This window comes from Ruegeria sp. BHSB196 (assembly GCF_059613135.1).
Genome location: NZ_JBXWRY010000007.1, coordinates 57,672 through 108,705, shown reverse-complemented (window position 1 = coordinate 108,705; position 51,034 = coordinate 57,672). Strand labels below are relative to the sequence as shown.

49 protein-coding genes, 1 tRNA gene and 1 pseudogene (1 of these 51 running past the window's edge) are annotated in these 51,034 nt (G+C 62.4%); 20 read left to right on the top strand and 31 right to left on the bottom strand.

Annotation, left to right across the window (positions count from 1 at the left end; genetic code table 11):
- Positions 1–85, top strand: a pseudogene (locus AC2FNJ_RS06505) (integrase); the annotation flags it as partial.
- On the opposite strand, the gene AC2FNJ_RS06500 reads toward AC2FNJ_RS06505, so the two are convergent.
- Together AC2FNJ_RS06500 and AC2FNJ_RS06495 are read right to left on the bottom strand one after the other, a co-directional pair.
- The gene (locus AC2FNJ_RS06500; protein WP_496763359.1) at positions 73–1,878 is read right to left on the bottom strand and encodes a SulP family inorganic anion transporter; all 1,806 of its coding nucleotides are present in this window, start codon (positions 1,876–1,878) and stop codon (positions 73–75) included. The pseudogene AC2FNJ_RS06505 and the gene AC2FNJ_RS06500 sit on opposite strands and share 13 nt — an antisense overlap.
- Before the next feature lie 142 nt (positions 1,879–2,020).
- Positions 2,021–3,250, bottom strand: coding sequence for an acyl-CoA dehydrogenase (locus tag AC2FNJ_RS06495; protein ID WP_496763358.1), 1,230 nt, complete (start codon positions 3,248–3,250; stop codon positions 2,021–2,023).
- 98 nt (positions 3,251–3,348) lie between these two features.
- On the opposite strand from AC2FNJ_RS06495, the gene AC2FNJ_RS06490 reads away from it, so the two are divergent.
- Positions 3,349–4,260: a LysR family transcriptional regulator gene (locus AC2FNJ_RS06490; protein WP_496763357.1), complete on the top strand. Its 912-nt coding sequence runs from the start codon at positions 3,349–3,351 to the stop codon at positions 4,258–4,260.
- Here AC2FNJ_RS06490 and phoB read toward each other — a convergent pair.
- The 10 genes from phoB to AC2FNJ_RS06440 all read right to left on the bottom strand — a co-directional run bounded on the left by phoB (position 4,257) and on the right by AC2FNJ_RS06440 (position 13,821).
- The gene (phoB, locus tag AC2FNJ_RS06485; protein WP_496763355.1) at positions 4,257–4,946 is read right to left on the bottom strand and encodes a phosphate regulon transcriptional regulator PhoB; all 690 of its coding nucleotides are present in this window, start codon (positions 4,944–4,946) and stop codon (positions 4,257–4,259) included. The genes AC2FNJ_RS06490 and phoB overlap by 4 nt on opposite strands.
- An 11-nt stretch (positions 4,947–4,957) precedes the next feature.
- A complete protein-coding gene (phoU, locus tag AC2FNJ_RS06480) occupies positions 4,958–5,659 on the bottom strand; it encodes a phosphate signaling complex protein PhoU (RefSeq protein WP_496763354.1) in 702 nt (233 codons plus the stop codon).
- A 16-nt stretch (positions 5,660–5,675) separates the two neighbouring features.
- Positions 5,676–6,464: a phosphate ABC transporter ATP-binding protein PstB gene (pstB, locus tag AC2FNJ_RS06475; protein ID WP_496763352.1), complete on the bottom strand. Its 789-nt coding sequence runs from the start codon at positions 6,462–6,464 to the stop codon at positions 5,676–5,678.
- 25 nt (positions 6,465–6,489) lie between these two features.
- Positions 6,490–7,818, bottom strand: a complete 1,329-nt coding sequence (gene pstA, locus AC2FNJ_RS06470; protein WP_496763351.1) for a phosphate ABC transporter permease PstA — start codon at positions 7,816–7,818, stop codon at positions 6,490–6,492.
- Positions 7,815–9,287, bottom strand: coding sequence for a phosphate ABC transporter permease subunit PstC (pstC, locus tag AC2FNJ_RS06465; RefSeq protein WP_496763350.1), 1,473 nt, complete (start codon positions 9,285–9,287; stop codon positions 7,815–7,817). Before pstC ends, pstA begins: the two co-directional genes overlap by 4 nt.
- A 92-nt stretch (positions 9,288–9,379) precedes the next feature.
- Positions 9,380–10,420: a substrate-binding domain-containing protein gene (locus tag AC2FNJ_RS06460; RefSeq protein WP_496763348.1), complete on the bottom strand. Its 1,041-nt coding sequence runs from the start codon at positions 10,418–10,420 to the stop codon at positions 9,380–9,382.
- 184 nt (positions 10,421–10,604) lie between these two features.
- Entirely contained in the window at positions 10,605–11,651 is a 1,047-nt protein-coding gene (locus AC2FNJ_RS06455) for an ATP-binding protein (RefSeq protein WP_496763347.1), read from the bottom strand.
- A gap of 98 nt (positions 11,652–11,749) precedes the next feature.
- Positions 11,750–12,274, bottom strand: a complete 525-nt coding sequence (locus tag AC2FNJ_RS06450; RefSeq protein WP_496763346.1) for a gamma carbonic anhydrase family protein — start codon at positions 12,272–12,274, stop codon at positions 11,750–11,752.
- On the bottom strand, positions 12,271–12,912 hold the full coding sequence (gene gmk, locus AC2FNJ_RS06445; protein WP_496763344.1) for a guanylate kinase: 642 nt from the start codon (positions 12,910–12,912) through the stop codon (positions 12,271–12,273). Before gmk ends, AC2FNJ_RS06450 begins: the two co-directional genes overlap by 4 nt.
- A gap of 18 nt (positions 12,913–12,930) precedes the next feature.
- Positions 12,931–13,821, bottom strand: a complete 891-nt coding sequence (locus AC2FNJ_RS06440) for a YicC/YloC family endoribonuclease (RefSeq protein ID WP_496763342.1) — start codon at positions 13,819–13,821, stop codon at positions 12,931–12,933.
- A gap of 296 nt (positions 13,822–14,117) precedes the next feature.
- On the opposite strand from AC2FNJ_RS06440, the gene AC2FNJ_RS06435 reads away from it, so the two are divergent.
- Complete coding sequence (locus AC2FNJ_RS06435) at positions 14,118–14,741, top strand: PAS domain-containing protein (protein WP_496763341.1); 624 nt, start codon at positions 14,118–14,120, stop codon at positions 14,739–14,741.
- Between the two features lie 88 nt (positions 14,742–14,829).
- On the opposite strand, the gene AC2FNJ_RS06430 is transcribed toward AC2FNJ_RS06435, so the two are convergent.
- Entirely contained in the window at positions 14,830–16,200 is a 1,371-nt protein-coding gene (locus AC2FNJ_RS06430; RefSeq protein ID WP_496763339.1) for a class II 3-deoxy-7-phosphoheptulonate synthase, read from the bottom strand.
- A gap of 167 nt (positions 16,201–16,367) precedes the next feature.
- Here AC2FNJ_RS06430 and AC2FNJ_RS06425 point away from each other — a divergent pair, with 167 nt between their 5' ends.
- The gene (locus AC2FNJ_RS06425) at positions 16,368–17,372 is read left to right on the top strand and encodes a GlxA family transcriptional regulator (RefSeq protein ID WP_496763338.1); all 1,005 of its coding nucleotides are present in this window, start codon (positions 16,368–16,370) and stop codon (positions 17,370–17,372) included.
- Positions 17,373–17,375: 3 nt separating this feature from the next.
- Here AC2FNJ_RS06425 and AC2FNJ_RS06420 read toward each other — a convergent pair whose 3' ends face one another.
- The gene (locus AC2FNJ_RS06420; protein WP_496763336.1) at positions 17,376–18,470 is read right to left on the bottom strand and encodes a PQQ-dependent sugar dehydrogenase; all 1,095 of its coding nucleotides are present in this window, start codon (positions 18,468–18,470) and stop codon (positions 17,376–17,378) included.
- A 167-nt stretch (positions 18,471–18,637) separates the two neighbouring features.
- Between AC2FNJ_RS06420 and AC2FNJ_RS06415 the strand changes: the two genes are divergently transcribed.
- The 6 genes from AC2FNJ_RS06415 (at position 18,638) to AC2FNJ_RS06390 (ending at position 24,712) form a co-directional block, all read left to right on the top strand.
- The gene (locus AC2FNJ_RS06415) at positions 18,638–19,819 is read left to right on the top strand and encodes an ABC transporter substrate-binding protein (protein WP_496763335.1); all 1,182 of its coding nucleotides are present in this window, start codon (positions 18,638–18,640) and stop codon (positions 19,817–19,819) included.
- Between the two features lie 137 nt (positions 19,820–19,956).
- A complete protein-coding gene (locus AC2FNJ_RS06410; protein ID WP_496763334.1) occupies positions 19,957–20,745 on the top strand; it encodes an ABC transporter ATP-binding protein in 789 nt (262 codons plus the stop codon).
- Positions 20,742–21,575 (top strand): ABC transporter ATP-binding protein, encoded by an 834-nt coding sequence (locus AC2FNJ_RS06405; RefSeq protein WP_496763332.1) that lies wholly within the window; start codon positions 20,742–20,744, stop codon positions 21,573–21,575. Before AC2FNJ_RS06410 ends, AC2FNJ_RS06405 begins: the two co-directional genes overlap by 4 nt.
- 344 nt (positions 21,576–21,919) lie before the next feature.
- On the top strand, positions 21,920–22,249 hold the full coding sequence (locus AC2FNJ_RS06400; RefSeq protein ID WP_496763331.1) for a hypothetical protein: 330 nt from the start codon (positions 21,920–21,922) through the stop codon (positions 22,247–22,249).
- 151 nt (positions 22,250–22,400) lie between these two features.
- Positions 22,401–23,411, top strand: coding sequence for a branched-chain amino acid ABC transporter permease (locus AC2FNJ_RS06395; protein WP_496763329.1), 1,011 nt, complete (start codon positions 22,401–22,403; stop codon positions 23,409–23,411).
- Positions 23,408–24,712, top strand: coding sequence for a branched-chain amino acid ABC transporter permease (locus AC2FNJ_RS06390; RefSeq protein ID WP_496763327.1), 1,305 nt, complete (start codon positions 23,408–23,410; stop codon positions 24,710–24,712). The genes AC2FNJ_RS06395 and AC2FNJ_RS06390 overlap by 4 nt, the downstream gene beginning before the upstream one ends.
- Before the next feature lie 44 nt (positions 24,713–24,756).
- On the opposite strand, the gene AC2FNJ_RS06385 is transcribed toward AC2FNJ_RS06390, so the two are convergent.
- Entirely contained in the window at positions 24,757–25,092 is a 336-nt protein-coding gene (locus tag AC2FNJ_RS06385; protein WP_496763326.1) for a GYD domain-containing protein, read from the bottom strand.
- A gap of 168 nt (positions 25,093–25,260) precedes the next feature.
- Complete coding sequence (locus tag AC2FNJ_RS06380; RefSeq protein WP_496763324.1) at positions 25,261–26,802, bottom strand: helicase HerA-like domain-containing protein; 1,542 nt, start codon at positions 26,800–26,802, stop codon at positions 25,261–25,263.
- Between the two features lie 463 nt (positions 26,803–27,265).
- On the opposite strand from AC2FNJ_RS06380, the gene AC2FNJ_RS06375 reads away from it, so the two are divergent.
- Positions 27,266–27,892: an invasion associated locus B family protein gene (locus AC2FNJ_RS06375; RefSeq protein WP_496763323.1), complete on the top strand. Its 627-nt coding sequence runs from the start codon at positions 27,266–27,268 to the stop codon at positions 27,890–27,892.
- A gap of 63 nt (positions 27,893–27,955) precedes the next feature.
- On the opposite strand, the gene AC2FNJ_RS06370 is transcribed toward AC2FNJ_RS06375, so the two are convergent.
- The 4 genes from AC2FNJ_RS06370 to AC2FNJ_RS06355 are packed head-to-tail and all read right to left on the bottom strand — an operon-like array spanning position 27,956 to position 32,203.
- Positions 27,956–29,164 (bottom strand): beta-ketoacyl-[acyl-carrier-protein] synthase family protein, encoded by a 1,209-nt coding sequence (locus AC2FNJ_RS06370; RefSeq protein ID WP_496763322.1) that lies wholly within the window; start codon positions 29,162–29,164, stop codon positions 27,956–27,958.
- Positions 29,165–29,172: 8 nt separating this feature from the next.
- On the bottom strand, positions 29,173–29,430 hold the full coding sequence (locus AC2FNJ_RS06365) for an acyl carrier protein (protein WP_496763320.1): 258 nt from the start codon (positions 29,428–29,430) through the stop codon (positions 29,173–29,175).
- A 32-nt stretch (positions 29,431–29,462) separates the two neighbouring features.
- Positions 29,463–30,554 carry a UDP-3-O-(3-hydroxymyristoyl)glucosamine N-acyltransferase gene (gene lpxD / locus AC2FNJ_RS06360; RefSeq protein WP_496763318.1) on the bottom strand — a complete coding sequence of 364 codons (1,092 nt, stop codon included), beginning with the start codon at positions 30,552–30,554 and terminating at the stop codon, positions 29,463–29,465.
- Between the two features lie 35 nt (positions 30,555–30,589).
- Positions 30,590–32,203 (bottom strand): L,D-transpeptidase family protein, encoded by a 1,614-nt coding sequence (locus AC2FNJ_RS06355; protein WP_496763316.1) that lies wholly within the window; start codon positions 32,201–32,203, stop codon positions 30,590–30,592.
- A gap of 10 nt (positions 32,204–32,213) precedes the next feature.
- Between AC2FNJ_RS06355 and AC2FNJ_RS06350 the strand changes: the two genes are divergently transcribed.
- The 5 genes from AC2FNJ_RS06350 (at position 32,214) to AC2FNJ_RS06330 (ending at position 38,590) form a co-directional block, all read left to right on the top strand.
- Positions 32,214–32,564, top strand: a complete 351-nt coding sequence (locus AC2FNJ_RS06350; protein ID WP_496763315.1) for a hypothetical protein — start codon at positions 32,214–32,216, stop codon at positions 32,562–32,564.
- On the top strand, positions 32,565–33,134 hold the full coding sequence (gene mepK / locus AC2FNJ_RS06345) for a peptidoglycan L,D-endopeptidase MepK (RefSeq protein ID WP_496763313.1): 570 nt from the start codon (positions 32,565–32,567) through the stop codon (positions 33,132–33,134).
- A 283-nt stretch (positions 33,135–33,417) separates the two neighbouring features.
- On the top strand, positions 33,418–35,943 hold the full coding sequence (locus AC2FNJ_RS06340) for a plasma-membrane proton-efflux P-type ATPase (RefSeq protein ID WP_496763311.1): 2,526 nt from the start codon (positions 33,418–33,420) through the stop codon (positions 35,941–35,943).
- Positions 35,940–36,815 (top strand): polyphosphate kinase 2 family protein, encoded by an 876-nt coding sequence (locus AC2FNJ_RS06335; protein ID WP_496763310.1) that lies wholly within the window; start codon positions 35,940–35,942, stop codon positions 36,813–36,815. Before AC2FNJ_RS06340 ends, AC2FNJ_RS06335 begins: the two co-directional genes overlap by 4 nt.
- Before the next feature lie 41 nt (positions 36,816–36,856).
- Positions 36,857–38,590: a SulP family inorganic anion transporter gene (locus AC2FNJ_RS06330; protein WP_496763309.1), complete on the top strand. Its 1,734-nt coding sequence runs from the start codon at positions 36,857–36,859 to the stop codon at positions 38,588–38,590.
- Positions 38,591–38,625: 35 nt separating this feature from the next.
- Here the strand turns inward: AC2FNJ_RS06330 and AC2FNJ_RS06325 are convergent.
- The 11 genes from AC2FNJ_RS06325 to iscR form a co-directional block, all read right to left on the bottom strand.
- A tRNA-Arg gene (locus tag AC2FNJ_RS06325) sits at positions 38,626–38,702 on the bottom strand.
- A 101-nt stretch (positions 38,703–38,803) separates the two neighbouring features.
- On the bottom strand, positions 38,804–40,024 hold the full coding sequence (locus AC2FNJ_RS06320) for a cysteine desulfurase (protein ID WP_496763307.1): 1,221 nt from the start codon (positions 40,022–40,024) through the stop codon (positions 38,804–38,806).
- Complete coding sequence (locus AC2FNJ_RS06315; RefSeq protein WP_496763306.1) at positions 40,017–40,610, bottom strand: YIP1 family protein; 594 nt, start codon at positions 40,608–40,610, stop codon at positions 40,017–40,019. The genes AC2FNJ_RS06320 and AC2FNJ_RS06315 overlap by 8 nt, the downstream gene beginning before the upstream one ends.
- Positions 40,607–41,092 (bottom strand): YIP1 family protein, encoded by a 486-nt coding sequence (locus AC2FNJ_RS06310; RefSeq protein ID WP_496763304.1) that lies wholly within the window; start codon positions 41,090–41,092, stop codon positions 40,607–40,609. Before AC2FNJ_RS06310 ends, AC2FNJ_RS06315 begins: the two co-directional genes overlap by 4 nt.
- Positions 41,092–42,372, bottom strand: coding sequence for a Fe-S cluster assembly protein SufD (gene sufD, locus AC2FNJ_RS06305; protein ID WP_496763302.1), 1,281 nt, complete (start codon positions 42,370–42,372; stop codon positions 41,092–41,094). Before sufD ends, AC2FNJ_RS06310 begins: the two co-directional genes overlap by 1 nt.
- Positions 42,372–43,127, bottom strand: coding sequence for a Fe-S cluster assembly ATPase SufC (sufC, locus tag AC2FNJ_RS06300; RefSeq protein ID WP_496763301.1), 756 nt, complete (start codon positions 43,125–43,127; stop codon positions 42,372–42,374). Before sufC ends, sufD begins: the two co-directional genes overlap by 1 nt.
- An 84-nt stretch (positions 43,128–43,211) precedes the next feature.
- The gene (locus AC2FNJ_RS06295; protein ID WP_496763299.1) at positions 43,212–43,529 is read right to left on the bottom strand and encodes a YbjQ family protein; all 318 of its coding nucleotides are present in this window, start codon (positions 43,527–43,529) and stop codon (positions 43,212–43,214) included.
- Between the two features lie 28 nt (positions 43,530–43,557).
- The gene (locus AC2FNJ_RS06290) at positions 43,558–44,163 is read right to left on the bottom strand and encodes a hypothetical protein (protein WP_496763298.1); all 606 of its coding nucleotides are present in this window, start codon (positions 44,161–44,163) and stop codon (positions 43,558–43,560) included.
- A gap of 47 nt (positions 44,164–44,210) precedes the next feature.
- Complete coding sequence (sufB, locus tag AC2FNJ_RS06285; RefSeq protein ID WP_496763297.1) at positions 44,211–45,731, bottom strand: Fe-S cluster assembly protein SufB; 1,521 nt, start codon at positions 45,729–45,731, stop codon at positions 44,211–44,213.
- Between the two features lie 18 nt (positions 45,732–45,749).
- The gene (locus tag AC2FNJ_RS06280) at positions 45,750–46,829 is read right to left on the bottom strand and encodes a cysteine desulfurase family protein (protein WP_496763295.1); all 1,080 of its coding nucleotides are present in this window, start codon (positions 46,827–46,829) and stop codon (positions 45,750–45,752) included.
- A gap of 61 nt (positions 46,830–46,890) precedes the next feature.
- A complete protein-coding gene (iscR, locus tag AC2FNJ_RS06275; RefSeq protein ID WP_496763294.1) occupies positions 46,891–47,349 on the bottom strand; it encodes a Fe-S cluster assembly transcriptional regulator IscR in 459 nt (152 codons plus the stop codon).
- A 179-nt stretch (positions 47,350–47,528) separates the two neighbouring features.
- Here iscR and AC2FNJ_RS06270 point away from each other — a divergent pair, with 179 nt between their 5' ends.
- The 4 genes from AC2FNJ_RS06270 to typA form a co-directional block, all read left to right on the top strand.
- Entirely contained in the window at positions 47,529–48,182 is a 654-nt protein-coding gene (locus AC2FNJ_RS06270; protein ID WP_496763293.1) for an alpha/beta hydrolase, read from the top strand.
- Positions 48,182–48,427: a hypothetical protein gene (locus AC2FNJ_RS06265; protein WP_496763292.1), complete on the top strand. Its 246-nt coding sequence runs from the start codon at positions 48,182–48,184 to the stop codon at positions 48,425–48,427. The genes AC2FNJ_RS06270 and AC2FNJ_RS06265 overlap by 1 nt, the downstream gene beginning before the upstream one ends.
- 437 nt (positions 48,428–48,864) lie before the next feature.
- Positions 48,865–49,200 carry a DMT family transporter gene (locus tag AC2FNJ_RS06260; protein WP_496763290.1) on the top strand — a complete coding sequence of 112 codons (336 nt, stop codon included), beginning with the start codon at positions 48,865–48,867 and terminating at the stop codon, positions 49,198–49,200.
- Between the two features lie 75 nt (positions 49,201–49,275).
- Positions 49,276–51,034: the 5' portion of a translational GTPase TypA gene (gene typA / locus AC2FNJ_RS06255; protein WP_496763288.1), read on the top strand. Its footprint extends 59 nt past the window's final position; the window shows 1,759 of its 1,818 coding nt (coding positions 1–1,759); its start codon is at positions 49,276–49,278; its stop codon lies beyond the right edge, outside the window.

The following is a 51,034-nucleotide window of genomic DNA, read 5'->3' as shown; positions in this document are numbered from 1 at the left end:
CCTTGGGTGGAAGACGCCGGCGGAGGTCTTCCGCGAGAAGATGATGGAAGAGATGGGCCAACGCCCCTACCCTCAGAAGGAATAGGAGTCGCAGTTCAAGTATCGCTCACACGCGACCGCACTCGAACGTGCACGCAATGTCTGAAAGGCATCATGCTGAGACAGAAACACCTTCCCCGTCAGGTGTTTCAGAAAATCGCTCCGGTCGAGACGGTCCATGACCGGACCTTTGACTTCGGACAGATGAAACCGAATGCCGAGATCCCTGAGCCGCTGATTGATAGTTTCGAGCGATTCCAGCGCACTCAGGTCGATTTCGTTGACCGCTGAACACATCAGGACCACGTGCTTGATCTGGTCGCGTTGCCGATGGACGCGCGCAAGGATCAGATCCTCCATGCGGCGCGCATTGGCGAAGTACAGGCTTTCGTCGATGCGGAGTGTCACGATGGTCGGATCGGTCAGCACCTCGTGACGGCAGACGTTCCGAAAATGCTCGCTGCCGGGCACCTGCCCGACTTCGGCGACATGCGGCCGCGCCGTCTTCCAGAGAAACAGCGCGAGGGAAACCGCGACACCGGAGGCAACCCCGATCTCGACACCAGCGCCCAACGTCAGCGCCATGGTGGCGAACACCGCCAGAAAATCCGCCTTTGAATAGTCCCAGGCACGTTTGAGGATGCCCAGGTCGACCAGCGACAACACCGCAACGATAATCGTGGCGGCAAGCGTCGCCTTGGGCAGGAAAAACAGAAGCGGCGTCAGTGCCAGCGCCGCCAGCAAGAGACCCGCCGCGGTAAAGGCGCCGGCGGCCGGCGTTTCGGCCCCGGCGTCGAAATTGACGACAGAGCGCGCGAAGCCACCGGTGACCGGATACCCGCCGGAAAGTGCCGAGGACAAGTTGGAGGCGCCCAGGGCGATCAATTCCTGGTTCGGTTCGATGCGCTGCCGCTTCTTCGAGGCCAGCGTCTGCGCGACAGACACGCTTTCGACATAGCCGATGACCGAAATCAGGAAGGCCGGGACGATCAGTTGCGCGATCATGTCCACGTCGACCCTCGGAAGTCCGATTGGTGGAAGACCGGTGGGAACCTGTCCGACCACGGCAACGCCATGGGCAGGCAGATTCAAGGCCCACGCCAGCATCGTGGTTCCGATCACTGCAAAGACCGGTCCGACCCGTGCGATCGTCGCCGCGGCTGGGTTCGAAATGCCGAATCCTTTGACAAGAAACCGTGCCAAGCCCCTGCGAACCCAGAAAAGAAATGCCAGAGCCATGCCACCAATCACCAGCGTCGCAACATTGGTCTGGCCAAACTGCGCGACAAGTTCGTGGATGATCTCGGGCAAAGCATGCCCCGACACCTGCACACCCAGGATATGCTTCAATTGGCCGGCTGCAATCAACAAGCCAGATGCCGAAATGAAGCCCGCAATGACCGGATGGGACAGCAGGTTGGACAGCGCGCCGAGGCGCAGGATGCCCATTCCCACCAGCATCAATCCGGACAACAACGCCAGCATGCCAGCTGCCGCTACATAATCTGTAATCGAGTTGAGACCGAGAGGCGCCAGGGCTGACGCCGTCATCAGCGACACGACGGCGACCGGACCCACCGCAAGCGCCCTGCTGGTTCCGAAGATGGCATAGACGACCAGCGGCAGGATCGAGGCGTAGAGCCCCACCTCGGCTGGCAATCCCGCCAGCAAGGCATAGGCCAGAGATTGCGGGATGAGCATGATCGTGACGATGGCCGCCGCGATGAGATCGCCCGTCAACTCCGTCCGGCCATAGGTCGGTGCCCAGTCAAAGATCGGAAGGTACTGGCGCAGCCTGTACATGCCCCGGAACACGGCCATCCCGTCGAGTCGCGCCATTGCCTGCCCCACCCTTCCTCGTGTTTCGCAATTCATATTCTCTTTTCGGAATATAAATATCGAAACCGGAATGTGAAGACCAAAAAGAAAACAGCGCGCCGAATTCCGGCGCGCCGTCTTGGTCTGACGATGACGATGCGAGTCAGAAAAAGGCCTGCAGTCCGGTTTGCGCGCGGCCCAGGATCAGCGCGTGGACATCGTGGGTTCCTTCATAGGTGTTCACGGTTTCCAGGTTCACCATGTGGCGGATCACCTGGAATTCCAGGGAAATGCCATTGCCCCCGTGCATGTCCCGCGCCATGCGCGCAATGTCCAACGCCTTGCCGCAGTTGTTGCGCTTGACGATGGATATCATCTCGGGCGCCGCGTTCGCCTCGTCCATCAGACGACCGACACGCAAACTGGCCTGCAGGCCAAGCGCGATTTCCGTTTGCATATCCGCCAGCTTGCGCTGAAAAAGCTGCGTCTGCGCCAGCGGCCTGTTGAATTGCTGCCGATCCAGCCCATATTGCCGGGCCGCATGCCAGCAACATTCGGCCGCCCCCATCGCGCCCCAGCTGATGCCATATCGGGCGCGGTTCAGACACCCGAACGGCCCTTTCAGGCCCTGCACATGCGGCAAGAGCGCGTCGTCGCCCACTTCGACACCATCCAGCACGATTTCACCGGTGACAGATGCGCGCAGGCTCAACTTGTTTGCGATCTTGGGCGCACTCAGGCCCTTTGCGCCCTTTTCCAGCACAAAGCCGCGGATCTTTCCGTCATGGGCATCCGACTTTGCCCAGACCACAAAGACATCCGCGATCGGCGCGTTCGAGATCCACATCTTGCTGCCGGTCAGCCGGTAGCCGCCATCGATCCTTTCCGCACGGGTCTTCATGCTCGCCGGATCGCTGCCCGCGTCCGGTTCTGTCAGCCCGAAACAGCCGATCCACTCGCCGCTCGCCAGTTTCGGCAGGTACTTGCGGCGCTGTTCTTCGCTGCCATAGGCATAGATCGGATACATCACCAACGAACTCTGTACCGACATCATCGAGCGATACCCTGAATCGACCCGCTCGACTTCCCGCGCCACCAGGCCATAGGCCACGTATCCGGCGCCGATGCCGCCATACTCTTCTGGTATGGTGGTGCCCAACAGCCCCATCTCGCCCATTTCACGAAAGATCTCGGGATCGGTTTCCTCGTTCTCGAACGCCTGCGTCACGCGCGGCTGGAGCTTTTCCTGGGCATAGGCACGCGCGCTGACCGAGATCATTCGTTCGTCTTCGGTCAGTTGCTCGGACAGGCGGAACGGGTCTTCCCAATCGAAGTTACCAAGCTCCGGGGCGTCCTTGGCGCGCAAGGCGGGTTTCGGCGAAGGGGCATTCATGGCACAACTCCTGAAATTTCGGTTTGCGCGCAAGGTATCTCAACAAAACCGCAAAAAACAGCGAGACTTTCGCATCGTTTCATGCGTTTATTGCATACATGACAACCCCACGGCGCCTGCTCCCATCGATTTCGTCCCTGCGCGCGCTCGAAGCTCTCGATCGGCTGGGTTCGGCTTCGGCCGTGGCCGAAGAATTGTCGCTGACCCAAAGCGCGGTCAGCCGGCAGTTGCAGTCGCTGGAGACCCAGCTCGGCGTCGATCTGATCCTGCGGGACAGGAAACGGTTGTCCCTGACACCGATCGCGCAGACCTATGTCGGGGAAATTCGCGAGGCTCTGAACCGCATCGCCCAGGCGTCGTTGCGCCTGCACGTCGCGCCGGTCGGCGGCACATTGAACCTTGCGATCCTGCCGACATTCGGAATGCGCTGGCTGGTGCCCCGACTGCCCGATTTCGCGCGCCGGCATCCCGATATCACCATCAACATGTCCACCCGGCTGCATCCGTTCAACTTTGCGTCAGAACCCTTTGATGCTGCTCTTCATTTTGGCGAGCCGGATTGGCCGGGCACTGAACGGCTTCTGCTGAAAACCGAGCGTGTCCTGCCCGTATGTGCGCCCGCGCTTCTGCCGAATGGCGCCCCCGGATCGCCGCAGGATCTGTTGCGTTTTCCGCTCTTGCACATTCAGACCCGACCACGGGCCTGGCAGGACTGGTTCGACCAGATGGGAGTTGCCCATCCCGACCCCCTGCCCGGCACGATCCACGACCAGTTCGCCACCATCAGTCAGGCGGCCATTCATGGCCTCGGCGTGGCTCTGCTGCCGAATTATCTGGTGGAACAGGATCTGGCGACCGGACGCCTGGTCGCCGCGTATCCGGACGCCGTGGAGACGGTCGGAGCCTATTATCTGGTCTGGCCGAAGTCTAAATCGTCCGATCCGTCCCTGCGGGCCTTGCGGCACTGGCTGGCCGCACAGGCCCAGCCGGAAGAGGCGTTGCCCCGCTAACCCAATGCGTAGCCGGCGCCACGCACCGTTCGCACCGGGTCGGTCCCGCCATGTTGGGTCAGCGCCTTGCGGAGGCGTCCGATATGCACGTCCACGGTTCGGGTATCGACATAGATGTCCCGTCCCCAGACCCGGTCGAGCAGTTGTTCCCGGCTCCATACCCGGCCGGGTTTTTCCATGAAGGTGCTGAGAAGCCGGAACTCCGTCGGCCCCAGCTTCAGCGGCTTGTCGCCCCGGCTGACCTTGTGGGTTTCGGCATCCAGAACGATGTCATCGAATTCCAGGCGCAACCCCACGGTCGAGGGCCGCACACGCCGCAACTGGCTGCGCACGCGGGCCATGAGTTCGACCACCGAGTAGGGTTTCACGACATAATCGTCGGCACCCGTTTCAAGGCCTCGAACCTTGTCAACTTCCTCGGTGCGCGCCGACAGCATGATGATCGGGATCGCGCGGGTTTCCGGCCTTGTCTTCAGCCGACGGCACACTTCGATCCCGCTGAGATTCGGCATCATCCAGTCGAGAACGATGATGTCCGGGTTGTCTTCGTCTACCAGCAGCAGTGCCTCGTCCCCGCTGGCCGCGCGCGATACCCGAAAGCCCTCGGCTTCGAGATTGTAGGCCAGAACCTCGCGCTGCGCGGGCTCATCCTCGACAACCAAAACTGTCGGTTGATCGGCGGACATTGCGGCCTCCTTCACATTGCCTGCGAGGTCGTGTCGGCCTTGGGCCGCGCTTCGGCGGGACGGTGCCCCGTCACCAGATAGACGACCTGTTCCGCGATCGCGGTCACGTGGTCGCCCATCCGCTCGATGTTCTTGGCGATGAAATGCAGGTGCATACATGCCGTGATGCTGCGCGGATCCTCGGCCATGAAGGTCAGAAGCTCGCGAAACAGACCGTTGTACATCTGATCGACCTCTCTGTCGCGTTCGATCACATCGGCGGCCAGCTCCGAGTCGCGCTGGATATAGGCGTCAAGTGCATCGCGCAGCATAAGCTCGACCTCGCGCGCCATGCGCCGCAGGGCGGAAGCGGTCCCGTTGATCTGGTTCGAGTCGACCAGGACAGTCGTGCGCTTTGCGATGTTCTTGGCATAATCGCCGATCCGCTCGAGGTTGGTCGAGACCTTCATGACCGAAAGGACCAGTCGCAAGTCGCCGGCGGTGGGCGCGCGCAACGCGATCAGCCGCGCGGTTTCTTCGTTGATGATCTCTTCCAACTCGTCGATCGCCTTGTCGCTCTTGCGGACTTCCTGCGCCAGTTCCTCGTCGCGGGTTTCCAGCGACCGCGCGGCAGCCATGATCGCCGCCTCGACCAGCCCGCCCATCTTCATGATGTGCGCCTGGACGGTTTCCAGATCCCGGTCGTAGACCGATGTGATGTGCTGTTCCGACATTTTCAGATACCTGTCCTCAGCCGATGCGGCCTGTGATGTAGCTTTCGGTACGGGGGTCTTCGGGATTGGTGAAGATTTGCCCGGTCTCACCGAATTCGACCAGATTGCCCAGATGGAAGAACGCGGTCTTCTGGCTGACCCGTGCGGCCTGCTGCATCGAGTGGGTCACGATCACCACCGAATACCGCTCGCGCAACTCGTCGATCAGTTCCTCGACCTGCGCCGTCGCGATCGGGTCAAGCGCCGAACAGGGCTCGTCCATCAGAAGGACTTCGGGTTCGGTCGCCACGGCACGCGCGATACAAAGGCGTTGCTGCTGTCCGCCCGACAGGCCGGTGCCGGGAGCGTCGAGACGATCCTTGACCTCATCCCAGATCGCGCCGCGACGAAGGGATTTCTCGACGATTTCATCAAGTTCCGCCTTGTTCTTGGCCAGACCGTGGATGCGCGGGCCATAGGCGACATTGTCATAGATCGACTTGGGGAACGGGTTCGGCTTCTGAAACACCATCCCGACCTTGGCCCGCAACTGGACCGGGTCCACACGTTTGTCGTAGATGTCCTCTCCATCAAGCTTGAACGATCCTTCGACGCGGGCAATGTCGATGGTGTCGTTCATCCGGTTCAGACAGCGCAAGAAGGTGGATTTGCCGCATCCGGAAGGGCCGATGAAAGCGGTCACGGTCTTGTCTTCGATGTCGACGTTGACATCCTTGATGGCGTGGGTGTCACCGTAATAGACTTGGCAATCACGGCATTCCAGCTTGATCTCCTTGCTGTCCACTTTTCTCTCCACTCGCGACATGTCGTTCATTTCTTCGCAGCCCTTCTTACCAGCGGCGCTCAAAGCGGCGGCGCAGGATGATTGCAACGATGTTCATAGTAAGCAGGAATATCAGCAGGATGATGATACCGCCCCAGGCTTTTTCGTAAAAGGATACATCGGCGCGCGCGGCCCAGGTGTAGATCTGCGCCGGCATGGCCGAGTTCGGCTCGGTGAAACCCGCGAGGAACCCGTCGGGATACCCGCGCGCGACAAAGCCCACCATTCCGATCAACAGCAGCGGCGCGGTTTCTCCCAGCGCCTGCGCAAGGCCGATGATGGTGCCGGTCAGAATGCCGGGCGCCGCAAGCGGCAAGACGTGGTGGAACACGGCCTGCATCTTCGACGCCCCGACCCCGAGCGCCGCATCGCGGATCGAGGGAGGCACCGCTTTCAGGGACGCCCGGGTCGAGATGATGATGGTGGGTAGGGTCATCAGCGTCAGCACCAGTCCGCCCACCAGCGGCGCCGATTGCGGCAGGTGCATGAACTGGATGAATACGGCCAGACCCAGAATGCCGAACACGATGGAGGGCACGGCGGCAAGGTTCGAGATATTCACCTCGATCAGGTCGGTGAAGCGGTTCTGCGGCGCGAATTCCTCAAGGTAGATCGAGGCCGCGACACCGATCGGCAGGGACAGCCCGAGAACCACGAGCATCATGAAGAACGACCCGACGACCGAAGCGCCGATGCCCGCGCCTCCCGGGTTGTCCACCCCCGAATCCGCGCCGGTGATGAACGGCCAGTTGAAAACCTGCTTGATGATGCCGGCCTGTTCCAGCGCATCCACCAGATCCAGATCGCTTTTCTGCAGGAACCTGCTGTCCTGCAGCGTGTCCCTGGACACGCGCCCCTTGTAGTATCCGTCCACCCGGCTCGAAGCCGCCAGGTCGAATTCCACCGGAATGCCCAGTTTGTCCGGGTTCTGACTGTAGAATGTCCGGATTGTACCACCGACCTTGCCAAGAATGCGATCGATCGCCGCTTCGTCGAAGTCGATCTCAAGCCCGCGTTCGTTGAGCTCCTTGTTCAACGCGGCAACGAAAAGGTTGGAATAGGCCTGCGTCTTGAACAGAGTGCCTTCCGCCTCCTCTCGCTCCTGTTCGGTCAGCGTGAAGTCCACGCTGACGACCGTCCGGGTAAAGGCCGGTATCCCTTCCGAAAGGATCGACGCAAACAGAACCACCAGAAAGAACAGCCCCGTTGCGATGGCCACGATCCCATAGGCGCGAAACCGCTTTTCGGCCTGGGCACGGCGGCGCGTGCGCGCGTCCGGGGCGGTGAGGGAAACGGAGCGGCCCGTGTCCGGGCTTTGCATGCTTGCATCGGTCATTCGTACTGCTCCCGGTATTTGCGCACGATGTAGAGGGCAAAGACGTTCAGGCCCAGGGTGAGGACGAAAAGCGTCATGCCGAGGGCGAACGCCACCAGCGCCTCGGGCGAGGCAAAGTCGGCGTCACCCGTCAGCTGGCTGACGATCTTGGCGGTCACCGTGGTCATGGCCTCGAACGGGTTCAGGCTGAGACGCGCGGCGGCGCCGGCGCCCAGAACCACGATCATGGTTTCCCCGATGGCGCGCGAGGCGGCCAGCAGGATCGCGCCGACGATACCCGGCAACGCCGCCGGCAGGACCACCTGTCGAATGGTTTCCGACTGGGTCGCACCCAGACCGTACGAACCGTCGCGCATCGACTGCGGCACGGCATTGATGATGTCGTCCGACAGCGAAGAGACAAAGGGGATGAGCATGATGCCCATCACGACGCCCGCGGTTATCACCGCGGTGCCGGCCTGCATCCAGCCAAGCCCGTCATCTCCGAAGACCCTGAGCAACAGCGGTCCGACCGTCAGCAGGGCAAACAGGCCGTAGACGATGGTCGGAATGCCGGCCAGCACTTCCAGCAGCGGCTTGGCGAAGGCGCGCACGCGCGGCGAGGCGTATTCGCTCAGATAGATCGCCGCGAACAGGCCGATGGGCACCGCCACCAGCAGCGCGACGATCGAGATGTAGAACGTGCCCCAGAGCAGCGGGATGACACCCAGGTCCGACGAACCGCCCCGTCCCGAGAAACTGGGCGCCCAGGTCAGGCCGAAGAAGAAATCCGAGGCCGGGTAGAGCTTGAAGAATTCCCAGGTATTGAACACCAGCGACAGGACGATGCCGATGGTCGTGAGAATGGCGATCGACGCAGCGGCAAGCAGCAGAAAGCGCACGCCCTGTTCGACCACGTTGCGCGCACGGAACTCGGCCCTGGTTTCCATCAATCCGAAGGCGGCCCCCGCCAGCGCCACCACGATCACCGCGACGGTCATGAACGTGTAACCGGTCGCATTCATGATCCGATAGCTCTGGGCGGCGCGCAGCACCGGTTGCGTGATGTTGGACGTGACCACCTGGCCGGCATCTTTCAGGCGTTGGGTCATGTCGGTGAAGTCTGCGCGCGCATTTCGGGCCAGATCTTCGGTGATGTCACCTTGAGCGACCGCGTTGTCCAGACCGCGCGCGGCCCGGCGGACCTCAGCCATGACGAGGCTGCGCGAGGAGCCTTCTTGCACCGCGCTGTCGGGGATCATGCCGGAAATCTGCGAATTGACATAGACCGGCTGCACCAGCAGCCAGATGATCAGTAGCCCGACGGCCGGCACCACCGCCTTGAGCGCGACGTTGGCACCGTAATAGGTCGGCAGGGAATGCATGTTCCGGCTGTCGCCGCCGGCGCTTTGAAACGCGCGCGACCGCCCCAGCACATATCCGACCGCCGCGATCGCGAGTACGATCAGGATGAGCCAAAAAATCGGCATGACGCCCCCACAGGTCTTGCTTGGAAACAATCCAAAGAAATGCTGGGGGCGACTTGTTTCGCCGCCCCCGGCGATGCGATTGCCGGACGGGCTTAGCTGCCCGAACCCATGGTCACGAGGTTGGCGATAGCGTCCTGGGTCTTGGCCAGTTCAGGATCGGAAACCAGACCGTAGTTTGCCAGCGGTCCCGAGGGGCCGGCGATTTCGTCAGCCACGAAGAACTGCGCGAATTCCTGCAGGCCGGGGATCACGCCGACATGGGCTTTCTTGACGTAGAAGAAGAGCGGGCGCGACACGGGGTATTCACCCGATGCGATGGTCTCGGTCGAAGGTGCGACGCCGCCCATGGTGGCCACTTTCAGCTTGTCGGTGTTGTTCTCGTAGAACGCCAGGCCGAACACGCCGATGCCGTTGGGATTGGTGTCGATGCGCGCCAGGGTTTCGGTATAGTCGCCGTCGATATCGACCGACTTGCCGTCGGTGCGCACGTCCAGGCATGCATCTTCGGCGTCGTCTTCGCTCATCCCGCCGGCGACCATGGCTTCCATCGCGCCGGTGGCTTCGCAGCCGGCCAGCAGAACCTTGTCTTCGAAGACTTCACGGGTGCCGTGCTTGGTGCCCGGGATGAACATGGCGATTTCGACATCCGGCAAGTCGCCATTGAACTCGGCCCAGCTGTTGTAGCTGTTGTCGACCAGCGCGCCGTCCTTCATGACCTTGGCGCCGATGGCGTTGTAGATGTCAGCCGGCTGGAACGCGGTGAATGCGGGGCCGGTCTGCTGGCTGGCAAAAACGATCCCGTCATATCCGATGCGCACTTCGATGATGTCGGTCACGCCGTTTTCGGCGCAGGCCTTGATTTCCTTTTCGCGGATCTTCCGCGATGCGTTCGCCACGTCGATGGTGTTTTCGCCAACACCTTCGCAGAAACGCTTCAGGCCGGCGGACGAGCCGCCCGATTCGACCACCGGCGTCGGGAAATCGGTGTTTTCGCCAAACAGTTCGGCAACGATCGACGCATATGGAAGTACGGTCGAAGAACCGGCAACTTGAACGTTGTCACGCGCCGCAGCAGCGGTTGCCGAAACGGCAGCGATTGCAAGTGCCGAAGCCGACAGTTTCACAAAGGACATTTCAGTCTCCTTGGTAAGGTTTTGTTGATCACCCCCATGATGATCCCGCGCGAACCCCTACGAGTCGCGCATGAGTGTTTTGTGACACTTGTGTAACAGTTTCATGACAGCGGCTGAAATTGCGGCGCCGATGACGCCAAGTCATAGCAAAACGGTCAAACGGATGCGTCCGGTTCCCGCGCGGTCATTGCGGCAGGATCACGGTGAACACGGACCCCTTGCCCAATTCGCTTTCGACACGCAGCCGACCCCGGTGCCGGTTCACGATATGCTTGACGATGGCCAGCCCCAGGCCGGTCCCGCCCAGTTGCCGCGACCGATGGCTGTCGGCGCGATAGAACCTCTCGGTCAGGCGCGGCAGATGCACCGCGTCGATGCCGGGCCCCTTGTCGATGACCTGGATCCGCGCCGCCGGGCCGCGCACGGCCGGGTCGCGATCCGAGACCGTGAGAACGGTCCGCACCTCGCCGCCGCTGCCGCCGTATTTTATCCCGTTTTCGATCAGGTTGGTAAAAACCTGGCGCAATTGGTCTACGTCGCCGGTGACCGTGACCGGCTCTTCCGGTGCTTCGAGCAGCAGTTCCACCCCGGCGCCTTCAGCCAGCGGCCGCAAGGAATTCAGGGTCGAACGCAGCTGCGCGGTCAGGTCGACCTGCTCTTTCGGCCGCACCCGTTCCTCGCTTTCGACGCGGTTGAGGGACAGAAGATCGCCGACCAGCCGGTTCATGCGATCCGCCTCGCCCGACATGATCTGAAGAAAGCGGTCGCGCGCGCCCGCATCCTCGCGGGCCGGGCCGCGCAGGGTCTCGATGAAACCCATCAGTGCCGTCAGGGGCGTCCGCAATTCGTGGCTGACATTGGCCACGAAGTCCCGACGCATCTGACCCGCCTGTTCCAGTTGGGTCACGTCCTTGAAACAGGCCAGAACCGCCCCGCTTTCCAGCGCCCCGTTCGCGGCCACATAGCGGCATTCGACTTCAAAGGTCGTGTCCTGGGCCCCGTCGTTGGACAGATGCCGGGTCTTGGTCGGGGTATGGGTTCTCAGGCATTGCTCGATGGCGTCGATGACCTGCGGCTGGCGCAGGATCGTGGCGAAGTGCCGGCCCGACATCTGATGACCCAGCAGCGTCTGGGCCTCGGGATTGGCCGCGATGATGCGCTCCGACGGGCCGACCAGCACGGCCGGCAGGGGAATCGCGTTCACGAATTCGGTCGGGATGTCGTCGGACATTCGGAGGCTCGGCGGCTGGGATCGTGGTTTCAGGCCAGATACAGTTGAAATGTGACGTTTTTTCGTGGCGTCGAGCGGCTCCGGCAGCCCAGTGCCCCCTAGTCTAGGGGCACCAAGGTGTCGCGAAACCGGCGCATGTTCTCCTGATAGTGCATCGCACTCCAGGTGATCCGCTCGGCCGTGGCATCATCGATCTGCCGAACGACCTTGCCCGGAGCCCCCATGACCAGCGAGTTGTCCGGAATCTCCTTGTTCTCGGTGATCAACGCCCCTGCCCCGATCAGGCAGTTCCGTCCGATCCGCGCCCCGTTGAGAACGATGGCCCCCATGCCGATCAGGGTATTGTCGCCGATGGTGCAGCCGTGCAGCATCACCTTGTGCCCGATCGTGCAGTTCCGCCCGATGGTCAATGGATACCCGGCATCGATATGCATCACGCAGTTTTCCTGTACGTTGCTGCCGGCCCCCACGCGGATCTCTTCGTGGTCGGCGCGTATGGTGCAACCGAACCAGACGGACGCTCCTGCTTCCAAAACGACCTTGCCGACAAGGTTGGCATCCGGTGCAACCCATGTGTCGGGATCGATCTGCGGCTTGTGCTCTCCCAGGGCATAGATGGTCATGACTTCTCCTCGAATTCGGTCTGCAGCGCGCGCACGTGATCCGTCAGTTTGGGCTGCTGGATGCGCCGCAGGCGCGTGGCGGTGACGATGGTCTTGAGCGCCTCTTCGGTCGCGTCCAGATCGTCGTTGATCAGAACGTGATCGTAGCTGCCCCAATGGCTGATTTCATCCCAGCTTTTCTGCATCCGGCGCGCGATCGTCTCCTTGTCGTCCTGCCCCCGCGATTCCAGCCTGCGGCGCAGTTCGCGGATCGACGGCGGCAGCAGGAAAATGGACAGGGTATGCGGACCCAGGTCCGAATTGCGGATCTGCTGCGCCCCCTGCCAGTCGATATCGAACAGAACGTCCTGACCGGCCTCGATCGCCGCTTTCACCGGACCCTTGGGAGACCCGTAGAAATTTCCGAAGACATGCGCATGTTCCAGCATCTCGCCCTTGGCGACGGCGGATTTGAAGGCGTCTTCGGTGACGAAGTGATAGTCCTGCCCATCCACCTCGCCGGGGCGCGGCGCGCGCGTCGTGGCCGAAACCGAAAACCGGATCGTCGGATCCCAGGCCCGCAGGCGCCGCGCCAGAGTGGATTTCCCCGCGCCCGACGGCGAGGACAGGATGATGAGAAGGCCCCGGCGATCTGCCATGATAACGTCGTCCCGTTTCTATTCCACGTTCTGCACTTGCTCGCGCATCTGGTCGATCACCGCCTTGAGCTCCAGCCCCAGCGCCGTCAACTCTGCGTTCTGCGACTTGGAGCAGAGCGTATTGGCCTCCCGATTGAATTCCTGCATCAGGAAATCCAGCTTGCGTCCCACCGGTCCGCCCTGATCCAGCAACCCCCGCGCAGCAGTGACGTGGGCGGCCAATCTGTCGATCTCTTCGGTCACATCCGCCTTGACCGCGATCAGGGCCAGTTCCTGTGCCACCCTGTCGGGATCGGCGGCGCCGGCATTTTCGAGCACCAGCGCAAGATTGGTCTTCACCGCCTCGGCCATCTGCGACCGCCGGGTCTCGGCCAGATCACCGGCTTGCCGCGTCAGCGTTTCGACCTGATCGAGTTGCGCGCGCAGGATCCGGGTCAGCGCGGCGCCTTCGCTTTCGCGCATGTCGAGAAACGACTGAAGCAAGCCGGCAAAGTCCGCTTGCAACTGTGCCACCAGCGGGGCCGCATCGTCGTCTTCGGACCCGCCGTCCAGCATGCCTTTCAGGCCCAGCAGGTCGGACGCCCGCGACGGGGTGAGCGACAGCCCCCGCGCCCTTGCCTGTTCCTCGGTTCTGGCGACGGCATCGAGCACGGCCGCGAGCGCGGCCTCGTTCAGCCTGAGTTCGGCGGCTCCCTCGCTGCGCGTGACCCGCAGCGTCAGCGTGATGTTGCCGCGATGCGCGGCCTTGGTGATCTGCGCACGCAACGCGTTTTCCAAGCCGCTCAACCAGTCGGGGATACGCAGACGCAGATCCAGCCCCTTGCCATTCACGCTGCGCAACTCCCAAGTCCACCGGTAAGGAGACAAGTCCCCCTTGCCCGAGGCGAAGCCGGTCATGGATCTGATCACTTTCACTTTCCTTTCGTCGCACCGCACGGGCCAAACGCTTGGCCGCACCTAAAGCCATAGCACCGGACAGGGCAAGCCCCCGTGCCGACCGGAACCAAGGTCCAAGTATTAACCAATCGTTAAGGTTTTGCTCCAAAATTTAATCGACCCGTGTCAGATTAAGGTTTGAGTAAGGCATTTGGCCTCCACGGCATTTCCGGATGCTCCGGGTTGTACAATCGCGATTGCAGGCGGGTGACATGGTGGGACGGTATTTGGTGAGCGACCCGAAACCCGGGTCGGGGAAAGTGATATCGATGGATCGGTTTCGCAGCGGGCGCAGCGTGTCGCCTCTTCGTCAGGCCGAAGCCTATTGGACGGCGATGCTGCCCGGTGCCGGCGTTCCAAGCCGATCCGACATCGATCCGCGCGGGCTCGAGAACATTCTGCACTACGCTTTCATCCTGGAACGGATCGCCCCGACCGTGGGGCGGTTCCGGCTGGCGGGCAGCCATCTGGTTGACCTGGCGGGAATGGAAATCCGCGGGATGCCGCTCAGCGCGTTCTTTTGCGCGGCCGCGCGCGCAACGCTGGCCGACACGTTGCGGCAGGTGTTCGAATCCCCCGGCATCGCAGAGTTCGAATTGGAAGCCGAGAAGCGGCTCGGCTCGCCCCGCGCTGAAGCCAGGATGATCCTCTTGCCGCTCAAAAGCGATCTGGGCGACGTGAGCCGGGCACTGGGCGTGCTGGTCGCGGACGGCCCGACCGGCAAGACGCCGGTGCGGTTCGGGATTGCCGATGTCCGGTTTCGGCCGGTGTCCGGCCTCGCCGCCAGGTCAGCGCCCAAGCCTCACGCGGCGGCCGGCCTTGCCGAAGTCCAAGCGCCCCTGTCGAGCCGGCGGCCGAAGCTGCGGCTGGTGGTCCCGCAACGCGACACCTGATCTCCTGGCCCGAGCACCGTGCTTGGGATGGAGCGGGCGCTCTCGCGCGCCCCACTCCGAGTGCGGCCGGCACGGTTCCGGCGTCGCTTCAGCTTGCGGCGCGTTTGTTGCGGTCGCGGCGCAGGTTGGTCAGTTCCTCGGCGACGAGGAATGCCAGTTCCAATGACTGGCTCGCATTCAGCCGCGGATCGCAGGCGGTATGATAGCGGTCCGAAAGATCCTCTTCGGTCACGGCCCGCACGCCGCCGGTGCATTCGGTGACGTCAAGCCCCGTCATCTCGAAATGCACGCCCCCGGGAACGGTGCCTTCGGCCTGATGCACATCGAAAAAGTCACGCACCTCGCGCAGGACGGATTCGAAGGGCCGGGTCTTGTAGCCGGTTGCCGACTTGATCGTGTTGCCGTGCATCGGGTCGCAGACCCATGTCACCGTGGCGCCTTCTTCCTTGACGGCCTGAATGAGGCGCGGCAGGTGCTCGCCGGCCTTGCCGGCACCGAACCGGGCGATCAGGGTCAGGCGCCCCTCTTCGTTCGCCGGGTTCAGTTTCTCCATCAGAACCTTCAGATCCTCGGCCGTCGTGGTCGGCCCGCATTTGAGCCCGATCGGGTTCAGGACACCGCGGCAGAACTCCACATGCGCCCCGTCGGGCTGGCGGGTGCGGTCGCCGATCCAGATCATGTGCCCGGAACCGGCCAGCCAGTTGCCGGAGGTCGAGTCGAGACGCGTCAACGCCTCTTCGTATTCCAGCAGCAGACCCTCGTGGCTTGTGTAGAATTCCACGGTCGAGAATTCATGCGTCGTATCGGCGGTGATGCCCGCGGCGCCCATGAAATCGATGGAATCCTGTATCCGGTCGGCAATCTCGGAGTATTTCTGAACATCCTGATCGTCCGTGAAGCCCAGGGTCCAGGAATGCACCCGGCTCATGTCCGCGAAGCCGCCGGTCGAGAAGGCCCGAAGCAGATTCAGGGTGGCGGCCGCCTGTGTGTAGGCTTGCAGCATCTTCGCCGGTTTCGGCTCGCGCGCCTCGGGCGTGAAGGCCAGTTCGTTGATGATGTCGCCGCGGTAGCTCGGGAGTTCGACGCCATCGACCACCTCGGTCGGCGCGCTGCGCGGTTTGGCGAACTGACCGGCCATGCGACCGACCTTGATCACCGGAACCTTGGCGCCGTAGGTCAGTACCATCGCCATCTGCAGCATGACCTTGAACGTGTCGCGGATGGAATCGGCACTGAACTGTTCGAAACTTTCGGCGCAGTCGCCGCCCTGCAGCAGGAACGCCTCGCCGCGCCCGGCGGCCCCCAGATGCTGTTTCAAACGCCGCGCCTCGCCGGCAAAGACCAGCGGCGGATACTTGGATAGCTGCGCCTCGATCTGGGCCAGTTCGGCCGGATCGTTGTACTCGGGCATCTGAACCCGCGGCTTGGTGCGCCAGCTCGTCTTTTGCCACTCGGTCATAGCTTTTCTCCGCTCAGGTCGTTCAGGGGGCCTCTATACAAAATGCATTGCGAAGTGACCATATCCCTTTTGCGCCTCTTGACGCCGCAAACAAGCTCTGAGCATGTTGGCTGCCATATTCGCCAAGCCCGCGCTGCGCGTCACGCCGAACCCAGGGATCACCCGCCATGAAAGAGCAACGCCAAGTTGTCGAAGTGGAGAACGCACAGGCCAAGCCAAAGCGTTACGTCTTTGTGCTTCTGGACAAATTCTCGCTGCTGTCCTTCGCATCCGCGCTCGACAGTCTGCGGATCGCGAACCGGATGGCGGACAGGGCGCTTTATACCTGGCACTTGGTCGGCGAAGGGGGCGAGGTGGCCATGTGCTCGGCCGGTACGTCCTTTCAGCTGGACGACGATCTGGAAGACCTCTCGCGCGAGGATGTCGTTCTGGTCTGTGGCGGCGTCGATGTTCAGAAGGCGGCCACCAAGAGGATGCTGAACTGGCTGCGGCGCGAGGCCCGCAAGGGCATCCGAATGGGCGGCCTGTGCACTGGCGCCTATGTGTTGGCGAAGGCCGGACTGCTGGACGGAAAGCGCGCCACGATCCATTGGGAAAACGCCGACAGTTTCACCGAGGAATTCGAGAATGTGGAACTCACCAAATCCGTGTTCCTGATCGACGGAAACCGGATGACGACGGCGGGCGGCACCTCGTCCATCGACCTGCTGCTGAAGCTCATCGCCGACGACTATGGCGAGGAACTGGCCAACGCGGTGGCGGATCAGATGATCTATTCCTCGATCCGGACCGATCAGGACACCCAGCGCCTGTCCACGCCGACCCGGATCGGCGTTCGCCATCCCAAGCTGAGCCAGGTCATCCAGATGATGGAAAAGAACATCGAGGAGCCGATTTCGCCCTCGATCCTGGCCAAGGACGTGGGCATGTCCACCCGGCAGCTGGAACGGTTGTTCCGGCGTTATCTGAACCGGTCGCCCAAGCGTTACTACATGGAACTCCGGTTGCAGAAAGCCCGCAATCTGCTGATGCAGACCGACATGAGCGTGATCAACGTCGCGCTCGCCTGCGGCTTTGCCAGCCCGTCGCATTTCTCGAAATGCTACCGGGCGCATTACAACACCACCCCTTATCGCGAGCGTGGAGCGCAGGCCTCGCGCCTGTCGATCTGACCTTCAGTCCGGCGTCATCCGGTACACCGCCCCCTGCCCCACGGAAATGAACCAGATGGAACCGTCCGGAGCCTCCACGATATCGCGCACCCGTTCCGTCTGGGGGCCTTTGATCTGCTCGACCTCGCGCAGGGGGCGCCCGTCCAGCCGGGCGATGTAGTCGAACTTCAGCGATCCGACAAAGATGTCGCCTTTCCACTCGGGCCAGAGCTTGCCCGAATACACCAGCAACCCCGAAGGCGCGATCGAGGGATCCCAATAGAATTCCGGCTGTTCCATTCCGGGTTTGGAGGTGCCTTCGCCGATCTTCGCGCCGGAATAATGTACGCCGTAGGAAATGACCGGCCATCCGTAGTTGGCGCCTTTTTGGACGCGGTTGATCTCGTCACCGCCGCGCGCGCCATGTTCCGCCGTCCAGAGCTGCCCGCTGGCATCGAGCCCCGCCCCCTGCACGTTGCGATGTCCGAAGGACCAGATCTCGGGCCGAACCCCCTGCTGCCCCACAAAGGGATTGTCCTGCGGAACCGATCCGTCCCGACGGATACGCACGATCGTACCGTTGTGGTTCGACCTGTCCTGCGCCGAGGGCCGGTCGCCCCGATCCCCCAGGGTGACGAACAGGGCGCCGTCGTCCGCCTCGACCACCCGGCTGCCGAAATGGCGCCCGCCCGAAAACCCGGCCGCGGCCTCGAAGATCGTGCGCGTATCCGTCAGCCGCTCGCCGTCCTCGCTGAGTCGGCCGACGGCCAGTGCGGTTCCGGCTCCGCCGCGCTGCGGTTTGGCATAGGTCAGAAACACCTCGCGGCTGCGCGCGAAATCGCGGGGGATCGTCACGTCCAGCAACCCGCCCTGCCCCGAGGCCTTGACTTTGGGCACGCCCGTCACCGGTGTGACCGCGCCATCGGCCACATGGAGAAGCCGGCCATCGCGCTCGGTCACCAGCAGACCGCCTCCCGGTAGCAGTCCGATCGCCCAGGGCGTGTCCAGACCGGACACGACCTTGGTCAGCCGGACCGGACCGGCGCTGGTTTGCAGCGACTCGGCCGTGGCACCGGCCGCCAGGCACATCCACATGAGAATCAACATAAACAAGCGCATACCCGCATCCTCCGTCCTTTGGCTCTCCGGCTGGATGACCGGACAAAACCATGAAATCAAATGAGTTATCCGGGGCATAGGCACATTTTCGTTAGGACTTTTCTTTTGGCGACAGCTTGCCTAGGGTCTCAGGCAGAACGATCACGTTCCAACAAGGGAGTAACCATATGAAAAAGCTGCTTACAGCGACTGCAGCAACGGCGCTCTTGGCCGGTGCGGCGATGGCCGAAGACGTCAAGATCGGCGTCATTCTGGGCTTCACGGGTCCGATCGAATCGCTGACCCCGTCCATGGCCGACGGCGCCGAACTGGCGATGAAGGAAGTCACCGACAGCGGCCTTCTGCTGGACGGGGCCACCGTGACCTCGGTGCGGGCCGACTCGACCTGCGTCGATGCCGGCGCGGCCACGGCCGCAGCCGAACGTCTCGTGACCTCGGACAAGGTCGACGGAATCATGGGCGCGGATTGCTCGGGCGTGACCGGCGCGATCCTGTCGAACGTCGCCGTGCCCAACGGCGTGGTCATGATCTCGCCCTCCGCGACATCTCCGGGCCTGTCCGATGCCGAGGACAACGGTCTCTTCTTCCGCACCGCACCGTCTGACGCCCGTCAGGGTGTCGTGATGACCGAAGTGCTGATGGAGGAAGGCATCGACACCGTGGCGGTGACCTATACCAACAACGACTACGGCAAGGGCCTGGCGGACAGCTTCCAGCAGGCGTTCGAGGCCGCGGGCGGCACCGTCACCATCTCGGCGGCACATGAAGACGGCAAGGCCGACTATTCGGCCGAAGTCGGCGCACTGGCGGCGGCCGGTGGCGATCGCCTGGTCGTGGCCGGCTATGTCGATCAGGGCGGGTCGGGCATCGTCCGCGCTGCCATCGACACAGGGGCTTTCGATACCTTCCACTTTCCCGACGGCATGATCGGCGCCCAATTGGAAGCGAACTTCGGGTCCGAGATCGACGGCTCGACCGGTCAGCATCCGGGCACCGACAGCCCCGGTGTGGCCAAGTATGAGGAACTGGTCGGCGGCGCATTCGACGCGACCTCGCCCTTCACCCCCGAAGCCTACGATGCCGCAGCCCTGATCATGCTCGCCATGCAGGCGGCCGGCTCCAAGGACTCGGCAGTCTACAAGGACAAGGTGATGGAAGTCGCCAACGCTCCGGGTGAAAAGATCTATCCGGGTGAACTGGCCAAGGCGCTGCAGATCCTCAAGGACGGCGGCGATGTCGATTACGTCGGCGCGACTGCGGTCGAACTGATCGGGCCCGGTGAAAGCGCGGGCAACTATCGCCAGATCAAGATCGAAGACGGCAAGATCACCACGGCCAAGTACCGGTGATCCCGGCCAAACCATAGTTCCGAACGGCCCGGGCCTTGTGTCCGGGCCGTTTCAATGACAAAAGGCCGCACCCCGGACGGGGATGGGGCAATAAACAACAGGGCCGCAAAGACAATGGAAGGCGGCTAGGGGAAAACATGATCGTCGTCGAAGACGTGCACAAGCATTTCGGCGGTTTCCACGCGGTTGACGGAGCGTCTTTGGAAATCGCCAAGGGTTCCATTACCGGGCTGATCGGTCCGAACGGAGCCGGAAAAACCACTCTGTTCAACGTCATCGCTGGCGTTCTGCCGCCGACCAGTGGCAGGGTCACGATGGATGGCGAAGACATCACCGGCCTGCCGCCGCATGAGCTGTTTCACAAGGGCCTGCTGCGGACCTTTCAGATCGCGCATGAATTCTCGACCATGACCTGCCGCGAGAACCTGATGATGGTCCCGGGCGGCCAGTCCGGGGAATCGCTGTGGAACACCTGGTTCGGGCGCAGGCGCATCGCGGACGAGGAACGCGCGCTGCGGGCGAAGGCGGACGAGGTTCTGGAATTTCTGACCATCGAGCATTTGGCCGATCACAAGGCCGGCCAGGTTTCCGGCGGACAGAAGAAACTGCTGGAACTCGGCCGCACGATGATGGTGGACGCCAAGATCGTCTTTCTGGATGAGGTCGGCGCCGGTGTGAACCGCACGCTGCTCAATACCATCGGCGATGCCATCGTGCGTCTGAACAAGGAACGCGGATACACCTTTGTCGTCATCGAGCACGACATGGACTTCATCGGCCGCCTTTGCGATCCGGTGATCTGCATGGCCGAGGGCAAGGTTCTGGCCGAAGGCACGCTGGAGGAAATCAAGGCCAACGAGCACGTCATCGAAGCCTATCTCGGCACCGGCCTGAAGAACCGTGACAAGCTGGAGGCGGGCGCATGAGCGGCAACCCGTATCACGACGATCGCGGCAACAAGGACGAAACGATCACCAATACCAGAGGCATGGGAACGATGACGCCGGCGCATCGCGACAGCGGCGAAAGCTACTATGTCGGGGGCGGCGGCCCTTTCCTGATCGGCGACACGATGACCGGCGGCTATGGCAAGGGTCCGGACATTCTGCACGATTGCACCATCGCGGTGGACAAGGGCGAGATCGCCGTGATCGTCGGCCCCAACGGCGCCGGGAAATCGACGGCGATGAAGGCCGTGTTCGGAATGCTCGACGTGCGCTCGGGCTCGGTCCGCCTGGATGGCGAGGACATCACGAATCTCAGCCCGCAGGACCGCGTGGCCAAGGGCATGGGCTTTGTCCCGCAGACGTCGAACATCTTCACGTCGATGACGGTGGAAGAGAACCTCGAAATGGGGGCCTTCATTCGCACCGACGATTATTCCGACACGATGGAGCAGGTCTATGACCTGTTTCCGATCCTCCGCGAGAAACGGCACCAGGCGGCGGGCGAACTGTCGGGCGGCCAGCGTCAGCAGGTGGCGGTGGGCCGTGCGCTGATGACCAAGCCCAAGGTTCTGATGCTCGACGAACCCACGGCAGGCGTTTCGCCCATCGTGATGGACGAATTGTTCGACCGGATCATCGAGGTTAGCCGTACCGGCCTGCCGATCCTGATGGTGGAACAGAACGCGCGCCAGGCGCTTGAGATCGCGGACAAGGGGTATGTTCTGGTGCAGGGACGCAATGCCTATACCGGGACCGGCAAGGAGCTTCTGGCCGATCCCGAAGTGCGCAAGTCGTTTCTGGGCGGGTGACGGTTCCGGTGTCATCCGGCGGCCGCGGCGAATGCGGCAGAAACGGGACGCCTGATCGCGTCCCGTGCGGGGACGATTGGCCCGCAAGACCGGCAACCGGTTGTTTTTCAAGACACGCATGGGTGTGCGAGCGGGTGCAAAATAAGGGAACGGGGATCAGAAATTTGTCCAGCATAGGATGTAATCCCGTCACATTCCTTTCCTATCGCGGGCATGTGCCGCGGGGGTCTTCCCACCCGGCCACCGGCCGCGACAGGGTCGCGGTCCGGTCTCGAACCCGCAACCGGACTGCCGGGCAATTCAGGCCGGCATCCATCAGCAGACGCACCCAGGAACGAACCGACATGAAGAAAATCGTGCTGCCCGCCATCGCAAGCCTTCTGGCCACATCCGCCGTTGCCGAAGAGCGGAATTTCATTTGCACATCGGATATCAACGGCACCGAAATCCGCCTGCACAAGAACAAGGACGAATACAAGGGAACCGTCGAGACCAAGGATGTGTCCGGCGACGCCACCGTTTTTCGCGGCATGGGATCGCTGGCCTTTCTGCATATTGCCGACCAGAACGTGATGACGTTCTTCGTCAATTTCGCCGACATGAGCTACGATCTTTCGATCCGGGGGCCACGGGCCGGAAACGATCGCGGCACCTGCAAGGAGGTCAGCTCTTGAGCCTCGCCAAGGCAAACCGATCGAATGACGGCGCGAGGTGCCGTGCGCCGGGCGGCGGGCTGGCTCGGTTCTGTGGTCCTGAGCTGAAGCAACGCGGCGGCATTCCCAAAAATCCGAGTATACGAGGCATCCGCAAGGAGACGACCGAACGATGGACTTTCTGAACGCGCTCGTCGCGCTCACCAATTTCGTGCTGGTTCCAGCCATCGCATATGGCAGTCAGTTGGCCCTTGGCGCGCTGGGGGTCACGCTGATCTATGGAATCCTGCGGTTTTCGAACTTCGCCCATGGCGACACGATGGCCTTCGGGGCCATGATCGCCGTGATCGTGACCTGGTGGCTGCAGGCAGCGGGCGCCAGTCTCGGCCCCTTGCCGACCGCCCTGCTCGCGCTTCCCGTGGCGATCTTTGGCTGCATGATCCTGGTTCTGATCACGGATCGGTTGGTCTATCGGTTCTACCGACAGCAAAAGGCCAAACCGGTCATCCTGGTGATCGTCTCGATGGGCGTCATGTTCATCATGAACGGTCTGGTCCGGTTCATCATCGGCCCGGATGACCAGAAATTCGCGGATGGTACGCGGTTTCTGATCTCCGCGCGCGACTTCCGGGAGATGACCGGTCTCAAGGAAGGATTGGCGATCAAGACGACCCAGGGCATCACCGTCGTCGTCGCGGTGGTCTGCGTGGCGCTGCTGTTCTGGTTCTTGAACAAGACCCGAACCGGCAAGTCCATGCGCGCCTATTCCGACAACGAGGATCTGGCGCTGTTGTCGGGCATCAACCCGGAACGGGTGGTGATGTATACCTGGTTGATCGTCGCCGCCCTGGCCACCACCGCCGGCGTGCTTTACGGCCTGGACAAGAGCTTCAAGCCCTTCGTCTATTTCCAGCTTCTCCTGCCGATCTTCGCATCCGCCATCGTGGGCGGTCTCGGCAATCCGCTGGGGGCGATCGCCGGAGGCTTCATCATCGCCTTTTCCGAGGTCACGATCACCTATGCGTGGAAAAAGGTTCTGACCTATCTCGCACCGGCGGGTCTGGAACCGTCGGGCCTCGTCCAGCTCTTGTCCACGGACTACAAATTCGCCGTCAGCTTCGTGATCCTGCTGATCGTGCTTCTGTTCAAACCCACCGGGCTCTTCAAGGGGAAAGCGGTATGAGCGAGGCTTTGAAAAACACTCTTCTCTTTGCCGTCGTCGGTGCGCTGATCATCCTGACCGGCGTCATGCAAAGCTGGAACTCGGCCATTCTGATCCTGAACATGGGGTTGATTTCGGCGATCATGGCCATCGGCGTGAACCTGCAATGGGGATTTGCGGGCCTGTTCAACGTCGGCGTCATGGGATTCGTCGCGCTTGGCGGGCTGGCCGTGGTTCTAGTGTCCGCCGGCCCGACTCCGGGTGCGTGGACATCGGGAGGTTACGGCATCCTCCTGGCGCTGCTTCTGGGGGCGATGACCGTCGTGGCGGCGGTGTTCATCACCAAGAGAATGCCAAAGGGCAAATCCCGCTCCGTTACCCTGATCGCCGTTCTGGTACTCGGGTTCTTCATCTACCGCGCGATCTTCGATCCCAACGTGGCCGCGGTCGAGGCGATCAACCCGGCGGCCGCCGGCAATATCGGCGGCCTGGGTCTTCCGGTTCTTCTGGCCTGGCCCGCGGGCGGCCTGCTGGCCGCCGGCGCCGCCTGGCTGATCGGCAAGACCGCGCTGGGCCTGCGGTCGGATTACCTGGCGATTGCGACGCTGGGGATTGCCGAGATCATCATTGCCGTCCTCAAGAACGAGGACTGGCTGGCGCGCGGCGTCAAGAACGTGATCGGCCTGCCCCGCCCGGTTCCCTACGAGATCGACCTGCAGAACGATCCCGGCTTTGTCGAACGGGCGGCGGGGCTTGGCATCGACCCCGTCACGGCATCGACGCTATTTGTCAAGGTCGGCTATTCCATTCTGTTCCTGATCGTCCTGCTGATCCTGTTGTGGATGGCGCAGATGGCGCTCAAGAGTCCCTGGGGGCGGATGATGCGCGCCATTCGGGACAACGAAGTCGCGGCCGAGGCGATGGGCAAGGACGTGACCCGACGCCACCTTCAGATCTTCGTGCTGGGCTCGGCCATTTGCGGCATTGCCGGCGCGATGATGACCACGCTGGACGGGCAGTTGACGCCCGGCACCTACCAACCGCTGCGCTTCACCTTTCTCGTCTGGGTGATGGTCATCGTGGGCGGCTCGGGCAACAATTTCGGAGCGGTGCTCGGCGCGATGCTGATCTGGTTTCTCTGGGTGCAGGTCGAACCGATCGGGTTGTGGATCATGCAACTGATCACGACCGGCCTGCCGGATGGCAGCGCCTTGAAATCGCATCTGCTGGACAGCGCCGCGCATATGCGCCTGCTGACCATGGGGGTCATCCTGCTGGTCGTCCTACGGTTCAGCCCGCGCGGACTGATCCCGGAAAGGTGAGCACCATGCCGGCTGCCCTCACGGCCGGCATGGTCCCCGTCCGGTCAACTGCCGCCGGGTGCGGCATAGCTTGACATCGCCGCTTTGGCTTTTTTCATGGACGTTACCGCATCCGCTGTCGTCATCAGCTTGGTGATCGCGCCGCCTGAGAACGAACCGGAGGCCCCCACGACCATCGACCCGGCCACCGCGGTTTCGTCATCCGGGGCTTCCATGATCGCAATCACGTCGTCCTTGCCCATCGCGAAGAACAGGCTGTGCAGGGTGATGCCGAGTTCCTGCATCAGTGGACGAACGGCTTCGCCCCTGTCCTGCGGAGTTCCGACCATTGCCTTGATGGCTTCCGGCTTGTAGCTGGCGGTAAACATGTAAAAGGCCATTGAGTTCTCCATTTCCCTGTTGAACGCATGCAGCCGACCGCCCTGCGAAGTACCCGCGAAGAAAAAACACGTTCCGATTGGGATCGTGCCGGTAGTGTGGTTAGGAAGTCATTCAGTCGTGCAGCGGTTCGGCCTCACTGGGCCGAACACGATCAGCGTATCACAAGTTCACCGCCCCTTGAAGAGCGCACCCAGGATGCCCCGGACGATCCGACGGCCCGTCGTGCCCTTCATTTCCTTGATCACCGCCTCGGACAACGCGGATGCAAAGGTGTCCTTTTGGCGCACGGGCCGCGATGACGAGCGGCTGACGCGGGTTCCGGAATACCGGCGCGCCGCCGAGAATTCCCGGTCGAAGGCGCTTTGCGCCTCGGCTTGTTCCTCGGCTTTTTCGGCTTCGGCCGCCGCGGTTTCGGCGCGTTTCGCAAGCATTTCGTATGCGGATTTCCGATCGACAAGCTGATCGTATTTACCGGCCATGTCAGATGCCGACATCACCGCCTTCCGCTCGTCCGCGGTGATCGGTCCCAGTTGCGTCTCGGGCGGCCGGATCAGGGTCCGCTCGACGACGCCCGGCACGCCTTTCTTTTGCAGCATCGAGGTGACGGCCTCCCCCACGCCGACCTCGCGGATCGCGGTTTCGGTGTCGAAAGCCGGGTTCTCACGATAGGTTTCGGCCGCAAGCCGCAGGTTCTTGCGGTCCTTTGCCGTGAAGGCCCGCAGGGCATGCTGAATGCGGTTGCCGAGCTGTCCCAGAATGTCCTCGGGGATGTCGGCGGGGTTTTGCGTGATGAAATAAACACCCACTCCCTTGGACCGGATCAGCCGCGCAACCTGCTCGACCTTGTCCACCAGAACCTTGGGCGCATCCTCGAACAAAAGATGCGCCTCGTCGAAGAAGAACACGAGCCTGGGTTTGTCGGGGTCGCCGACTTCGGGAAGTTCCTCGAACAGCTCGCTCAGCAACCACAGCAGGAACGTGGCGTAGAGCCGGGGCGCGCCCATCAGCTTGTCCGAAGCCAGGATGTTGACCATTCCCTTGCCGGCTGCGTCGGTGCGCATCAGGTCTGCAAGGTCCAGCGCGGGTTCGCCAAACAGACGGGTGCCGCCCTGGTTGTCCAGCACCAGAAGCCGGCGCTGAATGGCGCCGATGGAGGCGGTCGAGATGTTGCCGTAGCGCAGCGACAGGTCCGCCCTGTTCTCGCCGATCCAGACCAGCAGGGCCTGAAGATCCTTCAGGTCCAGTAGAGGCATGCCCTCTTCGTCCGCCAACCGGAAGGCGATGTTCAGGATCCCCTCCTGCGCGTCGGACAACTCCAGCAGGCGCGACAGCAACAGCGGACCCATCTCGGTCACGGTCGTGCGCACGGGATGTCCCTGCTCGCCGAACAGATCCCAGAACGTGACCGGGCAGGTCTTGTAGGAAAAGCTCGAAAACCCGATGCGTTCGGCGCGTTCGGTGAAGGCCGGATGCAACTTGTGCTCGGGCAACCCGGATTTCGCCAGGCCGGACAGGTCGCCTTTCACATCGGCCAGAAATACCGGCACGCCGGCGTCGGAAAAGCCTTCGGCCAGGATTTGCAGGGTCACCGTCTTTCCCGTGCCTGTGGCCCCCGCGATCAGGCCATGGCGGTTGGCGTATTTCAGAGCCAGCCCTTGCGGCACTTGATAATCCTGACCCGCACCGCCCAAAAAAACCGTTTCATCCATGGACCTTACACCCCAAATCTCCATCGCTTCCCGGCAAGCATACAAAGTTAACCTTTGCCTGCGATAGTCCCTATATCCGCAGGTCCGCTATCGGATTTGGCGGGTAGTCTTCCTCCCTGTCGACTGGCCGTGCCTTCGGGCACGGCATTTTTCGTGAACATGACAACTTATCATTTGATTACAAACCGATACCCGAACGCAAAAATTTGTTTGGATAGCTGTTGACCCGTGGCGATCCCTTTCGTAACGTCTGCGACATAACTAAGTCGGCCAGTCCGACGGGGAGACAAAATTCGGAGAGGGAGCCGACGATACGGCTCCCTTTTCTCGTTTCCGATCCACTGCGCGACCGCAACGGCGGAATTCCGATCACATTCCGACCTCAGCGCCCGATAGCGACTGACACTGTGGTGCAGGCGTGGTAGACGGGGCCAAAACCTGAACCACACAGTATGAGGCATTCATGTTCAAGAACCTGTTCCCGCTGAGCGCGGCTGCACTTGCCGCTTGCGCGGGTATCGCATCCGCTCAACAAACCGGCGAGGCGACATCCCAGCCGGAAGAAACCACTGAGCAGACCGGGCAGACAGCCGACGAAATTCTCGATCTCGGACAGCCTGCCGGCGATGAGCCGCAATTGGGCCAGCGCTATTCCAAGGAAAAGTTCGGCGATTGGGATCTGGCCTGCATCAAGACGCAGGCGGATCAGGATCCCTGTTCCCTGTTGCAGATCCTGAACGGGCCGCAGGGCAATCCGATGGCCGAAATCTCGCTGTTCCGCCTGGAAGAAGGACAGGTCGCCGTCGCGGGCGCGACCGTGGTCGTGCCGCTCGAAACCCTGCTGCCGGCACAGCTCACGATCTCGATCGATGGCGCGCCGGGCAAGCGATACAACTACTCCTTCTGCAACCCGATCGGATGCGTCGCGCAGATCGGGCTGACCCAGGCGGATGTCGATGCCATGAAAAAAGGCGCCAAGGCCACGATTTCCCTGGTGCCGGCCCCGGCCCCCGATCAGGTGATCAGCCTCGATCTTTCGCTGAGCGGGTTTACGGCCGGCTACGACGTGGTGGATGTCGTCACCAACTGAACCTGATCGAACCGCGCGCGGGCCGTGGGCGCGATCCGTCCGCGGCCCCGCGTTTTTGCTGGATCACACTTTGCGCAAGGCAAGCACGGCGTTCAATCCGCCAAAGGCAAACGCATTGCTCAAGGTCACATCCACCTTGGCCTCGCGCGCTTCGTTCGGAACGACATCCAGAGCGCATTCGGGATCGGGTTCTTCATATCCGATGGTCGGAGCGATGATGCCATCGCGCAGCGCCATGATGCAGGCCAGCAACTCGACCGCCCCGGTGCCGCCGATCAGGTGACCGTGCATCGATTTGGTGGATGAAATCATCAGGTCATCCGCATGTGGCCCGAACACATCCGCGACGGCGGCGCATTCGGTCTTGTCGTTTGCGGCCGTTCCCGTGCCATGGGCGTTGATGTACCCGACTTCGCTGGCGTCGATCCGGGCATCCGCCAAAGCCCCGGCCATGGCACGTGCCGCCCCTTGCTTGCTGGGCATCACGATGTCGGCGGCGTCCGAAGTCATCGCAAAACCCACAACTTCGCACAGGATGTCGGCACCGCGCGCGCGGGCGCGCTCGAACTCCTCGAAGATGAAGACCCCCGCGCCCTCGCCCTGCACCATGCCGTTGCGGTTGGCGCTGAACGGGCGGCAGGCGTCCTTGGACATGACGCGCAGACCCTCCCACGCCTTGACGCCGCCGAAGCACAGCATCGATTCCGAACCGCCCGTCACCATCGCCGGAGCCGCACCGCTGCGCACCATCTGAAAGGCAAGGGCCATGGCGTGGTTGGACGAGGCGCAGGCCGTCGAGACGGTAAAGCTGGGCCCCTTGAGATTGTATTCCATCGAAACGTGGCTGGCCGCCGCGTTGTTCATCAGTTTCGGCACGACAAACGGATGAATCCGGTTCTTTCCATCTTCATAGACCGAACGGTAGTTGTCGTCCCAGGTCGAAACCCCGCCGCCCGCGGTCCCCAGAACCACGCCCGATCTCGCGGCGAGATCGCCGTGGAACTCGATTCCCGACTGCTCGATGGCTTCCTTTGCAGCCGTCAGCGTGAATTGCGTGAACCGGTCATAAAGCGTCATCTGCTGGCGATTGAACCGGCCTTCGGCCCCGAACCCGCGCACCTGACCGCCGATCCGGATCGACAGCCGCTCGACATCGCGAAAATCCAGCTCGCCAATGCCGCAGCGGCCCTCGCGCATGGCTTCGAGTGTTTCGGGGACCGAGTGACCAAGGGAATTGATGGTTCCGGCCCCGGTAATGACGACGCGCTTCATGATCGTCGTCAGACCTTTTCCGCCACCAGTTTTTCAATGCCCGCAATGATCGCCGCCACGTTCGAGATGTCGAAATCGCTGGCGGTCGGTTCGTTGGCGTTGAAGGGGATCGAGATGTCGAACTCTTCCTCGATGGCGAAGATGCTTTCGACCAGACCCAGACTGTCGATGCCCAGATCCTCAAGCTTGCTTTCGGGCGTCACATCGGATGGCTCCAGCACGGCCTGCTCTGCGATGATTGCGATGACGCGATCGCTGATGCTCATGTTCGTCCCCTGACTGTCGCTTTGGGGGTGATTTAATCGCTCGGAGGCTGTTTGAAAACCGCCTTTTTCAGAACCTCTACGTCACGGGCCATGCGCGGCAGGCGGCGCAGCGCCTTGTAAATCTCGGTGTGGCTTTCCATCTTGATGCCGGGATAGCCAAGAATAACGCGGCCGGCCGGGACGTTGGAGAGGATCTTGGTGCCGCCGCCTGAAATCACCCCGTCGCCGATGAAGATGTTGTCCACGACGCCGGTCTGCCCGCCCAGAACCACGTTGTTGCCGATCTCGACCGACCCCGAGATGCCGGTCTGCCCGCACAGCAGACAGTCGCGCCCGACCCGCGTGTTGTGGCCGACATGGACCAGATTGTCCAATTTGGTACCGTTGCCGATACGGGTGTTCCGGATTGTACCATTGTCGATGGTGCTGTTCGCGCCGACTTCGACATCGTCACCGATCTCGACGGCCCCCAGCGAGTGAATGCGCAACCAGCTTTGCGCCTTGGCATCTCCCTGATCGCCCAGGGTCTTGCGCACGTTCTCGACACCCGACACTTCGGGCGTGACGAAGCTGAAGCCGTCGCCGCCGATCCGCGCACCGGGCTGGGCGACGAACCGGTCCCCGATCACCGAGCGGGCGCCGATGCTGACCATCTCGCGCAGGACCGTCCTTTCCCCCAGCGTCACGTCCATGCCGACGCAACACTGCGGGCCGATCACCGATCCGGCCCCGATTCGGGCGCGCGGGCCGATGACGGCCAAGGCTCCGATGGCGACATCGGCCCCGATCTCGGCGGTGGGATCGACGACCGCCGAGGGGTGGATGCCGGGCTGCACCCCCTGCCCCCGGTCCAGCATGACCGTGACACCGGCCATGGCCATGCGCGGGCGCGGCGCGAAGATGGCCGCCTCGAGTCCCATGGCCCGCCAGTCCGCGTCCGGCCACACGATGGCGGCGCGGGCGTGGCCCTCGTTCAGGCTGTCGGCATATTTCGGCGACATGGCCATGGCCAGATCCGTCGGACCGGCGTCGCCCGGTTCGGCCGCGCGCAGAATGGTCAGATCCAGGTTTCCGTCAGCCTCGGCCTTCAGGGCCTCGGCGATCTGTCGGACGGTGAACTGCATGTGGGGCTCCCGAGGAATGGATTTGCCCCACGTGATTAACTCCGAACCGCCGGCAGGGCCACCCCTGCCTTTTCCAGTGCATTCCACACTTTCCGGTCACGCCCGTAAACGTCGCGGCGGTACTGAACCTGGCCCTTGGGTCCGATGTAGGCGGTGCGGTAGATCAGATGAACCGGGACGGGTTCCGCCAGCGGTACGGTGGTCTCGCGCCCGGTGTTGAGCACCCGGTGAAAGAAGTCCTTGGGATTCTCCTCCTGCCGCGCCAGCAGCGCATAGGCGAAGTCGAAAGGATCGGCCAGCCGGATGCAGCCATGCGAAAAGGCGCGCACCTGCTTGGCGAACAGGTTCTTGTGGGGCGTGTCGTGAAGATAGATATTGTGTTCGTTGGGGAACATGAACTTCACCAGACCCAGCGCGTTGCTCTTGCCCGGCGGCTGACGCATGGCAAAGGGAAAGCTCCGGGCCGAGAACTGGCTGAAATCCACAGCGCCGCGATTGACCCTGCGGCCGCGGCTGTCGGTGATCTCGATATGGCCGACGGCGTGCGGGTTGGCGCGCAGTTTCGGCAGGTATTCCTTGGTGATGATCGAACGCGGGACATACCAGCTCGGGTTGATGACCATGTGCTCCATCTGGTCCGAGAACTCGGGGCTTTGGCGGTCATGGGTGTTCTTGCCGATCACCGCCCGAGTCTCGAAGGTGACGCGCCCGTCATCCACGATCTTGGCCGAGAAATCGGTCTGGTTCACCAGAACGTGCCGCCCGCCGCGATCGCGCGGCAACCAGCGTTCGCGCTCCATCGCAACGATGACCGAATGCAGCCGGTCGACCACCGACTTGTTGATCTCGGCAATGGTCTCCTTTCCGGCCACACCGTCGGCTTCCAGGCCATGGGCCTGCTGAAAGGCCATGACCGCATCGCGCAACCGGTCGTCGTAGCGCGGGCTGGCACTGGGCTTCATGAAATTCATGGCGACAAGACGGTTGCGCAGGCGGACCACATCCGGGCCGCTGTCGCCCCGCTCCATCTTGCGCACCGGAACGGTCGCGCCCCATCCGCCGGACAGCAGCAGATCCTCGAGATACAGCTTGTGTTTCTGCAAGGCCCGATATTGCAGCGTGTCCGGCGCCAGCGACGCGAGATAGGACCGCGCGTCGGACCGGGAGATTTCACGCAGATACGCGGTGGCCGGGCGACGCTCGACCGTGCGCACCATGCCCTTGTCGATGGCGGAGGGAGTCAGCAGGCCGGTCTGCACGTCCCTGGCATATTTCACGAAGGTCCGGCTCAGTTCCGCTTCGACCCGCCCCAGATCGCGCAGGGTCTTGGCGTCCTGCACCTGACGCATCAGGTCGCCCACGTCATACCGTTCGACCGGCAGGCCGTGCAGATCCGCCGTGGAAAGCGCCCGGATCAGCGCCGCGCGCCGGGCCGCCTGCTCGGGCCCTTGTCCGGTCCAGATAGGGTCGTATCCGGTTTCGCGATAGAACGCCGCGATATCCTTCTGGTCCAGGACGGCTTCGGCGACCGCCTGTTTGAAGGCGACGCTCTGGGCGGATACCTGCGCGGCCGAGGAAAAAACCGCCGCGACGGTGACAAGAACAGCTGTTGCGAGGGCGCGCCGGAGACGTTGACCGGAAAAAATCATTGGAAGAACCTTGGACATCAAAAAACGGAACTGGTTGTTTCTGGCCGTACGATTGTCAGAAGAAGACATGGCAAATGTCCATTCACAAAAACGAAAAATCACGTCAAAGGCGATGCCTGATGCCGCGTTGCATCGGATGATGGGCCGCCGCACGGCCGGGAATTGTGTCAAAAATGCGGCACCCTGTATCATCTGCGCAAAAAATTGCCGAAAACTTCCCCTTGAAAAGATGCACCCGAAACAATTCTTGGCCGACGAATCCGACTGTGCCATAAAACCGGCATCTGGGGATGGAAGCAATTGTCAAAAAAGTGCGCGTAACATCGTGCGCAGGCAGGAAATGTACGGGACGAAGCAGTAAATGACAAAAATCGGCTCTACGGGCTTATCAAGGCGTGCTTTGTTGGGTGCCTTCGCGGCGACCGCCATTTCGGCGGCGCCAACGTTCTCCAAGGCGGCTGGATTTCTGAGGGGCGGCGGCGACATCCGGCGCATTCGGATGTATTCCGGCCGGACCGGCGAACGGCTGGACATGATCTATTGGGTTGATGGCGACTACATCAAGGACGCCGTGGCAGAGATCAACCATTTCATGCGCGATTGGCGCACGGATCAGGTGAAATCCATGGATCTGCGCACCGTCGACATCATGGCGGCGGCGCACAACCTTTTGGACGTGAGCGAACCCTACATGCTCCTGTCCGGATATCGCAGCCCGCAAACCAATGCGATGCTGCGCTCGCGGTCGCGCGGTGTGGCCCGGAACTCTTTGCACATGAAGGGTCAGGCGGCCGATCTCCGACTGTCGTCGCGTTCCGTCGGCCAGTTGGCCAAGGCGGCGATGGCCTGCCGCGCGGGCGGCGTCGGGCGGTATTCGCGTTCGAACTTCGTGCATATGGATTGCGGCGAGGTCCGCAGCTGGGGCGGCTGACGACACCGACGCATCACAAACACGTCCCTGCAATCCCCGCGCCAACGGGCCGGGGATTGGCGATGTACACTGGCTTTCCTGTCCCGCAGTCCTGACCCGCCTTTGCCCTTCGGCAGCGGACGATGGTCCGAAATCGCAGCCCCCGCATTTCGACGGTCTCCGCTCGATGGCCGTGTTCGCCCATCGCCCTGTCCGACAAAAAATCCCCGCCAAATCTGCCTTTTATGCTTTACTGGTTCGGCATCCATTGCGTCGATCCATCGAAAGCAAGAGGCCGAGCGTCATGGCGAACACCCAGCAAACGCCGCAGAAGGACGGTGGAGGCAGTCTTGAAAAAGCCGCGCTCGACTCGGTCTACGAAACCCTGGAATGTTCCCCGGACGGTCTGAGCGGCGCCGAGGCCAAGGCCCGGCTCGCCAAATACGGGCGCAACGAACTTGCGGAAAAACAGCTCAGCGACCTTCAGCGGTTTGCGCGGTATTTCTGGGGGCCAATCCCGTGGATGATCGAGATCGCGGCGGTCCTGTCGGCGCTGATCGGACATTGGGCCGATTTCAGCATCATCATGGTGCTGTTGATCTACAACGCGGTGTCAGGGTTCTGGCAGGAGCGCAAGGCCGCCGATGCACTGGCCGCGCTCAAGGCCGGGATGGCGCCCAAGGCGGATGTCAAGCGGGACGGCAGTTTCGCGCGGATCGACGCGGCCGAGATCGTGCCGGGCGACATCGTCCGCGTCAAACTCGGCGATGTGGTTCCGGCCGATGTGCGCTTCGTCGAGGGCGAATATGTCAGCATCGATCAGGCCGCGCTGACGGGAGAGTCGCTGCCGGTCGCCAAAAAGGTCGGAGATGTCGGCTATTCCGGCAGCATCGCCAAGAAGGGCGAGATGACGGCCGTCGTCATCGGCACCGGCAACGACACGTTCTTTGGTCGCACCGCAAGCCTGGTGGCGGGCGCCGGTGCCGGCATGTCCCATTCGCAAAAGGCCGTGGCCCATATCGGCGATTTCCTGATCGTCCTGTCGCTGATCCTGGCGGTCATTCTGGTCGGCTCGGAAGTCTACCAGAGGATCGTGGTCGAACACGCCTGGCATTGGTCGGCGGCGGCGGACATTCTGCGCACCGTTCTGGCCCTGCTGATCGCCTCGATCCCGGTCGCCATGCCCACGGTGATGACCGTGACCAACGCGCTGGGCGCGATGAACCTGTCGAGGAAGAAGGCCATCGTCTCGCGCCTGGAAGCCATCGAGGAGCTTGCGGGCGTCGACGTCCTCTGCTCGGACAAGACCGGCACGCTGACCAAGAACCAGCTGAGCCTGGGCGATCCCGTGCTGTTCGAGGCCAAGGACGCGCAGGATCTGATCCTGGCCGGTGCGCTCGCCTCTCATGCCGATGGCGACGATCCCATCGACGCGGTCGTGATCAATGGATTGCAGAGCGCGGACATTCTGAAAACGTATGACCAGACCAAATTCGTGCCCTTCGATCCTGTCTCGAAACGGACCGAAGCGCAGGTCACGGACCCCCAGGGGCATTCCAAGACCTACACCAAGGGCGCGCCGCAGATCGTTCTGGACATGGCCACGATAGCCCCCGCCGCCAAGGAAAAGGCCGAACAGGCGGTGGCCGAGCTGGCCGCGAAAGGAATGCGTGCGCTGGGGGTGGCCCGGTCGGACGACAACGGCGCCAGCTGGCATTTCCTTGGCATTCTGTCGATGTACGATCCGCCGCGCGACGATTCCAGGCAAACCATCCAGCAAGCCAAGGCGCATGGCCTTCAGGTCAAGATGGTGACCGGGGACGATGTCGCCATCGGCAACGAGATTTCCGGCGAACTCGGGATGGGAACGCATCTGCAGGCCGCATCCGATCTGTTCACCGACGGCATGGACATGGATCACCTGCCGGCGCGGGTGACCGAATGCGTCGAAAAGGCGGACGGGTTCGCCCGCGTCTTCCCCGAGCACAAATACGCCATCGTCAAGGCCTTGCAGGACCGCGGCCACGTCGTCGCCATGACCGGCGACGGCGTCAACGACGCGCCGGCGTTGAAGCAGGCCGATTGCGGCATCGCGGTGAGCGGCGCAACCGACGCAGCCCGCGCCGCCGCCGCCCTGATCCTGACGGCGCCCGGCCTGTCCACGATCATCGACGCCATCGAGGAGGCGCGGCAGATCTTCGAACGCATCGTCAACTACATCGTCTATCGCGTCGCCATGACGCTCGACATCATGTTCGTCGTGGTGCTGGCGACGGTGGTGTTCGGGTTTTCGCCGCTGACGCCGATCATGATCATCATGCTGGCGCTGCTGGACGACGTGCCGATCATGACGATTGCCTATGACAATACCGATCTGCCCAAATCCCCGGTGCGTTGGGATATGCGGCGCATTCTTTTCGGGGCCAGCCTGATGGGGGTGTTGTCGGTCGTGCAGACCTTTGGGCTGTTGCTGATCGGCATGGAGTGGCTGGACAACCCCGCGTGGCAATCCTGGATCGCGCTGACCAGAGATCAGGTTCAGACGGCGCTGTTCCTGCAACTGGCCGCGGGCGGGCACCTGCTGCTGTTCGTGGTCCGGTCGCGCGGGCCGTTCTACAGCCGGCCCTGGCCGGCACGGCCGCTGTTGCTTGCCGTGCTGGGCACGCAGCTTTTGGCGGTATTGCTCTGCGGCTTCGGCTGGTTCGTCACGCAGATCCCGTGGACGGTCATCGCGCTGGTCTGGATCTACATGCTGATCTGGCTGGTCGTGCTGGATCAGGTGAAACTTGCCATGTTCCGCAGGCTCAGGTGGGCGCAGGCAATGGCGTGACATCACAGACAGAGGCACAGGCCATGCATTACTTCAACACATTCCGCGTCAAGCCGGGCAGCAAGGTCGATCTTGGCGCCATCGATCCAGGTTTCAAGGACAAGCATGAAAGCCATGCCCACGCCTTGCCGGAAATCGAATCCTATTCGCAGAAACTCGGCGCGCTGCAGTACCTGATGTATGCAGAAAAGAAACGCTCGTTGCTGATCTGCCTGCAAGGGCCCGATGCCGCCGGGAAGGATGGGACGATCAACCACGTGCTGGCCGCCATGAATCCGCAGGGATGCGCCGTCAGCGGCTTCAAGGTTCCGTCGGAGGAAGAGGCCGCGCATGATTTCCTGTGGCGCTACCACAAGGCCACGCCGGTCAAGGGCCAGGTCGCGATCTTCAACCGGTCGCACTACGAGGATGTGCTTGTCGTGCGGGTGCACGACCTTGTCCCCGAAGACGTTTGGAGCCAGCGATACGAACACATCAACGCTTTCGAAAGGCTGCTGCATGACAACGGAACGCATGTTCTGAAGTTCTTTCTTCACATCAGCCCCGAAGAACAGCTGCGCCGGTTCAAGGAACGGATCGACGATCCGGCCCGGCATTGGAAGATCAGTGAGGGCGACTATGCGGAACGCCCCTATTGGGATGCCTATTCAAAAGCCTTCGAGGCCGCCCTGAGCAGATGCAGCACCGACCACGCGCCCTGGTTCGTCATTCCGGCCAACCACAAGTGGTTCCGCAATCTTGCCATTTCGCGCATCGTCTCGGAATACATGGAAAGCTTGGGCATGGAGTTTCCCGCGCCCACCGTCGATATCGACGAGATCCGCAAGAAGTACCACCAGGCCGAGAAGGACGGGCTGGAGGGGGCGACATGATCGGTGCGGCCGAATTGAACCGGATCTCGCGGGCGGGCTGAATGTCAGGGACGAGGGACAACCGGGCCAAGCCATTCACGCCGATCCTGCAGGGCGTTTTGCCCATCGAGCGCGGGCGAATTCCGACCGAGATCCTTGCCGGCCTCACCTTCGCCAGCCTCGCGATCCCCGAAGTCATGGGCTATACCAAGATCGCGGGAACGCCGGTCGTGACCGGGCTCTACACCATCCTGATACCGATGGCGCTGTTCGCCATCTTCGGGTCGTCGCGGCACCTAGTGGTCGGGGCGGATTCCGCCACGGCTGCGATCACGGCCTCTGCCCTGGCGGGAATGGCGGCCACCGGTTCCTCGGAATATCTGGCGCTGGCCTCGCTTCTGGCGCTGATGGCGGCGGGCTTTTTGATTGCAGCCCGGCTGGTGGGGCTTGGGTTTCTAGCGGATTTTCTGTCTCGCACGGTGCTGGTCGGGTTTCTGACCGGGGTCGGGATACAGGTTGCCATCGGCGAATTGCCGGGGTTGCTGGGAATCGAGGTCGCGGGGCATGGCGTCATTGCCAAGCTGGAAGGACTCGCGGGAACGATCGACCGGTTTCATCTGCCGACGCTTGGGGTCGCGCTGGCGGTCCTGGCCGTGGTGATCGGGTGCCGGCGCGTTTCAAAGCGCCTGCCCGGTCCACTGTTCGCGGTTCTTGGCGTGATTGCGCTCAGCTGGGCGTTCGATTTCCAGAGCCGCGGCATCAAGGTGCTGGGCGAGATCCCGAGCGGACTGCCGAGCCTGGCCATTCCCGAGGTGGACTGGAGCTTTCATTTGATCTGGCAGCTCCTGCCCACCGCCCTGTCCATTTTCGTGGTGATCCTTGCCCAGAGCGCCGCCACCTCGCGCGCCTACGCCGCCCGCTACGAGGAGCGTTTCAGCGAGAATTCCGACCTTGTCGGCCTCGGGCTGGCCAATCTCGGCGCGGCGTTTTCCGGTACCTTCGTGGTCAACGGCAGCCCGACCAAGACCGAGATGGTGGACAGCGCCGGGGGGCGCAGCCAGCTTGCGCAGCTCACGACCGTGGTGGTCGTGCTGGTCGTCATCCTGTTCCTGACCGGCCCGCTGGCCCATATGCCGAGCGCCGCCCTGTCCGCGATCGTCTTTCTCATCGGGATCAACCTGATCGATCTGAAGGGGATGCGCGACATCCATGCCAAGGCGCGTTCCGAATTCTGGGTCGCCCTGGCCACGGCGGTGGTCGTGGTTCTGCTGGGGGTGGAACAGGGCATCGTCTTTGCGATGATCCTGTCGCTGATCGACCATACGCGGCGAGGATACCACCCCCGCAATACCGTCATCGTCAAGGACGACACGGGCGGCTGGCACACGAAACCCGTTTCGGACCCGGCCGAGTTCCTGCCGGGGTTGCTGATCTACCGGTTCTCGCACGGCATGTACTATGCCAACGCGGAAGTCCTGGCGAACGAAGTCGCAACGCTGTCGCAGCGCCCTGGCCTGCGCTGGTTCTGCGTCGATGCATCCGCCGTGGACGATATCGATTTTTCCGCAGGCTACGCGCTGCGTTCGGCCATCGAAATGCTGAGGGGTCGCGGAGTGAAGCTGGCCTTTCTGCTGGTCTCGCCGGCGGCACGGAAGGAACTGGACCGGTACGGCGTGACCGCGCTGGTCGGAGAGAATATGTTCTTTGCCTCGGCGGCGGACTTGACCGACGCCTACCAGCGCGCGATGAAAGCGCCCCAGGGGAACGCCGACGCGGAAAGCGAGGAGAGGTCGTGAGTTACTGCGATCGCCGCCCAGGCACTTGGCCGAGATGGCGCACCTGAGAGGATTCGAACCTCTGGCCTCTGCCTTCGGAGGGCAGCGCTCTATCCAGCTGAGCTACAGGTGCCTGCGCCGTTAGCTAACCTTGTTCCGATCCCGGTGCAACATCAAATTCCCGCACACCGAGCACCGGGCGCCTCCTCCCGAACGGGCAACACCGGGGCCGGATCAGGCAAACAGATCGTGAGCGAGTTCCAGGGCTTCGATCAGGGTATCGACCTCGTCACGGGTGTTGTAGAGCCCGAAACTCGCGCGGCAGGTGGCGGTCACGCCGAGGTGGTCCATCAGCGGCCCGGCACAGTGGTGCCCGGCCCTGACCGCAACGCCTTTCTTGTCGAGAATGGTCGATACGTCATGGGCATGCCCGGCCCCGTCCAGGGTGAAGCTGAAGATGGCAGCCTTGTCCGGGCGCGTGCCCTGAACCTGCAGCCAGTTGAGCCCGGTCAGACGCTCCATCGCGTAGTCGCGTAGTCCCGCCTCATGCGCGGCGATGTTTTCCATCCCCAGGCCCATCATGTAGTCCAGAGCCGCACCCAATCCGATGATCTGCACGATGCCCGGCGTGCCGGCCTCGAACTTCATCGGCGGGTCGTTGTAGATGACTTCGTCCTTGGAGACTTCCTTGATCATGTCCCCGCCGCCGATGAAGGGGCGCATTTCCGCCATGCGTTCGGATCTGATGTAGATCGCACCCGACGCCGAGGGGCCATAGAGCTTGTGCCCGGTGATCGCGTAGAAATCGCAGCCGATGTCCTGCACGTCCACCGGCATGTGGACCGCCGCCTGGCTGCCATCCACAAGTACCGGGACACCCTTGGCATGTGCGCCTTCGGTGATGGATTTCACATCGACGACGGTGCCCAGCACGTTCGAGCAATGCGTCACCGCCACGAGCCGCGTTTTCGGACCGATCGCGTCGATCACCGCCTGCGGGTCCAGGCCGCCGTCGGCACCGATATCGACCCATTTCAGCACCACCCCCTGACGTTCCCGCAGGAAATGCCAGGGCACGATGTTGGCGTGGTGCTCCATGACGCTCAGAACGATCTCGTCCCCCGCCTGCAACCGCGGCATCGCCCAGCCATAGGCGACAAGGTTGATACCCTCGGTCGTGCCCGAGTTCAGAACAATTTCGGTCTCATCTGCCGCACCGAGAAACCGGGCGATGGTTCCGCGCACCGATTCGTACTTTTCGGTTGCCAGATTCGAGAGGAAATGCAGCCCGCGGTGGACGTTGGAATACTCCTCGGCATAAGCAGTCGTCACGGCATCGATGACGGCCTGGGGTTTCTGCGCCGAGGCGCCATTGTCGAGATAGGTCAGCGGTTGTCCGTTGACCATGCGGGACAGAATGGGGAAGTCGGCTCGGATCTTGTGAACGTCATACATGCGCGGTGGATCCCGGAATTGGCCCCCCGACAAGGGACAGCAGGACGATGAGAATGACGGCAATGGCCAGCGCCGACAGCACCAGCACGCCGACAGCCCTGGCCAGCGAGCCCAGCCTGTGAGCCTGGTCGATGAAGTGGACGGTGATGTAGAGCCCCAGCAGGAACGACGCGACCGCCAACAGGACCGAAAGCAGCGGAACGGTCAGCAACAGGATCAGGCCCGCCGCCTGTATGGCGACCTTGAGGTATTGAACCCAGATCATGAGCACCATCATGTCGTCGAACGATGCGGTGCCCCCCATCCTGCGCCCCACATGATAGAAGGCGAAGATGGTCAGGATCAGACCGCCACCGACGAAGGCAGCATAGACGATCAACGAGCCGGAGATCTCCTGCAACTCGCTGTCCACCACGGGCAGAACCAGATTCGAGGCGGCCTGGAGCATTGTGTTCAGGACCACCGCCAGCGCCAGAGCGACCCACAGGGTCTCGCGGTTCAGCCGCAGGGCCATGAGGCGGCGGGCGGCCTCGGCCGGGTCGGTGACCGTCAGGACGGCAAGGTTGCTCAGATAGGTCGTGTTCATGCGCCGGGCCTTTCTGCCTGTCGCAGTCCCGATAGCCAGAACCAGACGAAGACCGCAACCCAAATCAGCCCGACGACACTCAGGGCCGGACCGGGGCCGATGAATCCGGCGATCAGACCGTTCAACAGCACCAGCGGCGTCGAGGCCAGCAGCGCCCAGAACAAGGCCAGCCGCGCCCCGTAGGAGGTTCCGGCACCGCCGACCAGGCGCGCGCCCAGATGCGAGAGCCAGGCCAGAACGTATAAGCACAGCGGCAGGATGAACAGCGAGCCCATCAGCGCCCCGCCCAGAAGCATGTTGAGCTCAAGCCCCTCAAGATGGGCGCGGCGGGCCAGGCTTGGCATCTGCGCGACAAAAGCGATGGCGCAAAAGGCCATCAGGAACGCCAATGCCCTGTCCTCGCGCGGCCCCATGTCGAGCAGCCTGCGGACGACACGCCCCGGCCCCCTGTAGGTGGCCACTATGTCGGTCGTCACCGGCATCAGCTGCGCCGGGCCAGCCAGCCTTCGAGACGCGAGACGATATCCTCGGCCAGTGCCCGATCCTCGATCTCGTCCACCGCCTCGGCCAGGAAGGCCAGGGTCAGCATGTTGGTCGCATCCTTGCGCGGCACGCCGCGGGCGCGCAGATAGAACAACGCGGTTTCGTCGATCGCCCCGGATGTCGAGCCGTGCGAGCAGGCCACGTCGTCGGCATAGATCTCCAGCTCGGGCTTGGCGAGGAACTGGCTGTCCTCGTCCAGCAACAGCGACTGGCTGATCTGATAGCCGTCCGTCTTCTGCGCGCCTTCCTTGACGAGAATCTTGCCCTGGAAGACACCGGTGGCACCGTTGCGCAGCACTTTCTTGAACACCTGGCGGCTTTCGCAGTTCACGGCGTCATGCGTGATGAAAACGGTATCGTCATGGTGAAAGTCGCCATCGCCGACGCAGGCGCCGGCCACATGGGCCACCGCGTCGTCACCGGTCAGTTCGACCACCTGCTCGTTGCGGGTCAGAACGCCGTTCACCGTGAGCGTGAAGGATTTGTAGACCGAGTTCCGCCCCAGCCGCGTGAACATGTGCGTCGCGGCGCGGCGTTCATGATCGCGTCCCTGCGCGCGCACGTGGTGCAAGGTGCCCCCATCGGCAATGTCGATCTCCATGCACTTGTTGAACCGCGACGCCGCCGGACCGTTTTCGAGAATGGTCACTTCGGCCCCGCTTTCGACCCGGACGACATGGTGCAGGATCACGTCCGAAGTTTCCGATTCATGACGGTAGATCAGGCTGATCGGCTTGGAAGGCTTGCCGGTTACGTGTATCGCGACGCCATCCGTTGCGAAGGCCGTGTTGAGCGCCGCCAGAGGACGCGGCACCGGATGCTGACCTTTAGCTTCAAGAACGCCGTACAACTCCTTGGCCCAGTGGATATCCTTGCAGCAGATGTCCTCAAGTCGGTCGATCCGGACGCCGTCCAGCGCAAGGTTGTCGGATTCCTCGGCGCTGAAAACGCCATCGACAAAGACGATCTTGAGCCTGTCAAAGGCGTCGAACATCATCGGTTCGTCCGCGTCGAACAGGGCCGCCTTGGGCGCATCGGGCGAGATCAGCGTGTCCGGACGCGTGTATTTCCAATACTCGTCCCGTCGGCCCGGAAGCCCCAGTTCGCGAACACGCGCCAGCGCAGCCTGCCGCGCCTCCTTCGTGCAGCCGGCCTCGGGCTGTTTCAGGACCGCCAACCGGGCCTCGGTGGCGGATTGTTTCACTTCGGGGACCGCCATCAGTTCACCTCGGCCAGAATGTCTGCGTAACCGTCGTTTTCGACCTGAAGCGCAAGCTCGGGTCCGCCCGACTTCACGATGCGTCCATCAGCCATGACATGCACCACGTCCGGGCGGATGTGATCCAGCAGGCGCTGGTAGTGGGTGATCACCAGGAACCCGCGCCCGGCATCGCGCAAGGCGTTCACGCCTTCCGCCACCAGCTTCATCGCATCCACATCCAGGCCCGAGTCGGTTTCGTCCAGAATGCACATCTTGGGCTCGAGAAGAGCCATCTGCAGAATCTCGTTGCGCTTCTTCTCACCGCCGGAGAAACCCACGTTGACCGGCCGCTTGAGCATGTCGGCGTCGATCTTCAAAGCCTTGGCCTTGGCCCGCACGGTCTTGAGGAAATCGGCCGCCGACAGTTCCTCTTCGCCGCGCGCCTTGCGCTGCGCGTTGACCGCCGTCCGCATGAAGGTCATGTTGCCGACGCCCGGAATCTCGACCGGGTATTGAAACGCAAGGAACAGCCCGGCGGCAGCGCGCTCTTCGGGTTCAAGCTCCAGCAGATCCTGGCCTTCCAGGGTCGCGGTCCCCTCGGTCACTACATAGCCGTCACGCCCCGACAGAACATAGCTGAGCGTGGACTTGCCCGAGCCGTTCGGCCCCATGATCGCGTGCACCTTGCCCGCATCGACCGTCAGATCGACGCCTTTGAGGATCTCCTTGTCCTCTTCTTCAAGTTTGACGTGCAGATTCTTGATTTCCAGCATTTTTTCCTCGTCTTTTCTTGCCTTGCGAGTGGCAGAGGCCGTGTTCCCGACACCGCGCAACGGCTGCGCGGCGGTGCCTTGTTGCTATTTTCCGACAGAAACCGCGGTACCGCTGACCGACACCATCAGCATCGTGTCCCCGACGATCTCGTAATCCAGGTCCACACCGACCACCGCATTGGCGCCCATCGCCGCGGCGTGGTCCCGCATTTCGTCCATGGCGGTGTTGCGGGCATCCTGCAGCTTGCTTTCATAGGCGCCCGAGCGTCCGCCGACGACATCCGTGATCGAAGCGAAGAAGTCCCGCACCACATTGGCCCCCATGATGGCCTCGCCCACCACGACGCCGTGATACTTGGTGATCCGGTGTCCTTCGATATTCGGTGTCGTCGTCACGATCATGTCCAATTCCCTTTTCGTCCCGCTGTATTCAGGATCGCGTCATGAAGTGAAAGATCTGCCGCAGCCGATCCGCAGGGACCGGTGTCGGTTGAACCTCGAATACCCCGAACCGTCCGATGATCTCGGGCTTTCCGATATAGTCCTCGACCTGTTGGTGCCATTTTCGGTTGGCATAATCGTCGAAAATGAGCGTCACGGGCCGCGTGATGTTGAAGGCCGTGGCCAGCGCACACCCCATCCGAAACCGGCCATCGACATAGACGACATCCGGGTGCTCAAAACCCGGCCGGGTCCAGACATCCAGCGCATAGGACGGAAACTTCCGCCAGTCCGCATCGGACGCCGGGTGGCCCCAATCGCGGGTCGGTCCAATATCCGTCCAGAGGATTTCGACCCGAGACCCTTCGGCGGGAGGATGGGCGTCGATCCAACGTTGCACCTGCCCGGCCCATGCCCGGTCGCTTTCGACCGAGGTGATGTGCGTGTCCGGCATCTCGGACGCCATGACCGTCGATCCGCCCGATCCGTATTCCAGAATCACGCGCGCCTCGCCATAGGCCAGACGCAGGGCGTCAGCCTCGTCGGCAGGCAACATCAGCCTGGGGCGCTCCATCTGCAGGGGCTGGACCGTCACGCTCTCACTCCTCGACCGCGCGGGCGGTACACGCCGCGCGAAGCCACTTATCCCACCGAGCCTTCCAGCGAGATCGCAACCAGTTGCTGCGCTTCCATGGCAAATTCCATGGGCAGCGCCTGAAGCACGTCCTTGCAGAACCCGTTGACCACAAGCGCGACCGCCTCTTCTTCGTCCATGCCGCGCTGGCGGCAGTAGAAAAGCTGGTCGTCGTCCACCTTCGACGTGGTCGCCTCGTGTTCGCAACGGGACGAATTGTTGCGCACTTCGATATACGGCACCGTATGCGCGCCACATTTGTCCCCGATCAGCAGGCTGTCGCACTGGGTATAATTGCGCGAGTTCTTCGCCTTGGGATGCATGGAGACAAGACCGCGATAGGTGTTCTGGGCCTTGCCGGCGCTGATGCCCTTGGACACGATCCGCGACTTGGTGTTCTTGCCCAGATGGATCATCTTGGTGCCGGTATCGGCCTGCTGCATGTTGTTGGTGATGGCGATCGAGTAGAACTCACCCTGGCTGTCATCGCCGCGCAGGATGCAGGACGGGTATTTCCAGGTCACGGCCGAGCCGGTCTCGACCTGCGTCCACATCACCTTGGACCGGTCGCCCCGGCAATCGGCGCGCTTGGTCACGAAGTTGTAGATACCGCCCTTGCCTTTTTCATCTCCGGGGAACCAGTTCTGGACGGTCGAGTATTTCACCTCGGCGTCTTCCTCGACGATGATCTCCACCACCGCCGCGTGCAGCTGCGCGGTGTCGCGCTGGGGCGCGGTGCAGCCTTCCAGATAGGACACGTAAGAGCCCTTGTCGGCGATGATCAGCGTCCGTTCGAACTGACCCGTGTTTTCCGCGTTGATGCGAAAATAGGTGCTCAGTTCCATCGGGCAGCGCACGCCGGGCGGCACATAGACAAACGAGCCGTCCGAGAACACGGCCGAGTTCAGCGTGGCGTAGAAATTGTCCGACACCGGAACCACCGAACCGAGGTATTTCTTGACCAGTTCGGGGTGTTCCTTGATCGCCTCCGAGATCGAACAGAAGATCACGCCGTGTTTTTTCAACTCGTCCTGAAAGGTGGTGCCCAACGACACCGAGTCGAACACCGCGTCCACGGCCACCTTGCGGCCTTCGGCCGGCGCGGCCTCGGCCCCTTCGACTCCGGCCAGGATCATCTGTTCCTTCAACGGGATGCCCAGCTTTTCATAGGTCGCAAGCAGCTTTGGATCGACCTCGTCCAGCGATTTGGGCTTTTCCTCCATCGACTTGGGCCGAGCGTAGTAATACTGGTCCTGAAAATCGATAGCGGGATAGTGAACCATCGCCCATTTGGGCTCCTGCATCTGGGTCCAGCGGTCGAAGGCCGCCAGGCGCCAGTCGGTCATCCACTCGGGCTCGCCATTCTTTTCCGAGATCAGCCGGACGATGTCCGGGTTCACGCCCTTGGGCGCGTATTCCATTTCGATCTCGGTCTCCCAGCCGTACTTGTAGGTTCCGACCTCTCGCACCGCATCCACGGTTTCCTGATCGACACCTTCCTTGACCTGGGTCTGGTCCAACGCCGCCATGCCCTTCTCCTTGTCTGTTCACGCCGCTCTGGCGCGATGTTTGTTCCGCTGCTTCAGCCAGGCTTCGGCAAAGCGCAGTATGTCTTCTTCCGTCGTCTGCGGCCCGAGCGACACGCGAATGGCGCTTGCCGCCTCGACCTCGCCATACCCCATCGCCGCCAGAACCCGGCTGCTCTTGACCTTGCCGCTGGAACAGGCCGACCCCGCCGAAACGGCAAACCCGGCCAGATCCATCGCCATCACCTGTGTTTCCCCTTTCCAGCCGGGGGTGATGATGCACGAGGTATTCGGAAGCCGCTTCTCGTCTTTTCCGACAAAAATAGTCTCTTTTGCCGAGTCCACAAGAAGATTTTCTAGAATGTTTCTAAGTTTTTCCACTTCGTCCCAGGTACCGTCCGCCAGTTCACGTGCGGCCGCTTCAATTGCGGCGCCGAAGCCTGCGATTCCCAACACGTTTTCCGTTCCGGATCTGCGGCCCATCTCCTGACCGCCGCCGCTGGCCAGAGGCTCGATATCTACGCCCTGCCGCAGGATCAGCGCGCCGACGCCCTTTGGACCGCCAATCTTGTGCGCCGACAGAATGGCCATGTCGGCGCCGCTCCATGCGAAGGAAAACGGGATGCGCCCAACCGCCTGGGTGATATCCAGCAACAACCAGTCGGCCCGGTATGCGCCGAACGGCCATTGACCGTCGATCCTGTCGGGCGGCACAGTCACGATGCCGGTTTCCGAATTGGCCAAACCCATGGCCAGCGTATGTCCGGGGCCATGCGGCCGCGCCGCCGCGTTCGTCATGTCGAAATACGACCAGAGCGCATCGTGCGCAGTGCTGTCCACGAACACGTCACACCCTTCGAGTCTCTGCCCGAGAACCCGCGCGGCCTCGGTCGCCCCCGAGGTAAAGATCACCTCCTGGGGCCGGCATCCGACGGCCTCGGCCACCTGCCCGCGCGCCTTTTCGATCAGCGCCTTGGCGGCGCGGCCTTCGGCGTGGACGGAGGACGGGTTTCCGCAAAGCTCCATCGCCGAAATCATGGCCTGACGCGCCTCGGGCCTGAGCGGCGCGGTGGCATTGTGGTCAAGGTAAACGCGTTTCATGGATGCATCTTTTTTCGCAGGTCAAATTAGGGCGCATTGACGAAAGTCACGCGCCGCGAGGTCAATCGTCCACGACGGAAAACAGGCTGGGCACCGCCGGGCACGGGGCCAGGTCATTGTTGATGACGTCGGATAGCCGGGTCTGATGCAGGAAGACATAGACATGCGCGCTGAGGCTTTCCCAAAGCCGGTTGGTCAGGGATTGCGCGCGGCTGCCCGAGGACGCGCCCGATGCGCCGGCCCCCTTGTGCATGGCATCGACCGTTTCATCCACCGCGGCCAATACCTCGACCACCCGAATCTCCGAGGCCGGCCGGGCCAGCCGGTATCCCCCGCCCGGCCCCCGTACCGAAGCCACCAGTTCGGCGCGGCGGAGCTTGACGAACAGCTGCTCCAGATAGGGAAGCGAAATGTCCTGCCGGTCGGAGATCTCGCCCAGAGTCACCAGAGCGTCCCGCGGCTGAAGCGCAATATCGGCCAGAGCCACCATAGCGTAACGGCCTTTGGTCGACAGCTTCATATTCGATTCCCCTGACCTCAATTGCGCGAAATCATTGACGTGGTCGCGGCCAGTGCGTATCTCCCACTGGCGGCGCAACACTGCGACGCATCCACGATTAGAACCGTTCTAAGGCGCCTGACGGATACCGTCAAGATTATCCCGGCACCGCACCAAAGACAGACAGGACCAAAGCACACATGCCCGAGGTGATTTTTCCCGGACCCGAAGGCCGACTGGAAGGCCGCTATCACCCGCAAAAGGAAAAAGACGCACCGATCGCCATAGTGCTGCATCCGCACCCCCAATTCGGGGGGACCATGAACAACAAGGTCGTCTACAACCTGCACTATGCCTTCTACAACATGGGCTTTACCGTGTTGCGATTCAATTTCCGTGGCGTGGGGCGCAGCCAGGGCGAGTATGATCAGGGTATCGGTGAATTGAGCGATGCCGCGTCGGCGCTGGACTATCTCCAGTCCATGAACAACAACTCCAAGCATTGCTGGGTGGCCGGTTTTTCCTTTGGGGCCTGGATCGGAATGCAGCTGCTGATGCGCCGGCCCGAGATCACCGGCTTCATCAGTGTCTCGCCCCCGGCCAACATGTACGATTTTTCGTTCCTCGCCCCCTGCCCCTCCTCCGGCCTGATCATCAACGGCACCGCGGACCGGGTCGCGCCACCGGCCGACACGACCGCGCTGGTCAACAAGCTGCACGAGCAGAAGGGCATCACCATCACCCATACCGAGGTGGAGGGCGCCGACCACTTCTTCCGGGATCAGCACATGGACACGCTGATTTCGAACGTGACCGACTATGTCAAACGCCGCCTGACCGAGACGACACGCTGATGGCCGGCACGCTCGACACCCTGGCCGCCAAACTGGCCGAGGACACGTTGAAGGTGATGGACGAAACCGGCCAGGACCGGCTGTTCGTGGAAGTGGGCGAGGTTCTGGCCGCGGCGTCGCAATCGCTGGAAGAAGCCTACCTGACCGAGATCCGTGTGCGCCTGGCCGAGCGCAAGGCCCGGCAGTTCCTGATCGGCAAGCTGTCGAAACACCGGGCGGCGGCGAAAGCCAAGGAAAGCCAGTAGCCCGGTCCATCGACCGACAAGGAACTCAAGAAGCTCGGAATTCAAGAAGAAAGGGGTCCGAAGACCCCTTTCCCAATCGGTCGTGTCGTGCTCAAACCTTGATAATCTCTACCCGCACAACATTTTTGGCTGCATCACTGTTGGCGGACCCCCCGCCTGCAAGCCACCCAAGCACCACGACCAAGGCTGAAACCAGAATGACCGTCTTTGCAAAAGGCGTCATCTCAAACTCGCTAAAATAGTAAACTTATTAAACGTCTTTAGTTTTAGTTGCTTTCGACCTTTTGCGCCAGTCTGGTTTCCCTGACCTTTCTCGAATGTGCGGGTCGAATCTCAAGGAAGCATTACGAACAGGTTACAATTCAGATTCTTCTTGCCGCATTCCGGGAGTTCGTGTTCAAGCTGCCGCGACGATTGATCCTTCTGGCGGTATCGGTATGCCCAAAGCCTATCTGATTCTTCTGCTCGCGGTGATGGCGGAGACCATCGGAACGACGGCCCTGCAGGCCAGCCAGCAGTTCACGCGCCTGTGGCCTTCGGTGCTGGTCGTCGTCGGATACGGATTCGCCTTCTACCTGATGGCCCTCACGCTCAAGGTCATGCCGGTGGGGATCGTCTATGCCATCTGGTCCGGTCTTGGAATCGTTCTGATCGCGCTGATCGGGTTTGTCGTGTTCGGTCAGCGGCTGGACTGGCCCGCGATTGCAGGCCTGACCCTGATCATCGGCGGGATTCTGGTGATTCATCTTTTTTCGCAGACCGCCCATCACTGAGCGCGTTTGCGCTGGCATATTCCGACGCGCCGCGCTATGCGCCGGGCCAACTCCCCGTTCTAAGGCTGACCTGTCATGGACCTGCGCAACATTGCAATCATCGCTCATGTGGATCACGGCAAGACGACGCTGGTCGATGAGCTGCTGAAACAATCCGGCGCGTTCCGGGAAAACCAGTCCGTCGCCGAGCGGGCCATGGACAGCAACGACCTGGAACGAGAACGCGGGATCACCATCCTGGCGAAATGCACCAGCGTCGAATGGAACGGAACGCGAATCAACATCGTCGATACGCCCGGCCACGCGGATTTCGGGGGTGAAGTGGAGCGCATCCTGTCTATGGTGGATGGCGTCGTGCTGCTGGTGGACGCGGCCGAGGGGCCCATGCCGCAGACCAAGTTCGTCACCTCCAAGGCGCTGGCATTGGGGCTGCGTCCGATCGTGGTTCTGAACAAGGTGGACAAGCCGGACGCCGAGCCCGACCGGGCTTTGGATGAATGCTTCGATCTCTTCGCCAACCTGGGGGCCGACGATGACCAGCTGGATTTTCCGGCCATGTATGCCTCGGGCCGCTCGGGCTGGGCCGATATGGAGCTGGACGGCCCGCGCAAGGATCTGTCGGCGCTGTTCGACCTGATCGTGGATCACGTTCCCTCGCCCGGACAGGCGGCGCGCAAGGACGAACCGTTCCGGATGCTGGCCACCACGCTTGGCAACGACCCGTTCATCGGCCGCATCCTGACCGGCCGCGTCGAAAGCGGCACCTTGAAGGCCGGCGAGACGGTCAAGGCGCTGAGCCGCGACGGGACGCAGATCGAGACCTTCCGCGCCACCAAGATCCTGGCCTTTCGCGGGCTCGGCCAGCAACCCATCGACCTGGCCGAAGCCGGCGACATCGTAACCATCGCCGGCATGAGCAAGGCGACCGTCGCGGATTCACTGGTTGCCCCGCAGGTCAGTGAAGCCCTGCCCGCTCAACCCATCGATCCGCCGACGATCAGCGTGACCTTCGGCATCAACGACTCGCCGCTGGCCGGCCGGGACGGCAAGAAGGTGCAGTCGCGCGTCATCCGGGAACGCCTGATGAAGGAGGCCGAATCGAATGTGGCCATCCAGGTTTCGGACACGCCCGGCGGCGAAGCGTTCGAGGTCGCGGGCCGTGGCGAATTGCAGATGGGCGTGCTGATCGAAAACATGCGCCGCGAGGGCTTTGAGCTCAGCATCTCGCGTCCGCAGGTGCTGTTTCGCGAGGAGAACGGGCAGAAACTCGAACCGATCGAGGAAGTCACGATCGACGTGGATGACGAATATTCCGGCTCGGTCATCGAAAAGATCACCGGTGCGCGCAAGGGTGAACTGGTGGAAATGCGCCCGGCGGGCGCCGGCAAGACCCGGATCATCGCGCATGTGCCGTCGCGCGGTCTGATCGGCTATCACGGCGAGTTCCTGACGGACACACGCGGCACGGGTGTTCTGAACCGTGTCTTTCATGGTTGGGCCCCGCACAAAGGCCCGATCCCGGGGCGGCGGGCCGGTGTCCTGATCTCGATGGAGAACGGCCAGGCGGTCGCATACGCGCTCTGGAACCTCGAAGAGCGCGGCCGCATGTTCCTCGGACCGCAGACCGATGTCTATCAGGGGATGATCATCGGGGAGCATTCGCGGGACAACGATCTGGAAGTGAACCCGCTCAAGGGCAAAAAGCTGACCAACATTCGTGCGTCCGGCTCGGACGATGCCGTGCGTCTGACGCCGCATGTCCAGTTCTCGCTGGAAGAGGCCATTGCCTATATCGATGACGATGAACTGGTGGAAGTGACCCCCAACGCGATCC

What these genes read in the sequence shown, in the direction of transcription:
- AC2FNJ_RS06500 (WP_496763359.1), bottom strand. Translation starts at nt 1,878, where the DNA reads ATGGCGCGACTCGACGGGATGGCCGTGTTCCGGGGCATGTACAGGCTG.
- AC2FNJ_RS06495 (WP_496763358.1), bottom strand. Translation starts at nt 3,250, where the DNA reads ATGAATGCCCCTTCGCCGAAACCCGCCTTGCGCGCCAAGGACGCCCCG.
- AC2FNJ_RS06490 (WP_496763357.1), top strand. Translation starts at nt 3,349, where the DNA reads ATGACAACCCCACGGCGCCTGCTCCCATCGATTTCGTCCCTGCGCGCG.
- phoB (WP_496763355.1), bottom strand. Translation starts at nt 4,946, where the DNA reads ATGTCCGCCGATCAACCGACAGTTTTGGTTGTCGAGGATGAGCCCGCG.
- phoU (WP_496763354.1), bottom strand. Translation starts at nt 5,659, where the DNA reads ATGTCGGAACAGCACATCACATCGGTCTACGACCGGGATCTGGAAACC.
- pstB (WP_496763352.1), bottom strand. Translation starts at nt 6,464, where the DNA reads ATGTCGCGAGTGGAGAGAAAAGTGGACAGCAAGGAGATCAAGCTGGAA.
- pstA (WP_496763351.1), bottom strand. Translation starts at nt 7,818, where the DNA reads ATGACCGATGCAAGCATGCAAAGCCCGGACACGGGCCGCTCCGTTTCC.
- pstC (WP_496763350.1), bottom strand. Translation starts at nt 9,287, where the DNA reads ATGCCGATTTTTTGGCTCATCCTGATCGTACTCGCGATCGCGGCGGTC.
- AC2FNJ_RS06460 (WP_496763348.1), bottom strand. Translation starts at nt 10,420, where the DNA reads ATGTCCTTTGTGAAACTGTCGGCTTCGGCACTTGCAATCGCTGCCGTT.
- AC2FNJ_RS06455 (WP_496763347.1), bottom strand. Translation starts at nt 11,651, where the DNA reads ATGTCCGACGACATCCCGACCGAATTCGTGAACGCGATTCCCCTGCCG.
- AC2FNJ_RS06450 (WP_496763346.1), bottom strand. Translation starts at nt 12,274, where the DNA reads ATGACCATCTATGCCCTGGGAGAGCACAAGCCGCAGATCGATCCCGAC.
- gmk (WP_496763344.1), bottom strand. Translation starts at nt 12,912, where the DNA reads ATGGCAGATCGCCGGGGCCTTCTCATCATCCTGTCCTCGCCGTCGGGC.
- AC2FNJ_RS06435 (WP_496763341.1), top strand. Translation starts at nt 14,118, where the DNA reads ATGGATCGGTTTCGCAGCGGGCGCAGCGTGTCGCCTCTTCGTCAGGCC.
- AC2FNJ_RS06430 (WP_496763339.1), bottom strand. Translation starts at nt 16,200, where the DNA reads ATGACCGAGTGGCAAAAGACGAGCTGGCGCACCAAGCCGCGGGTTCAG.
- AC2FNJ_RS06425 (WP_496763338.1), top strand. Translation starts at nt 16,368, where the DNA reads ATGAAAGAGCAACGCCAAGTTGTCGAAGTGGAGAACGCACAGGCCAAG.
- AC2FNJ_RS06420 (WP_496763336.1), bottom strand. Translation starts at nt 18,470, where the DNA reads ATGCGCTTGTTTATGTTGATTCTCATGTGGATGTGCCTGGCGGCCGGT.
- AC2FNJ_RS06415 (WP_496763335.1), top strand. Translation starts at nt 18,638, where the DNA reads ATGAAAAAGCTGCTTACAGCGACTGCAGCAACGGCGCTCTTGGCCGGT.
- AC2FNJ_RS06410 (WP_496763334.1), top strand. Translation starts at nt 19,957, where the DNA reads ATGATCGTCGTCGAAGACGTGCACAAGCATTTCGGCGGTTTCCACGCG.
- AC2FNJ_RS06405 (WP_496763332.1), top strand. Translation starts at nt 20,742, where the DNA reads ATGAGCGGCAACCCGTATCACGACGATCGCGGCAACAAGGACGAAACG.
- AC2FNJ_RS06400 (WP_496763331.1), top strand. Translation starts at nt 21,920, where the DNA reads ATGAAGAAAATCGTGCTGCCCGCCATCGCAAGCCTTCTGGCCACATCC.
- AC2FNJ_RS06395 (WP_496763329.1), top strand. Translation starts at nt 22,401, where the DNA reads ATGGACTTTCTGAACGCGCTCGTCGCGCTCACCAATTTCGTGCTGGTT.
- AC2FNJ_RS06390 (WP_496763327.1), top strand. Translation starts at nt 23,408, where the DNA reads ATGAGCGAGGCTTTGAAAAACACTCTTCTCTTTGCCGTCGTCGGTGCG.
- AC2FNJ_RS06385 (WP_496763326.1), bottom strand. Translation starts at nt 25,092, where the DNA reads ATGGCCTTTTACATGTTTACCGCCAGCTACAAGCCGGAAGCCATCAAG.
- AC2FNJ_RS06380 (WP_496763324.1), bottom strand. Translation starts at nt 26,802, where the DNA reads ATGGATGAAACGGTTTTTTTGGGCGGTGCGGGTCAGGATTATCAAGTG.
- AC2FNJ_RS06375 (WP_496763323.1), top strand. Translation starts at nt 27,266, where the DNA reads ATGTTCAAGAACCTGTTCCCGCTGAGCGCGGCTGCACTTGCCGCTTGC.
- AC2FNJ_RS06370 (WP_496763322.1), bottom strand. Translation starts at nt 29,164, where the DNA reads ATGAAGCGCGTCGTCATTACCGGGGCCGGAACCATCAATTCCCTTGGT.
- AC2FNJ_RS06365 (WP_496763320.1), bottom strand. Translation starts at nt 29,430, where the DNA reads ATGAGCATCAGCGATCGCGTCATCGCAATCATCGCAGAGCAGGCCGTG.
- lpxD (WP_496763318.1), bottom strand. Translation starts at nt 30,554, where the DNA reads ATGCAGTTCACCGTCCGACAGATCGCCGAGGCCCTGAAGGCCGAGGCT.
- AC2FNJ_RS06355 (WP_496763316.1), bottom strand. Translation starts at nt 32,203, where the DNA reads ATGATTTTTTCCGGTCAACGTCTCCGGCGCGCCCTCGCAACAGCTGTT.
- mepK (WP_496763313.1), top strand. Translation starts at nt 32,565, where the DNA reads ATGACAAAAATCGGCTCTACGGGCTTATCAAGGCGTGCTTTGTTGGGT.
- AC2FNJ_RS06340 (WP_496763311.1), top strand. Translation starts at nt 33,418, where the DNA reads ATGGCGAACACCCAGCAAACGCCGCAGAAGGACGGTGGAGGCAGTCTT.
- AC2FNJ_RS06330 (WP_496763309.1), top strand. Translation starts at nt 36,857, where the DNA reads ATGTCAGGGACGAGGGACAACCGGGCCAAGCCATTCACGCCGATCCTG.
- AC2FNJ_RS06320 (WP_496763307.1), bottom strand. Translation starts at nt 40,024, where the DNA reads ATGTATGACGTTCACAAGATCCGAGCCGACTTCCCCATTCTGTCCCGC.
- AC2FNJ_RS06315 (WP_496763306.1), bottom strand. Translation starts at nt 40,610, where the DNA reads ATGAACACGACCTATCTGAGCAACCTTGCCGTCCTGACGGTCACCGAC.
- AC2FNJ_RS06310 (WP_496763304.1), bottom strand. Translation starts at nt 41,092, where the DNA reads ATGCCGGTGACGACCGACATAGTGGCCACCTACAGGGGGCCGGGGCGT.
- sufD (WP_496763302.1), bottom strand. Translation starts at nt 42,372, where the DNA reads ATGGCGGTCCCCGAAGTGAAACAATCCGCCACCGAGGCCCGGTTGGCG.
- sufC (WP_496763301.1), bottom strand. Translation starts at nt 43,127, where the DNA reads ATGCTGGAAATCAAGAATCTGCACGTCAAACTTGAAGAAGAGGACAAG.
- AC2FNJ_RS06295 (WP_496763299.1), bottom strand. Translation starts at nt 43,529, where the DNA reads ATGATCGTGACGACGACACCGAATATCGAAGGACACCGGATCACCAAG.
- sufB (WP_496763297.1), bottom strand. Translation starts at nt 45,731, where the DNA reads ATGGCGGCGTTGGACCAGACCCAGGTCAAGGAAGGTGTCGATCAGGAA.
- AC2FNJ_RS06280 (WP_496763295.1), bottom strand. Translation starts at nt 46,829, where the DNA reads ATGAAACGCGTTTACCTTGACCACAATGCCACCGCGCCGCTCAGGCCC.
- iscR (WP_496763294.1), bottom strand. Translation starts at nt 47,349, where the DNA reads ATGAAGCTGTCGACCAAAGGCCGTTACGCTATGGTGGCTCTGGCCGAT.
- AC2FNJ_RS06270 (WP_496763293.1), top strand. Translation starts at nt 47,529, where the DNA reads ATGCCCGAGGTGATTTTTCCCGGACCCGAAGGCCGACTGGAAGGCCGC.
- AC2FNJ_RS06265 (WP_496763292.1), top strand. Translation starts at nt 48,182, where the DNA reads ATGGCCGGCACGCTCGACACCCTGGCCGCCAAACTGGCCGAGGACACG.
- AC2FNJ_RS06260 (WP_496763290.1), top strand. Translation starts at nt 48,865, where the DNA reads ATGCCCAAAGCCTATCTGATTCTTCTGCTCGCGGTGATGGCGGAGACC.